Source organism: Arthrobacter sp. N199823 (assembly GCF_002929705.1).
GTDB lineage: Bacteria > Actinomycetota > Actinomycetes > Actinomycetales > Micrococcaceae > Specibacter.
Genome location: NZ_PJIN01000003.1, coordinates 510,707 through 568,377, shown reverse-complemented (window position 1 = coordinate 568,377; position 57,671 = coordinate 510,707). Strand labels below are relative to the sequence as shown.

Genomic DNA, 57,671 nt, shown 5'->3' with positions numbered 1-57,671 from the left:
TCATGTATGTGCCCGGTTTGAGTCCCTTGATCGATATTGCCGGCTTGTTCGGCCTGTCCCCCGATTTCCTGGGGCCGAACACCGTGTTGTGGTCGATCGCCAACATTGTCACGTGGAGCTACACCGGCTACAACATGCTCATCATCATCGCGCAGCTCAAGGCCATACCCACCGAGGTGTATGAGGCTGCCAAAATGGACGGCGCATCCCCGGTCCGGGTGGCGCTGTCCATCCAGCTGCCCCTGATCAAGCCGGCCCTGGTGCTGACCACCATCTTCTCCATCATCGGCACCCTGCAATTGTTCGCCGAGCCGCAGGTCCTCAAAACAGTGTCCCCGGCGATTGACAGCCAGTACACGCCAAACCTGAGCGCCTACACCACAGCCTTTGCGTACAACGACTACAACGTGGCCGCCGCCCAGGCCGTACTCATCGCCTTAGTCGCTTTTGCGCTCTCCTTCGCTTTCCTAGCATTCACGAATAGGAAGTCATCATGACAGCACAGCTGAGCAACACGCCCTTGAAATCCGTCTCAAAGACGAATACACGGACGAAGGCACCGGGCCGCAACAAGGGCACCACCATCCTTGTCACCGGCATTCTCGTGGTGGCTGCCCTGTACTTTCTGGCACCCGTTTACTGGGTAGTGGTCGCATCAACCAAGTCCACCGCGGATTTGTTCGCCACCAACGGCTTTGCCTTCGCCGCCGAATTCAACCTGTGGAACAACCTGTCCCAGGTGCTCAGCTACGACGGCGGCATCTTCGTCCGCTGGTTCGGCAACTCGGTGCTCTATGCCGGCATCGGCGCTGTGCTGGCCACCTACATTGCCGCAGCCGGAGGTTACGCCCTGGCCAAATACCAGTTCAAAGGCAACAACCTGGTCTTCGGCATCATCTTGGGCGGCGTGCTGGTGCCCGGCACGGCCACGGCCTTGCCTCTGTTCCTGCTCTTCAGCCAGATGGGGTTGGCCAACACCTATTGGAGTGTCCTGCTGCCGTCGATGGTCTCCCCATTTGGGCTGTTCCTGTGCCGCATCTACGCTCAGGCCACTGTTGATCCCGCCCTGCTCGAAGCGGCCCGCCTCGATGGTGCCGGCGAGATCCGGATCTTCCACACTGTGGGGCTGCGCATGCTCACCCCGGCGCTGGTCACCGTGTTCCTGTTCCAGCTGGTGGGCGTCTGGAACAACTATTTCCTGCCGCTGGTCATGCTCTCCGACACCAAGCTGTACCCCATTACGCTGGGATTGAACAACTGGCTGACCCAGGTCAACCGCCTGCCCGAGTTCTACCAGCTCACCACCGGCGGCGTGCTCCTGTCCATCATTCCCCTCGCCATCGCAATGGTCGTGCTGCAGCGCTTCTGGCGCGGCGGCCTTACAGAAGGATCCGTAAAATAGTGACCCCCGCAGACGTTTCGTACATCACCGACCAGGGCCCCGGCTCCGGCCTGCGTGTGCCGGCCCGTTCCTGGCTGAATTCCGACGCCCCCTCGCTCTCACTGAACGGGGACTGGCGCTTTCGGCTCCTTCCGGCCGCCCCCGGAACCCCGGGCGCCGGATCCGTGCTGCCCGACGGGGAATCCGTGGAAGGTGTGGCTGCCGAATCCTTCGACGACTCCGCCTGGGACACCCTGCCCGTCCCGTCCCACTGGGTGCTGCATGGAGAGGGCAAATATGGCCGCCCGATCTACACCAACGTGCAATACCCCTTCCCCGTCGATCCGCCCTTCGTCCCCGACGCCAACCCCACAGGAGACTACCGCCGCAGCTTTGACGTCCCCGCCGCCTGGTTTGAAAGTACGACGGCGGCACTCACCCTGCGCTTTGACGGCGTCGAATCGCGCTACAAGGTTTGGGTGAACGGGCAGGAAATCGGGGTGGGCTCGGGCAGCCGACTCGCCCAGGAGTTCGATGTCACCGCGGCGCTGCGCCCCGGCTCCAACCTTCTTGTGGTGCGCGTCCACCAATGGTCGGCCGCCAGCTACCTGGAAGACCAGGACCAGTGGTGGCTGCCGGGCATCTTCCGCGACGTCACACTGGCGGCCCGCCCCGCCGGCGGCATCACCGACGTCTGGCTGCGCACCGGATGGACGGCTGACACCGGCGCGGGCGCGGGGCAGGGAGCCGGCACCGGCACCCTCGATCCGGAAATCATTGCGGAGGCGGACGCCTACCCGGTGACCCTCACGGTGCCCGCGCTGGGAGTTGCGGTACGCTGGGACTCGCCGGCCGACGTCGTCCCCTTCACAGTGGACAACGTGGAGCCCTGGTCCGCCGAAATCCCCCGGCTCTACGAGGCCACGGTGTCCAGCGCGGCGGAGAGCATCACGCTCCGCCTGGGTTTCCGCACCGTGGAGATCGTGGGTGACCAGTTCCTGGTCAACGGCCGCCGCGTCGTGTTCCACGGCGTCAACCGGCATGAGACCAACCCGGACCGCGGACGCGTCTTTGATGAAGCCGACGCCCGCGAGGACATGGCGCTCATGAAGCGTTTCAACGTCAACGCCATCCGGACCAGCCACTACCCGCCGCACCCGCGCCTGCTGGACCTGGCCGACGAGATGGGCTTCTGGGTCATTTTGGAATCCGACCTGGAAACCCACGGCTTCCACCGGCAGGGCTGGGTGGATAACCCCAGCGACGTCCCCGCGTGGCGCGATGCCTTCGTTGACCGGATGGAACGCACCGTGGAGCGGGACAAGAACCATGCCTCCATCGTCATGTGGTCCCTGGGCAATGAATCCGGCACGGGCGCAAACCTGGCAGCTATGGCAGCCTGGACCCACGCCCGTGACGCCTCCCGTCCCGTCCACTATGAGGGCGACTACACGGGAGCCTATACGGATGTGTACTCCCGCATGTACTCCTCCATCCCGGAGACCGATTCCATTGGCCGCAACGACTCTCATGCGCTGCTCCTTGGCTGCGACGCGGCCGAATCGGCCCGGCAGCGCACCCGGCCGTTCATCCTGTGCGAGTACGTGCACGCCATGGGCAACGGCCCCGGCGCCATGGACCAGTACGAGGAACTTGTGGACAAATACCCGCGCCTGCACGGCGGTTTTGTGTGGGAGTGGCGCGATCACGGCATCCGCGCCAATACCGCCGACGGCACGGAATTCTTTGCCTACGGCGGCGACTTTGGCGAGGTGATCCACGATTCCAACTTCGTCATGGACGGCATGGTCCTCTCCGATTCCACGCCCACCCCCGGCTTGCATGAGTACAAGCAGATCGTCTCCCCCATCCGCCTGTCGCTGGCCCTGGACGACGGCGGTGCGCCGCGGCTCACTGTCGCGAACCTGCGGCACACGGCTGACGCGTCCGACGTCGTGCTTCGCTGGCGGGTGGAGCACAACGGCGCCGTCGCCGCCTCAGGGGAGCTGGCTGTCGACAGCGCAGACGGTCCGCTGCGGGCTGGCGAATCCGTCACGCTCACACTGCCGCCCGTCGCTGCCGCGCCGGAAGGCGAAACCTGGTTGACGATGGAGGTCGTACTGCGCGACGCCACGGAGTGGGCCCCGGCCGGGCATCCGCTGGCCGCAACCCAGCTGGACCTCTCGGCGCCGCAATCCGCACCGCGCGCGCCCCGTCCGGCCGCGCCCGTCAGCGGCGCGGCTCCCGTTGAGCTGGGCCATGCCATGTTCGACGCAGGAGCGCTCGTTGCGCTGGCAGGCCTGCCGGTGTCCGGTCCCCGGCTTGAGCTGTGGCGGGCACCGACCGACAATGACAGGGGCAAGGGATTTGGCGCCTATGGCCCGGAAGATCCTTGGCTCAACAACGGGAAAGGTGTTCCGGCACCGTCGTCGGAGGCCGTGTGGAAGCAGGCCGGACTTGACCGGCTGACGCGCCGCGTCGAGGACGTTGCCGCGCTGCCGGACGGACTGCGGGTCCGGACCCGCTACGCTGCCGCGAACAGTGCCGCCAGCGTAGCGGTAGAGGAGAACTGGCAGCTGGCGGGCGAGGAACTGTGGCTGCGCCTGGACATCATGCCCAGCGCGGGCTGGGACCTGGTGTTCCCCCGGATCGGCGTGCGGCTGGACTTGCCCACGGACATTGACGGTGCCTCATGGTTCGGCGCCGGCCCACGGGAATCCTACGCGGACAGCATGCATGCAACAGTTGTGGGACGGCACAGCGGCTCCATTGATGAGCTGAATGTCCCCTACGCCCGGCCGCAGGAAACCGGGCACCGCAGCGATGTGCGCTCACTGGAGCTCTCCCGCAACGGGGCTCCGTGGCTTCGCATTGAGGCCGATCCGGATGCACTGGGGCGCCGTCCCGGGTTCTCGCTGGCCCGGCACACGGCACAGCAGGTCACCGCGGCCGGGCACCCGCACGAGCTTCCGGCGTCAAGCCACAGCTACCTGTATCTTGATGCGGCGCAGCACGGCCTGGGCTCGCGCGCCTGCGGACCGGATGTGTGGCCCGACTTTGCCCTGCGCCCAGAGGCAAGGACGCTGGTTCTGCGCTTCTCCGCACTGTAACCCAATGCCGCCAAACGCGGCAGCATCTAATGGGCACTTTTCGCCAACGCGGCAGCACTCATTGCTGCCGCGTTGGCGAAAACACGCCATTTGGTGATGCGGCGTTGCGGGCGGCGGGGAATTCTTAGAAATTTCTTAGACGGTGCGCGGGACAGTGGAGGAAGAGCTTCACTCTCCACTTTGAAAGGCGCCCGCCATGGCTTCCCCGCCCCCATCCATGCACGACGCCGGCGCCCCCTTACGCACCCGGCTGGCGGTGCTGCCCCTCCCACGGTTTTGGGGCCTGTGGGTCACCGTCCTGTCCGTGGCAGTCTTGGCCCTTGGGTTCTTCGCCGTTGCCACGCCGAGATTCACGGCCAGCGAGTTCGATGTTGACCAGGACCTGAGCCGGAACCATGTGGGCGTGCTGACAGCCCTCGCCATGACACTGGACAAGGCGTTTTCCCCGGTCGGCGGAGTGGCCATCATCGCCCTGGTGTGCCTGTTCTTGCTGCTGGTCCGCAAAGCGCCCGTCAATGCCCTTGCCTTTGGCGGCGTCGCTGCCTCGGGGTGGCTGGCCAGCCAATTCTTCAAGGTCATTGTTGACCGGCAGCGGCCCAACCCGGCGCTGCTCCTTGACCCGCTGGCACCGGAGACGGGTTCCAACAGCTTCCCGAGCGGACATGTCGCACTCGCGGTGGGCCTGGCCTGGGCGTTCTGGTTCCTCCTGCGAAAGACCCGATGGGCACGCCCGGCCGTGCTCCTGGGCGTTCTGGTTCCGGTGGTGGTTGCATGGTCCCGACTCTACGTGGGCGTGCATTACCCCACCGATGTCGCCGCCTCGTTCCTGGCTGCGAGCGCGGCCGTGTTCTTCTTTGCGGGTGTGTGGAATGCGGCCGTGGCCTGGGCGATGTCCCGGATGAACCCCGTTCCCGGCGGGTCTACCCTTAAAAGTGGGAGCAATACTTCTTCACCCACCCGAATTCACGATTGAGGCTTGCCTTGCTGCACACCATTGCTTTATCCCTTCCCCACGCCGTCCCTGCGGGTTTGCTGTCAGTCATGGATCCTGCTGCGCTGCTGAGCAGCCTGGGCCCGGCCACCTTGGCCGTCGTCGCCTTGATTGTCTTCATTGAATCGGGGCTCCTGTTCCCGTTCCTGCCCGGTGATTCGCTCCTCTTCACGGCAGGCCTGCTGCACAACCAACTGAACCTCTCCCTCCCGGTGCTGATCGGTGTGGTGGTGCTGGCCGCCGTGACAGGCGATCAGGTGGGCTACCTGCTGGGCCGCAAATTTGGCCGCCGCTGGTTCAAGGACGACGCCCGCATCCTGAAAACCAAATACCTCACCGAGACCGAAGAATTCTTTGCCAAGCGCGGCGGCTGGGCCATTGTGCTCGCCCGCTTTGTCCCCATCGTGCGCACCTACGCGCCGCTCGTGGCGGGCGTGGCCAACTACGACCACAAGAAGTTCACGCTGTGGAACATTGCCGGCGCCCTGGGCTGGGCCGGTTCCATCACCTTGCTGGGCACCTGGCTGGGCCACTACGAAATTGTTTCCAAGAACATTGACGTGATCGCCGTCGCGCTTGTCCTTGTTTCCGTGCTGCCGGGCGTCATCAGCTTCCTACTCAAGCGCCGCGCTGCAGCTTCCGGAACGCTGCTTTCCGCACCGGAAGGCGAGTCGGCGGGGGACAATAATGAGCATGCACACCCCTGAGCTCCCGCGACTGCTGCTGGTGGAGGACGATCCCATCCTCGGCCCCCTGACCGCCGAGCTGCTCGCCGGCGATTACCACGTCCAGCTCGCCGCGGACGGGCAAACGGGCCTACACCTTGGCCTCACAGAACACTGGGATGTCATGGTGATTGACCGCGGCCTGCCTGTCATGGACGGACTGGAACTGCTCGCCGCACTGCGCCGCAAGGGCATCGCCACCCCCGCCATCATCCTGACCGCGCTCAGTGCCACAATTGACAAGATTGCCGGGCTCGACGCCGGAGCTAACGACTACATGTCCAAACCCTTTGATGCCGGTGAGCTGAGGGCGCGGCTGCGTGCCGTGACCCGGCGTTTCCCGGCTGCGGTGCCGTTGTTGGACGTGGGCGGCTGGCTCTTTGATCCCGCCAACCGCTCGCTGCGTTCACCCTATGGGGAGTTCGTCGGATTGACGGCCAAGGAAAGCGAGCTGCTGGCCCTGCTGGCGGCCAGCCCCGAGAAGGTGTTCACCCGCGAGGAGCTCTTGGCGGGGCTATCCCATCGCGATGATTCGAGCAGCGTCATTGACACCTATGTGCACTACTTACGCAAGAAGGTGTCAAAGTCGCTGGTCCGGACCGTTCACGGGCTCGGCTATCAGATTGGAGATGGCGCGTGACCGGCCCCCGGAGGCAGGACACTAGGCCAACTCGGGCCGGTGCCTCCTCTGATTCACGGGCCCTGAGGCGCGCCGCCGTCGTGGTGGGTCTGAAGATTGCCGTGGCCATCGCCATCATGGTGGTGGTGGTCATCATCGCAGCCGCCGCCTACATGCTGTACGTTTCCCAGCACCCGGATGCGGTCTCTGCCGACCCCTCCGCCCGAGTGTATGTGGAATCGAACGACATGCTCAAGGCCATGGTCCTAGCCGGATTTGCCGGAATTCTCGCGGCTGGCGGCATCGGCTGGCTCAGTGCCCGCAACGCCATCCGCCCGCTGGGACGGGCCCTTGAACTGCAGCGCCGCTTTGTCCAAGACGCCAGCCATGAACTGCGCACGCCACTGACCATCCTGGATGCGCGCGTCCAGCTGGCCCAGGCCAAGTCGGACCCTGGCAGCGAGACGGCCCGCGCACTGGATCTGGTCCGCCAGGACACCGCAGCCCTCACCGCCACCGTCCAGGAACTCCTGCTCGCCGCCACCGCCGGGGCTGAGTATCCCGCCGAAGCGATCACTGTTGTCCCCGTGGTGCGTGAGGCGGTTCAGAGCCTGCGCGATGTTGCGGCCTTGCGCGGCGTGCACCTTGAAACCACGTACGACGGCGGCCCCCGGGTCCGCATTCACGGCAACAGTTTGCGCCGGGCCGTCTTGGGCCTGGTAGACAACGCGCTGAACCACACCCCCGAGGGCGGGCACATCACGGTGGCCGTTAGTCATGCCGGACGGACGGTGTCCATCACGGTGGCCGACACCGGAAGCGGCATCACCGGGATCGCCCCGTCCCGGGTGTTTGACCGCTTCGCCCACAGCACCGACCCTGCGGCTGGCGGACGGCGCAGCTATGGTTTGGGGCTGGCCTTGGTCCGTGAGATTGCCGTGGCCGCCGGTGGAACCATTGAAGTCGCCAAAACCGGCCCGGCCGGAACCACCATGGTTCTGACCCTGCCCGCAGCCTAACCCCGCCCCACCGACGCTTCCTCGCTTTTCGGGCATTTTTGCGCAACGCTTCCTCACTCATGAGCGTTCATACCGCGTTCACTTGTGCCGGATACGATCGGGCCAATGAGCAATCCCCAAACTCTGGACCGCAAGCTGGGCACGGTTGACGCCGTCGTCATTGGCTTGGGTTCCATGATCGGTGCCGGCGTGTTCGCGGCTTTTACGCCCGCGGCGCAGGCTGCCGGTTCCGGAATGTTGCTTGGTTTGGCCGTGGCCGCCATCGTGGCGTATTGCAATGCCACCTCATCGGCCCAGCTGGCCGCGGCCTACCCCACCTCCGGCGGTACCTATGTTTATGGCCGTGAGCGGCTTGGACCCTGGCCGGGCTTCCTCGCCGGCTGGGGATTCGTGATTGGCAAAGTGGCCAGTAGCGCTGCCATGGCCATGACGTTCGCCGCCTACGCAGCCCCGCCCGGATGGGAGCGGCCGGTGGCGATGGCCGCGGTAGTTCTTCTGGTTGCGGTGAATTACCGAGGCGTGAGCCGGACGGCGGCACTGGCCCGGATCATTGTGGTGGCAGTCCTGGCCGCCCTGGCGCTGGCGGTTGCGGCGGCGTGGACCGGCAGCACCGGGCTAGGCAGCACCGAGTTAAGCAGCACCGCGCCAAGCAGCAGCACTTTCTTGGGCGAAGGTGTCTTTTCGCACGGATGGTACGGGATCCTGCAATCGGCCGGGCTGTTGTTCTTCGCCTTTGCCGGATATGCCCGGATCGCCACGATGGGTGAGGAAGTCAGGGATCCGCGCCGCACCATTCCGCGCGCCATCCTGCTCTCACTAGGGATCGCCGCCACCATTTATGCCGGTGTGTGCATCACGCTGCTGGCCATTTTAGGGCCCGACGCCGTTGCCTCCTCCGTAGCACCGCTAGCCGACGCTGTGGTCACCGGGGATTGGGCCTGGGCTGCTCCCGTGGTCCGGGTGGGCGCCGCGTTGGCGTCCCTGGGTGCCTTGCTCGCCTTGGTGGCGGGGCTGGGACGGACCTCCCTGGCCATGGCGAGGGAGGGTGATTTGCCACGATTCATGGCCACCGTCCACCCTAAATTCCTGGTTCCGCACCAGGCAGAATTGCTTCTCGGGGCCGTGATCTGCCTCATTATCGCCTTCGCGGACCTGCGCGGCGCCATCGGATTCTCATCCTTCGGCGTGCTGGTCTACTACCTCGTGGCCAATGTGGCCGCCTTCACCCAAAGCGCCCCCGACCGCCGCTACCCCAAGTTCCTGCAAGTGCTGGGTGCCGCGGCCTGCGTAGCTTTGGTGGCCACGCTGCCGGTGGAAGCGGTGTTGTCCGGGCTGGTGATGTTCGCCGCAGGGGTCATTTTCCGCGCAGCCAGGCTCCGCCGTCGGGCGCCCCAAAACCCGTCCCCCATTCGAGGTGACACTTAACGTCGATCTGGGTCAGAGGCTGATGCGGCTCACCGGCATGGAGGAATCCGGTGCAAAGGACAGATCACTCGGGGCCACGCCATTCATGACCAGTTGCGCACCCAGGGCCGCAACCATGGCACCGTTGTCGGTGCAGAGCGAGAGCTTCGGGACCAGGAGCGCGATCCCGGCGGATGCGCACCGCTGCCCGGCCAGTTCCCGCAACCGTGAATTGGCAGCTACACCGCCGCCCAGCAACAGCGTGGTGATGCCCTGTTCGCGGCAGGCCAGCACTGCTTTAGCGGTGATGACATCCAACACGGCTTCCTGGAACGACGCCGCGATATCGGCCACGGGGACCGCCTCACCGCGCGCTTCGTAGCCTTCCACGCAGCGGGCCACGGCGGTCTTGAGCCCGGAGAAGGAGAAATCGTAGCGGTGCGGACCGGGGGCCTCGGCCGTGCCCATGTACTTGGGCATAGTCAGCCCGCGCGGGAATCGCACGGCCTTGGCATTGCCTTCCTTGGCCAAACGGTCAATAGCGGGGCCGCCGGGGTAGTTCAGCCCCAACAGCCGGGCCACCTTGTCAAAGGCCTCCCCTGCGGCGTCGTCAATGGTGGCACCGAGCAACTCAACATCGGAGGCGATGCTGCGCACCCGCAGGATCTCGGTATGTCCGCCGGAAACCAAAAGGGCACCAAGATTCTCAGGGAGGGCCCCGCCGTCGTACACGGCCGCAATGGACTCATCCAATAAGCCCACGCCCACGTGTGCCACGAGGTGGTTGATGGCGTACAGCGGTTTGCCCGTGGCCAGCGCGAGCGCCTTGGCTGCGCTGACGCCCACCATGAGCGCACCGGCCAGACCGGGACCACTCGTGACCGCAATTGCGTCCACGTCTTCGAGGCTCACGCCGGCATCGGCGAGCGCGGCGGCCAGGGTCGGCACGAACGCGTCAAGGTGTGCCCGCGAGGCAATTTCCGGGATGACTCCGCCGAAGCGAACGTGCTCCTCCATGGAGGATGAGACGGTGTTGGTCAACAATTCGGTGCCACGCACCAGTCCCACGCCGGTTTCATCGCACGATGATTCAATCCCGAGGATCAGCGGGTTGGACTGGTTCATGAGGGGTCCTTCGAAGTGGTGGAAACGGGCAGCTGCAGGCGCATAATGAGCCCGTCCGAACCGTCGCGGTAATACCTGCGCCGCGTATGAATGTGTTCAAAACCGTAGCGCTGGTATAGCCGCTGCGCCCGCGGATTGGTGGAGCTGACCTCCAGCATGATGTTCTCGGCGCCACGCCGCCGCGCCTCGGCAATGAGCTCGTCCATCATGGCCCGGGCAATGCCGCGACCCTCAAATTCCGGCAGCACGCCAATGGTTTGAATGTCGCCGATGGGTGGCACACACATCAAGCCGGCATAGCCAGCCACCGTCATCTCCAGGCCTTCGCTACCCTGGTTTGCTGTGTCCTGGCATCTCTTGGCCTGATGTTCGACGGCGGATGGCAGCTCCGCGATGATGTACCGCCGGGTTTCTGGCTGAGCCAGCTCATCAACAAACATGGTCCGGGGCCAGGAATCGATCCCAAAGAGCTGCTGATCAAGGGCTGTGATGAAGTCAATGTCCGCTGGCTCCATGTCGCGCAGAACAGCCGGCTGGTGCGTTCCGCAACTCATCTAGAGTGCCCGCTTCCGGGGACCGGGAACCTTGGCATCGGACTCACGCAGGTAAAGCGGAGTGGAATCCAGGAGTCCGGCACCGGCCAGGGAGCCTGCCGCGGCGATCTTGCGCGCGGCTGCGCGGCCCAGTTCAAGTGCTGTGGGCTGGGCATCGGCAAACAGTGGGTAGACCTCACAACCGTTGGCGGTCAGGACCTCTTCATACAGTCCAGCTCCCGCCCCAAACACCTGAACGCTGCTGATCTCCTCGGCAGAACCAACATGGGGCCCATCCAGCAGTTGGGCCCCGGCACTGTACCGCGCCCAGTAAACTTCCTTGCGCCGTGCGTCAGTAGCCACCACAAAGTCACGCATAGCCAGCGGACCCACAGCACGCCCGTCACGGTAAGCAGGGGCATCAAAAACCTGATGCGCCAACGCGTCCAGACTCATCATCCCGTACAAAGGGACACTCCACGTGAAGCTGAGTGTGCGGGCCATGGTAATTCCGGAACGCAGACCCGTGAACGGACCTGGGCCCGTGCCCACCACAATGGCATCCAAGGCCGGACCCTCCGTCACGGGGTCGGTGAACAGTGACTGCACGCCAGGGGCCAGTACTTCGGCATGGCTGCGGGTATCGGTGGTGGCAAAATTGGCCACCAGTTCCGCCGTTCGGACCGGGTCCAGGGGGTCAAAGTCGAGCAACGCGGCGCTGGCGATAGCGGAGGTGTCAATAGTCAGGATTCGCACTTTTTACATCTATTCTGTTGTGTTCACAAGCTGGCCCAGCGCCGAAAAGTCGGTGCCTTCCCAGCGCGGCCCCACTGCGTGCAAGCGCAAGGTGCGGGGTTCGTCGTCGTCTTCGTCGGTGAAGTCAAAGGTGCCCTCGAGCGCATCGGTACCCTCGACGTCGGAGGCACCCGTTCCACCCGTGCCAGCTGCGGGCGTGCCAGCTGCTGGAGTGTCGCCACCCACCGCGCGCACCAGCTCGATTTCCAGCCGGCTGGCGGCCAGATGCTCCACCCGTTCGGCACCCCACTCCACCACTGTCACGGAGCTGTCCATGGTGTTTTCCAGGTCAATGTCATCAATTTCGCCGGGCGAACCCAAGCGGTAGGCGTCAACGTGGACCAGATCGGGGCCGCCCGGGTTGGGCCCGTCAGGCAAATTGGGGTGGATGCGCACCAACACAAAGGTGGGCGAAATGATGCCTTCGCGCACGCCAAGGCTCCGGCCGAGGCCTTGGGTGAACGTGGTTTTTCCGGCACCCAGTTCTCCGCTGAGGATGATCAGATCGCCTGCCTGCAGCAGCCTGGCCAGGTTCTCGGCCAACTGCTGGGTTTGCGCAGCAGTGCTGGTGGAAAATTCCCAGGCCATCACGCAGCGCCACCTGCCTGCACTGCGCCACCGGTCTCGGCCCCGCCAACATAGCGCCGCGGTACCCGCTGGCTGATCCGGGTCACGATCTCATAGTTGATGCTCCCGGCAGCCGCCGCCCACTGCTCAACGAGGGGTCCGCCGTCGTGCCCGTTGCCAAACAGCTCAGCGGTGGCGCCCAAAGCAGAGCCCGGAACAGCGGCCTGGGCAAAGCCATCGCGGCCGTGCGGACCCAGGTCAATCACCATCTGGTCCATGGCAATCCGCCCCACCACGGGGTAGGTGATGCCGTTGACACGGACGGGGCCTCCGCTGGCGACGCGCGGAATACCATCGGCATAGCCCAGCGGAACAAGACCCAGCGTGGTGGGTTCTGTGGTGCTGTAGTTGAGCCCGTAAGAGATGCCCTGGCCGGCGGACACGTCCTTGCAGTTGGCAATTTGGGTTTGCAATGTCATGGCCGGGACCAAGCTCAGCTGCGCGGAGGTGCGGTCGGCAAAGGGTGACAGGCCGTAGATGCCCAGCCCCACGCGGACAAGATCAAAGTGCGAATCGGGCCGGGACATGGCGGCGGGTGAGTTGGCAATATGGCGAACTTCCAGCCAGGCCCCGGCTTGTTCGGCAATGGCCACGGCCTCACGGAAACGGGCCAATTGTTCATCCGTCTCGGTACGTTCGGGCTCGTCGGCCACGGCGAGGTGGCTGAAAACGCCAACAACGCGCAGCAACCCCTCCGCCTGGTAGGCCACGGCCGCGGCAACCAGCGCCGGCCAGTCTTCTTGAGTGCTGCCGTTACGGCCCAGGCCCGTATCAATTTTCAGGTGCACACGGGCGGGGTGCTGCCGGGCCCGGACCGCCGCCACAATATGTTCCAGCTCCCAGCCGGAGCACCCCAGATCAATGTCAGCGGCCACAGCGGCTTCGAAGTCCGTGTCTGGGGTGTGCAGCCACGAAAGCACGGGCACGTCAATGCCCGCGGCGCGGAGGGCCAAGCCCTCACTGACGTGGGCCGTGCCCAGCCACCCTGCCCCGGCAGCAACAGCCGTGCGGGCCACCTCGATCATGCCGTGCCCGTAGGCGTCGGCCTTCACCACGGCCATGAACTTCGCCGGGGCGACGATTTCACGGAGGTGGCGGATGTTGTTGGCGATTGCGGACAGGTCAATGATGGCTTGCCGTTCAGGGCCTGTAGCAGGCGCGGGAACCGGCACAACTAAGTGGCTCACCCATCCATTTTAGCCCTCTCAGCAGGCCAGCTGCGCAATCTTGGGGCCGCACTGCCACCTCGGCTAGCTTGGAGCTGCTGGCAGTGGCAAGATTGATTCAGTTATTGACACACTGAACGTCCCGGACCAGTAGTGTTCGGCAGGGTTCGCCACAGTTCAGTAGGAGAGGAACGCCATGCATCAGATTCGGCGCGTCGCCATGCTTTCCCTCCACACCTCACCGCTGGATCAGCCCGGTGGCGGTGACGCTGGCGGCATGAACGTCTACGTTCGGGCGCTGGCACTGGAACTCGCGGCAACGGGCGTGGCGGTGGACATTTACACCCGCCGCACCTCGCCCGATCAGCCTGAAACCGTTGCGCTGGACTCCCTGGTATCGGTCCACCATATTGTGGCGGGTCCCTTCGGCAAGGTGTCCAAGGAAGCTCTCCCTGAGCTGATCACGGAAATGGCCGACGCCGTCGCCGATCACGTCAGTGCCCTGCCGGGGGAACCCGTTCGGGTCATCCACTCCCACTATTGGGTTTCTGGGATGGCCGGAATCCTGGCAGCCAAACGCCTGGATCTCCCGCTCGTCCACACCATGCACACCATGGCGCGGGTGAAGAATCAGCACCTGCCTCAGGGTCAGAGCGCCGAACCCGGTGTGCGCGAGGACGGCGAACAGCACATTGTGGCCGCGGCAACGCGGCTGATCGCCAACACTACAGCCGAGGCCGCTGAGCTGGAGCGCCACTACGATGGCTGTGAACAACGCATCGATGTGGTCTCTCCCGGTGTGGACTTGAAAATATTCAAGCCGGCCTTCCGGGACCGATCGCGGCAGGATCTGGGCATTGCCCCCGGACGCTTCCACGTTGTCTTCGCTGGGCGGTTGCAACGCCTCAAGGGTCCCCACGTTTTAGTCAAGGCCGCCGCCATCTTGCGGGCGCAACGCCCCGACATTGACCTGCAGCTTTCCTTTCTGGGCTCTCGCAGCGGCTCTGACAAATATGATCTTCAAGCACTCATCGAAGAGTGTGGCCTGCAGGATTCCGCCACCATCTACCCTCCCGTGGAGGCCAGTAAACTAGCCGATTGGTACCGCAGTGCCAGCGTTGTGGCCGTGCCCTCTTCGAGTGAATCCTTCGGCTTGGTCGCCTTGGAAGCCCAGGCCTGCGGCACCCCGGTGATTGCCACGAATGTTGGAGGTCTCCCCCGCGCAGTCAGCGATGGACGCACCGGCTTGCTGGTCGAGGGCAGGTCCCCGCAGCTCTGGGCCGAGGCGATCGCCTCCCTGCATGACTTCAGCGAAACTCGCATCGATATGGGCCGCGCCGCCTCTGTTTTTGCCGGCCAATTTGGCTGGGAACAAACCGCCGCGCACACGGTGTTGAGCTATGACTTGGCCTTGACCTACCAATACATCGCCCCGCCAGGCTGCTAGAGCCGTCACGTCGATTAGGACCGTTAATTCGATTAATCCTGTCAAGAGCTAGGCAGGCGCTTGATCCATTCGGCTGCACTTCTATGCCAAAAGACAGTGCTTGCCCTAGCTTTACGGCTAGTTCCTTGATTTGCGGCTGTGTTAGGGGTCACAAGCAGGCTACCGATCGGTAGCCTTTTCCCGTTGGCTTCGTCGGCTCACAGCGCTTTGGGCACTCGTTCATCACTTGTCAAAGTTGTCTGCCGTCTTGCCATGTTGCACCCGTGAGGCAAGAGGCCGCACGTAGATCCTGTTGAAAGGTTCACCGCACCATGACCATGAAACGAACGGGAAGAACTCTCTTTCGAAGCTCAGGACTGCGGAAGGTCGTGGCGATTGGCGCCGGCCTGCCGTTGCTACTGGCCACAGTGGGGGCACTGCCAGCATCGGCCAACCCCAGCCAGCTGAGCATGCCCAGTATCACTCAAACAAATGTTGACCCTTTGAGCTTCCCCGCCGGGCGCTACATTGTTGTCCTCGCCGAGCAGCCCATCGCCATGTACGACGGCGGCACAGCTGGCCTTGCCGCCACGAAGCCGCAGGCGGGGCAAAAGCTTGATTCGGCGCGCACCGAGGTTAAGAAGTACAAGAAGCACCTTGAAACCAAGCAAGCTGCCGTTGCCAAGACGGAAAACGTCAAGGTAAAGCGCACCTTTACCGCCGCCCTCAATGGCTTTTCTGCGGATCTCACCGCTGACCAGGCCTTGGCCTTAGCCAAGGACCCAAGCGTCTTGACCGTTGCCCCGGACACGGAGAACGCCCCTGATTACTCCAGCACCGATTTCCTTGGTCTCAGCGGCAAGAACGGCAGCTGGAACAAGAACTTCGGCGGGCAGAACAAGGCTGGCGAAGGCATTGTGGTGGGTATCATCGATACCGGCTACACGCCGTCGAGCCCGTTCTTTGCCGGTGACGAGGTCCTTCCGCTGACGGGGGACCCGGTAGTCGGCGTCCCTTACCGCACCGATGACGGCAACATCGCCATGCTCAAGGCAAACGGCGACACCTTCTCCGGCGAATGCCAGAAGGGCGTGGAATCGGGAGCCGATTTCGACGGCAGTGCCTGTAACTCCAAGGTCCTGAGCGCACATTACTTTGCCGATGACTTCCTGAACTACGTGGCACCCCAGGACAGGGCACCCGAAGAAGTTCTCTCACCCGTGGACGTTGCCAGCCACGGCACGCACACCGGAAGCACTGCCGCCGGTAACGCCAATGTCAAGGCAAAAATTGGTGACCGCGCCATGGGCGTTACCAGTGGTGTTGCCCCAGCTGCCAAGCTCTCCATCTACAAGATTTGCTGGGAAGATACCGATCCGGACACCGGTGGCTGCTACTCTTCCTCGGCTGTTGCCGCCATCAACCAGGCCATTCTGGACGGCGTGGATGTCTTGAACTACTCCATCTCGGGTAGCACCACCTCCACCACTGACCCGGTGTCCTTGGCTTTCCTCTCAGCCACCTCAGCCGGAATCTTTGTGGCGGCCTCGGCTGGCAACTCCGGCCCCACGGCAGGCACTGTTAACCACGGCGCGCCGTGGCTGACCACCGTGGCTGCCACCTCCTTCTCCTCCGAGCTTCAGGGCACAGCGGAATTCGCTGATGGCAGCAAGTTCCGCGGCGCCAGCATGATGGGCCAGGGCGTGCCCGCCAGCCACGTCATACTTGCCACCACGGCAGCCGCCGCCGGTGCGGCCAACCCGGAGCTGTGTGGACCCAACACCTTGGATGGCAGCAAAGTTGCCGGGAAGATCGTGGTGTGTGACCGCGGTGTGATTGACCGTACGGCGAAGAGCGCCGAGGTCAAGCGCGCAGGAGGTGTGGGCATGATCCTCACCAACGTCACCCCGTCCTCCGAGGATGTGGACCTGCACGCCGTACCTACTATTCATGTGAACCCGCCAGCAACACAGCTCATCAAGGACAAGATCGCGGCCAACCCGGACATTTTGGTGGCTTTGGTTGACCATGACACCACGGGACTGCCGGTAACACCGCAGCCGCAGGTGGCAGGCTTCTCCTCCCGCGGCCCGCTGGAAGCAGTCGGCTCTGATCTGCTCAAGCCCGATGTTGCAGCTCCAGGCGTCGCCGTTCTGGCTGGGGTCTCCCCCATTGCCACCGGTGGGGACCAGTTTGGCATGATGTCCGGAACCTCCATGGCTGCACCGCATGTTGCCGGTTTCGCGGCACTGGTCATGGCCAAGAACCCTACGTGGTCACCGGCCGCGGTCAAGTCAGCCATGATGACAACGGCCACGAATGTGGTCAATGCCGATGGCAGCAAGAACACCGATCTCTTTGCAACAGGTGCCGGTCAGACAGCCGTGGTCAAGGCGCTGACGCCGGGGCTCGTGTATGACGCCGGTGACACCGAATACCTGAAGTTCATTCAGGGCACCGGCATTGATCTGGGCATGCCCGGGCTCGGCAGTACCGCGCCGCGTGACATGAATGTGGCATCCTTCGCGGTGGGCTCTTTGGCCGGCAAGGTCACAGTCACCCGCACCGTCACGGCGTTGACTCCGGGCTTGTACCGGGCCACCGCCAACGTCCCCGGCGTCAATGTCAAGGTCACCCCGTCGGTGCTGAACTTCTCTCAGGCCGGCCAGCAGCGCACCTTCAAGGTCACCTTCGAGAACAACAAGGCAGCCCTGGGCGCGTTTGCCATGGGCAGCCTGACCTGGCAGGGCGCCGGAGCTACGGTAACCTCCCCGGTTGCTGTCCGTCCGTTGGCCGCTTTGGTGCAGCCGGAGATCAGCTTCAGCACCAATAACGGCAACAGCAGTGGCAAGATTCCGGTAGTTTCCGGTACCAACGCTCCTGTGGCCTTGAGCCTCAATGGCCTGTCCAAGGCTGACTCCAGTGCTATTGAGTTGGTTCCCGGTCCGCTCGCTGTGGGCAACAACGCCTCAAACTTCTTGAAGCAGGTGGTTGTTCCGGAGGGAACCGAGCTGGCCAAGTTCCAGGTCATCTCCGCGGATGAGGGTGCCGATTACGACATGATCGTCTTCAACCCGAAGGGGCAGTACAGCGATGTGCGTACGGCGTCCTCGAGTGAGACGCTGACCTTGACCAATCCGGCCCCCGGGACTTACCAGGTGCTGGCCAATCTGTACTCCAGCGCTGATGGCGGGGCTGTCAAGGCCACGGTTGATGCCGCGATCCTCGGAGCAGATGCGGGCAACGCCAAGGTTTCACCGAACCCGCTCAAGCTGGCTAACGGCAAGTCCGGAAACGTCACGTTGAGCTGGACCGGACTGGCACCGGGTAACTATCTGGGCCGGGTATCCTTTGGCGACGCAGGCACGCAGACGTTTGTCTCAGTCATTGTTACCCCCGGTGGCACCGCTGTGGTTCCGGATGAGGACAATAGCGGTCCCGTCAAGGATAAGAAGGGCAAAGATAAGCCCAAGAAGGGGCAGTCGGAATTCTCCGTCGAACAGGCTCCCACGGATCTGCTGCTCTAGGGTCCAGCAACTCTAGAAAAGCAGTTAGTCCACGCACGACGGCGGCCATCCAGTTGGACTGGATGGCCGCCGTCGTGCGTGGCTGGTTTGATTAGCGCTCACCTGCCCTGAGCTGAGGTGCTGCTTAATCTAGTGGTGCCTATTCCGGTTCTGCCTCATCTGGTGGTGCTGGGTCCTAATTTCGCCCGGTTTAGATGTTGCCGGTGCCGCCACCGATTAGATGTTGCCGGTGCCGCCACCGAGGGCACCAAAGAGCGGAGCTAGAGCCTGCCATTGGCTGATTTCACAGCCATCGGTGCGTTTGAAGGTGGCGTTGACTTTCTTGCCGTGGAACCAGCCGGTTACCTGGGCAATTTCCGGGCCACCATATTGCTGGGTGCACACCCGGTTGGGGTCCGGGACGGGGAAGAACATTTTCTCGCCGTACTTTTCCACAGCGGCCAGTGCGGCGGCCGGATCGGGCAAGGTGGATTCAGGTCCGGGCGTGGCGCCTTCGGCCACAAGACGGAACGTCCGCGGCATGGCCTGGGACGATTCTGTGAGTGTGATGGTGAGGTCTATCCCGCTGGCGGAGGGTGGTGTCACGGCTGCGGGGCTCTCGGTCGCTGCTGGGATCGTGGCGGATGGGATCGGGATCGCAGGCGGCTGGCTGCCTGAGCTAGACGGTCCGGACTCGGGGCCTTGCTGCGCGCACGCGGCCACTACTGTCACGACGGAGAGCATCAACAATGATGCCGTGAGCCGTGAGGAAACTCCCTTCATGGCTTTGATTGCTTCTACCGCTTTCGCGGCGCCGCTGAGACGATGCGTTCTTGGCATGGTGACGCCTTCCTCGAGGTTCTGCCATGCTAACGCACCATGCTGGAAGCCTACAGAGTATGAATGCTGGTCACGGCACGCTAGCGAATGAATGCTTGGGCTTGAATAGCCACGGCTGCCGCGCCACGCGCCCATTCGGTGAAATCGGCCGATGCCACCCGTACCTTCACCGGCGCTGCCTCCGGGTCCCGCCCCGCTGCCAAGGCAGCCAGCACTGTGGCTTCCTTCGCCGCGAAAAGCGCCACGCCTTCCCCGCCTAGCACAACCGTGTTAACCATTGTCAGGTTTGTGGCCGCGGCGATCAGGATCCCCAAAGACTTTGCCGCTGCCTCCAGGACTGCCGCTGCGGCGCGGTTTCCTTCTGCGGCAAGGTCCAACGCCTGCCCATAGTCCACCGGGCGGCCCAAGGCTGCTGAAATTTGCAGACAAATACTGGGGATGGACAGCATAGCTGTGGAACATCCACGGTGCCCTTCAGCACACAGCGGCCCGTTGGGATCCAACGGAAAGTGTCCGCCCAGCCCCAATCCGGTATCCACTGTTCGGATGACGTGGTTGCGAATGGTGAGTCCGTAGCCAACTCCTGCGCCCACGGTAATCACGGCGAAATCGGGCACCTCGCGGCCCGCCCCAAACCATTGCTCGGCGGCCACAAGTGCTGTCACATCATTTTCTACCACCACGGGGAGTCCCAGCCAGTCCTGCAGCAGGCTCTGCAAAGGCACGTTTTTCCAGTCCAGAAACGGTGCGCGGTGGACCACGCCGTCCGGCCGCACCTGCCCACCCAGGGAAACGCCAACCCCCGCGACGGCGACACCTGCTTGCGCCCCGAGCTGCTCAGTGAGCTGCGCAATACCCGCCACCACGGCAGCGGACGATTTCTCGGGCAGCGGCAGCACAGCTTCCGCCAGAATAGTGGCACGAATGTCCGTGACCACAGCCTGCAGACTATCTCCTGTCACTTTCACGCCCACAAACCATGCCGCGTTGTTGGGAACATCGAGCAATCGCACGGGACGCCCCACTGTGCCGTCGGCAACCAGAGGGCCCTCAATGAGCAGACCCGAATCGAGCAGTGGTTTCCCCAAGCGGGTGAGGCTGGCAATGCTCAACTTCATTTCCCTGGCCAATTCCCCGCGGGAAATGGGACCGCGGACAAGCACCAGCCGAGCCAGTTCAAGGGCAGATTCCGCGAGAGCTTCCGGTTGTCCGCGGTTCTCGCCAGGGCGGCTTGGAGCAGGCAGGCTCGGTGTGTGGGCAACGGTGTTCATAGCAACAAGTTTATTGCACTTCAAACATAATTCCAGTCTGAAATCAAGTATTTCGCCGCAATCATGCAATCAAGGTGACCCTTGACACAGCAATTACTTTCGCGGTAAAACTATTCAATGAGCACAACAACTTCTTCACTTCCCGCCCAGCTCCAGCTGCATCGCGGCGGCACCTCGGTCATCGTGGACCTGGACACGGCAGGCACACCCACCATCATTCATTGGGGCCAAGCCACAGGCACCCTCTCCCCCGCCGAGCTGGCATCGCTCGCAGCAGCAGCCCGTCCCCAGCGCGTTTCCGGCGGCATTGACGTTCCTGCCCGCCTGAGCCTCCTGCCGCAGGAGACATTTGGCTGGCAGGGCACCCCCGCACTGCTCGGCCAGCGCGCTGCCGGTGGTTGGGCTAGCGCCTTAAGCACCACGGCGGCACACGCCGATGGCTCCTCCCTTACCATTACCGCTGAGGACCCGGCCGGAGGACTGCATCTGGTCACGGAGCTGGAGCTAAGCGCTGCGGGGGTGCTGCGCCAGCGGCACATCCTGAGCAACATCGGGGACAGCGACTACCTGCTGCACCGGCTCACCGCAGTGTTCCCACTGCCGGCGAGCGCCACCACCGTTCAAGATTTCACGGGCCGCCATTTGAAGGAGCGCACCTCCCAGCGCCGCCCACTGACGGTGGGCGCCCATGTTCGCGAAAGCCGCCGCGGACGCCCCGGTGCGGATGCCACACTGCTCATGCTGGCGGGCCAGGACAGCTTCGGCTTCCGCAGCGGCCTGGTCCACGGCGTGCACACGGCATGGAGTGGCAATCACAGTTTGTCGGCCGAACGCACCATCACCAGTGACAGCTTCCTGAGCGCCGGGGAGCTGCTGCTGCCGGGGGAAGTGGTTTTGGCACCTGGGGACTCGCACACCACCCCGTGGGCGCTGGGTTCCTGGGGCCACGGTCTGGATCAGCTCTCGGCCCGATTTCACGAAGACCTTCGTGCCCGCCCCCAACACCCAAGCCGGCCACGGCCCGTCACCCTCAACACCTGGGAAGCGGTGTATTTCGATCACGAGCTGACCACACTCAAAAGCTTGGCCGAGAAGGCTGCCGTGGTCGGCGTCGAACGTTTTGTCCTTGATGACGGCTGGTTCCTGGGCCGCCGCGATGACACTGCCGGGCTGGGTGACTGGTTTGTGGACGCTGCCGTGTGGCCGGACGGCCTGGGCCCCATCATTGACCATGTGCGCGGCCTGGGCATGGAGTTCGGGCTGTGGTTTGAGCCGGAAATGGTGAACCCGAACAGCGAGTTGGCCCGCAAGCATCCGGACTGGATCCTGCACACCGACGGACGCTGGCCGGTCTCCGCACGCCAGCAGCAGGTACTGAACCTGGCCAACCCCGAGTGCTTCGAGTACCTGTTGGACCGCCTTGATGCCATGCTGTCCGAATACCCCATTAGCTATATCAAGTGGGACCACAACCGTGACCTGCTCGATGCCGCCGATCCCCACACGGGCAACCCCAGCGTGCGCAAGACCACGCTGGCCCTCTACCGGCTGCTTGCGGAGCTGAAGACCCGCCACCTCGGCGTGGAAATTGAAAGCTGCGCCTCGGGTGGGGCCCGGGTGGATCTGGGCATCCTGGACTACACGGACAGGATCTGGACCAGCGATTGCATCGATCCGCTCGAACGCCTCGACAACCAAGCCAACACCGGGCTCCTGGTGCCTTACGAGCTCATGGGCGCCCACATTGGCGGGCCAAAATCACATTCCACCGACCGCCAACACAGCCTGGGGTTCATGGCCCGCACCGCCATTTTCGGCCACTTCGGGATTGAATGGGACATCTCGGACATCTCTGAGGCACAGACGGAGGAACTTGCGGGCTGGATCGCCTTCCACAAGGAGAACCGGGAGCTGTTCCACACCGGCACCAGCGTCCACGCGGACCTGCCCGATCCGGCAATGGATCTCCGCGGCGTCGTTGCCGCAGACGGTAGCCGCGCCGTCTACTCCCTCACTCAGCGCACAGCATCCACCACGTACCCGTCCGGGCGTATTACGCTGCCGGGGCTGCTCCCGGACACGCGTTACCGGGTCCAGCTCTCAGAACCCCTCAATGATCAGCTCGGCAACGGCCAGTCCCCCCTTGACTGGACCCTTGCCGAAACGATCATCTCCGGGCGCCTCCTGGCCTCCACCGGTCTGGCGTCCCCCGTACTTTTCCCCGAACAAGCCGTTTTGATCACTGTTGATCAGGCCAACTAAGGAGTTCCAATGAACCATGAGCGAGAATCTGGCCCGCCGGCGCTGCTGCGCCAGCTGGCCAGGAAATCACAGCCCGGTCGGCGCAATTTCCGCCGCAAGCTGATGGCCACCGGTACTACCGCCGCACTGGCACTGACATTGGTGCTGACCGGCTGTTCCACGAACGACGACGGCCGTGTCACCTTGGACTTTTTTCAGTTCAAGCCCGAAGCGGTGGCCCAGTTCACCCAGATCGTGAAGGATTTTGAGGCCAAGAACCCCAACATCCATGTGGTCATCAATAACTCCCCGGACCCGGATACCGCCATCAGGACACTGCTGGTCAAGAACCGAACACCTGATGTGCTGACGCTCAATGGCAACGGCAACTTCGGTGATCTGGCCAAAGCCTGCGTGTTTGCCGACCTGTCAGGCATGCCGGCGGCCCCACGTGTCCAGCCGGCAGTTCAGGACATTCTGAACGGTTTGGGTACCTGCCACGGCAACGAAACAAACGGTCTGCCGTTTGCCAACAATGCCAGCGGCATCTTGTACAACCCGGAGATTTTTGCTGCCAACGGGGTAGCAGTGCCACAAACGTGGGATCAGCTCATCGCAGCCGCCGACACCTTCAAGGCCAACGGCGTCAATCCGTTCTATATGACCCTCAAGGACGCTTGGACGGTCCTGCCCTCCTTCGTCAACCTGGCCGGAAACCTCATGCCCGCGGACTTCTTTGACAGTGTTGGAACTTCCGGCTGGACCCCGGCAACCGGCGCGTCCAGTTTTGCCAAGGACGGAACGGAAGCCTCCACTAAACTCTTGAAACTCTTCAGTTACGCCCAACCCGGCGCTCAGAGCGCAGGCTACAACGATGGCAATGCCGCCTTCGGAGCTGGCAAATCAGCCATGTACCTGCAAGGCAGCTTCGCGATCCCGGCCATCCGCGCGTCGAACCCGGATGCGAAGATCGCGTCCTTCCCATACCCCACCACCAACGACCCCGCCAAGAACGTCCTGGTCTCCGGTGTGGATGTAACCCTAGCCATCGGCAAGGACACCAAGCACCCGGAAGAGGCCAAGAAGTTTGTGGAATACCTCATGTCCCCTGCTGTGCTGGACTACTACGCCAAGGCCCAATCTTCCCTGACACCTGTGAAGGATGCGGCCCCCAGCGTCGATCCTGCCTTGGCAGGCATGCAGGGCTTCTTCAATGACGGCCGTGTGATCGGCTACTTCGACCACCATGTTCCTGCGAGCATCCCCTTTGATGCGATCTTGCAGCAGTTCGTGCTGGATAAGAAGCAACCGGCATTTCTGGCCCGCATGGACCACGAATTTGAAAAGGTTGCCGCCCGCACCATCACCAAGAAAGGGGACTAGATCATGACCACCACGGCCAATAAGCCCCGCACGACAGCCGGGCTGCAACGCCGGAGCCCGTCCCGGCCCAGCAAGACCTTCTACTGGATGGTTGTTCCGGCCTTGGTCTTGTTCGTCATCTTGCACACAGTCCCCACTGTGACGGGCATGTTCTACAGTTTCACCGACTACGCCGGCTACGGCGAATGGGATTTCGTGGGACTGTCCAACTACGTGAACCTGTTCAAAGATGACAGGATCATGGCGTCCTACGGATTCACGTTCCTCTTCGCCATCACCACCACCATTGTGGTCAATGTTGGGGCGCTCTTTATCGCCATCTTGCTGAACTCCAAGATCAAGTATCAGACGGCATTTCGCGGAATCTTCTTTATCCCCAACATCTTGTCCGTGCTGATTGTGGGCTACGTCTTCAACTACCTGCTCTCCAACAACCTGCCTCTGATTGGCCAGGCGCTGGGCATTGAATGGCTCTCCACGTCCATCCTCGCCAACCCTGACTTGGCGTGGCTGGGCATCGTGGGTGTTACGGCGTGGCAGTCCATCGCCTTCAGTGTCATTATCTACCTGGCCGGCCTGCAAACCGTCCCCGGTGAATTGTATGAGGCTGCCGGCTTGGACGGGGCGTCCCCGTGGCGCCAGTTCCGCTCCATCACGTTCCCCATGATCGCCGGCTACTTCACCATCAATATGGTCCTTGCCCTCAAGGGCCTGCTGCAGGCGTTCGACCAAATCGTGGCCCTGACCAACGGCGGCCCCGGCACCTCCACCGAATCAGTGGCCATGGTCATTTACCGCGGCGGTTTCCAAGGCGGGGAGTACGGCTACCAGATGGCCAACTCAGTGGTTTATCTGGTGGTCATCGTTGTCCTGTCGCTGCTGCAAATGCGCTTCCTCTCACGCAAGGAGTCTGAGCTTCAATGAGTCTACTTATCGAAAAGCCGGAGGCCGGCACCCCAGCCACGCGCCGCCGTCGTTCCTCAGTGAACATTCCCCTGACGCTCCTGGCCGCCGTGCTGTCCCTGACGGTGCTGATCCCGCTGTACTTCACCATTGTCACCGCCCTGAAATCCTCGGATCAGCTCAACGGCAACGGGCTGGCGTTGCCCACCAGCATCCATCTGGAGAACTTTTCCAACGCCTGGAAGCTGACCAATTTTCCCAACGCGCTGCTGATTTCTGGCATCGTGACGGTCGCGGCTGTCATCCTGACCATCCTGACCAATTCGCTGGTGGCCTACGCTATTGCCCGCAACATGCACCGGCCATTTTTCAAGGCGCTGTATTACTTCTTCATCGCCGCTCTGTTCGTGCCGTTCCCCATCATCATGCTGCCGGTAACGAAGGAGATGGCCGTACTGGGGCTGGATAATCCGGTTGGACTGTTCCTGCTCTACACGGTGTATGGGCTCAGCTTCAATGTTTTTGTCTACACGGCGTTCATTAAATCCATCCCCGCCGAGCTTGAAGAGGCCTCTGTCATGGACGGCGCCAGCACCTGGACCACGTTTTGGAAGGTCATCTTTCCCATCCTGACGCCCATCAACGCTACCGTTGGCATCCTGACGTGTTTGTGGGCGTGGAATGATTTCCTGCTGCCGCTGGTGATCCTTTCGGACCCCACTACCCGCACCCTGCCCCTGGTGCAGTACGTCTTCCAGGGACAATTCAATACCGATTACACAACAGCCTTTGCCTCCTACCTGATGGCCATGGCCCCGCTGCTGTTGATTTACATTTTCGCCCAACGCTGGGTCATTTCCGGCGTCATGAGAGGATCCATCAAATAATGACCGCATCACTTTCCGATTCTGTTACTGGTTCTGTTTCTGCTTTGCCGTCAGCGTCAGCGGCAGAGTCGCTGACGGAGTCGCTGGCACCGTGGTGGCGCCAAGCGGCCGTATACCAGATTTACCCGCGCAGTTTTGCCGATTCCAATGGCGATGGCATGGGCGATTTGCCCGGCGTCACGGCACGCATGGGCTACCTTTCGGAGCTGGGCATTGACGCGATCTGGCTCAGCCCGTTCTACCCCTCCGCGCTGGCCGACGGCGGGTACGACGTCGATGATTACCGCAATGTCGATCCCCGCTTGGGTTCGCTGACGGACTTCGATGCCATGGTGACTGCCGCGCACGCAGCCGGCATCCGAGTGATTGTGGACGTGGTGCCCAATCACAGCTCCAACCGGCACACCTGGTTTAAGGCAGCTCTTGCTGCTGCACCAGGTTCCGCGGAGCGTGCCCGGTACCATTTCCTGGATGGACTAGGGGACGACGGCGAGCTGCCGCCCTCGGATTGGCCCTCCCACTTTGGTGGGGCTGCTTGGACGCGGGTGGTGGAAGCGGCCGGACCAAACGCTGGCTCGCTGGGCCAGTGGTATCTGCACCTGTTCGCCACCGAACAGCCCGATTTCAACTGGGACAATCCAGAGGTGCGGGAGGACTTCCACACCACCTTGCGTTTCTGGTCTGACCGCGGCGTGGATGGCTTCCGCATCGATGTGGCGCACGCACTCGTCAAGGACATGTCCCTGCCGCTGCGTTCCAAGCCGGACCTGGAAATCCTCGTCGATGACGGCAGCGATCCCCTCTTTGACCGCGACGCCGTGCATGAAGTCTTTGAGGGTTGGCGCTCAGTTCTCAATGAATACGATCCACCCAAGGCTGCCGTGGCCGAGGCCTGGGTACCGTTCACCGACCGTCGTTTGAAGTACGCGCGCCCCACAGAGTTGGGCCAGGCGTTCAACTTCGATCTGCTGCAGGCGCCGTTTCTTGCCACGGAATTCCGTGCCATTGCGCAGAAGTGCCTTTCGGAGGCCGCCTCCTCCGGCGCGTCGTCCACCTGGGTATTCTCCAACCACGATGTGGTTCGCCATCCCTCCCGCTACGGTCTGCCGGATGGCAGCACCCGCGAGGACCTGGAAGCGTGGCTACTGGCCGACGGCGCTACCCCGGCACTCGATCTGGCGCGCGGTTTGCGCCGGGCCCGGGCCGCAACGCTGTTCATGCTGGGGCTTCCGGGTTCCGCCTATCTCTACCAGGGCGAGGAACTGGGGCTTTTCGAAGCCGCAGAGCTACCTGCTTCGGTGTTGCAGGATCCCACCTGGTTCCGCACCCTTAATAAGGTCAAGGGCCGTGACGGTTGCCGGGTTCCGCTGCCATGGTCCGCCACCGAAGCCAACTTCGGTTTTGGTGGCATACCGTGGCTGCCGCAGCCGGGGTGGTTTGGCGAGTTCGCGGCCGACGCCCAGGCCGGGGTTGCCGGTTCAACGTTGGAAATGTACCGGGCGGCCCTGAAGCTGCGACGCGAGCTGCAGGCTGACGAGTCACTTGAGTGGCTCAGCTCCCCCGAATCTGAGGTGATTCACTACCGCCGCCCCAACGGCTGGGAGGTGATTACCAACTTTGCGGCGGTGCCCGCGGTGCTGCCATCCGGCGTCGAACTGTCCAGGGTAGTCCTCACCTCCGGCGCGGCAAGCACGGACGGCACAGGAAGCGAAGGGGCAGGGAACGGACAGGCAGGGAGCGAACAGACAGGAACAGAACAGGCAAGGACAATCCCGCCCGAAACAACCCTCTGGCTCACCCCCTAACCCCAACGCCGCATCACTTTCCGGCGGTTTTTCCCACACGCCGCATCACCTTCCGGCGGTTTTTCCCACACGCCGCATCACCTTCCGGCCTCCACACTCTTGTGGGGGCCGGTTGGCGTTCCTACCTGTGGATAACTTCTGCGGCAGGCGTCCGCGCTGGGCCACAATTAAGAGATGGAACCCAGCGACGCGTTCTCTCTCACCCAGGCACCCTTCACCTACCGTGAAGCACTTGCCTCTGGCCTGACCCCGGACCAGCTCAAGAACCACCAGCACATCAACGTGAGCCATGGGATTTACCGGCCGGATGGCTGGGATTTTGACCTCCGGGATGCCGCCCGGGTGCTCTCGGTAGCTTCGCCCGGTGCCTGGATTTCGCATTCCACGGCCGCACGGCTTCACGAGTTAATTCTGCCGCCGTGGCTGGCAGATTCGGAAGAGCTACACCTCAGCAAGCCCCGCCAGCTCCCGCAGTTGCGCCGAAAAGGCATCGTCAGCCACAATGTGACAGCGCTGCGCGGCGAGATCGAATCCGTGGACGGGATGCAGCTGAGCACTCGTTCGCGCACCTGGCTCGATCTGGCACGCGTGCTTCCCTTGACTGATCTCGTCTGCATGGGCGACCAGCTCATTCGCCGGCCCAGAGCCGAATTTGAGGGCCGCAGTGAACCCTACGCCACCCTCACATCGCTGCGCGAGATGGCAAGCCGTCACCGCAATCTCCAAGGAATTGTGCGGGCCCGCGACGCCCTGGACCTCATGCGCGTCGGGGCAGATTCAGCACCCGAAACCCTCTTGCGTCTGGCCATATCCGACGCCGGCCTGCCGGAGCCAGAACTTCAGCTCACCTTGTGGGGCCGCGAGGGCGGGCCGTCGGCGGATGCCGGTTATCGTGCCCGGCGCATCGCCATGCAGTACGACGGCGCCCATCACCTCGACGAGTTGCAGCGGTTCAGCGATAGGCGCAGGGACAAGGCTTTCGAAAACGCTGGCTGGATCGTGCTGATCTTTACGCAGAAAGATCTGGCGGATGGTTTTCAGGACGCTGTGATGCGCATTCGTAAGGCGCTGTATCAAGCGTGGCGAGATCCTAAGCTGGCCTCCGGCTTCAAGGGCATGACGTAAGAAAGTTCCCAACAGATTAAAAAGCAATGGGACGCACCCTCAAAGAGGGAGCGTCCCATATTTATCGCCCTAAAGTGATGCGGCGTCGGCAGAAAAACGCCGGAAAGTGATGCCGCGTCGAGAGGGGATGTTAGGCGTCGCCGCGAATGAAGGCTTCTACCTTTTCGAAGGCGATGTCATCGTTGTACTGCTCCGGCGGGGACTTCATGAAGTAGCTGGAGGCCGACAGGATGGGTCCGCCGATGCCGCGGTCCAAAGCGATCTTGGCTGCGCGGATGGCGTCGATGATGACACCGGCCGAGTTGGGTGAATCCCAAACTTCGAGCTTGTATTCCAATGAAACCGGCGCGTCACCGAAGTTACGGCCTTCAAGACGGACAAAGGCCCACTTGCGGTCATCGAGCCAGGCTACGTAATCCGACGGGCCAATGTGCACGTCGTCAGCGGACAACACGGCAGAGGTGTTGGAGGTGACGGCCTGAGTCTTGGAGATCTTCTTGGATTCCAAGCGATCGCGCTCGAGCATGTTCTTGAAGTCCATGTTGCCACCAACGTTGAGCTGGTAGGTGCGGTCCAAGATAACGCCGCGGTCTTCGAACAACTTAGCCATGACGCGGTGCGTGATGGTTGCACCGATCTGGCTCTTGATGTCATCGCCCACGATCGGCACGCCGGCTGCGGTGAACTTGTCGGCCCATTCCTTGGTGCCGGCAATGAAGACGGGGAGGGCGTTGACGAAGGCAACACCGGCGTCGATGGCGCACTGTGCGTAGAACTTCGCAGCGGCGTCGGAGCCAACGGGCAGGTAGCACACCATGACGTCAACCTTGGCGGCCTTCAGCGTTGCAACAATGTCAACGGCTTCGGCGTCGGACTCAACGATGGTCTCGCGGTAGTACTTGCCCAGACCGTCAAGGGTGTGTCCACGCAGTACGGGAACGTCGAGGTTCGGCACGTCTGCAAGCTTGATGGTGTTGTTCTCGCTGGCTCCAATGGCCTCAGAGAGATCCAGGCCGACCTTCTTGCTGTCAACGTCGAATGCAGCAACAAACTGCACGTCGTTCACGTGGTACTTACCGAACTCAACATGCATCAGACCCGGAACCTTCACGGTCGGGTCTGCATCGTGGTAGTACTGGACGCCTTGGACCAGCGATGAGGCACAGTTGCCTACACCGACGATGGCGACCCGAATAGGATGATTGGACACGGAACTCCTTCATAAAACTCACACGGATCCGGCGCACACACTATGGTGCTGGGTCGACGCACGACTTCACGGTAACCATAAAGACACGACGCACGGCTACTTAGCCGGATCTGACGCCCCTACGGCGCCTTAACCATTCTAGACAACTCTTGGCGTCCCGTTTTTGTTCCTTCGGGACGCCAAAGTCTCGTTATTTTGTCACAGACCCTTGCATTTGTGCATGAAACTGTGATTAAGGCTACTTCTGCTTCCACCTGTTGATGGAAGATTCGACGGCGAACTCGTCGATCGCGGTCAGCTCGGCTTCGCTGAACTCGAGATTGTTGATGGCGGCCACGTTGTTTTCCAGCTGGGTGACGCTGGAGGCGCCCACGAGCGCCGAGGTGACAGGGGTGCCCTTGATCTGATCGCGCAGGATCCAGGCAATGGCCATCTGCGCCAGCGACTGCTCGCGTGCTCCAGCAATATCGTTGAGTCCGCGTACCCGGGCCATTTTCTCTTCCGTCAGGTCATTCTCCGACAGGAAGTGCTCCTTGGCTGCACGCGAATCTGCCGGCACGCCCTTGAGGTAACGGTCCGTCAGCACACCTTGAGCGAGGGGCGAGAAGGCAATGGAACCGGCCCCGACGGCGTCGAGAGTTTCATAAAGGTTCGGCTCCCCGTCCTCGGTCCACCGGTTGAGCATGGAGTAGGAGGGCTGGTGAATGAGCAGCGGGGTGCCCATTTCCTTCAAGATCCGGGCAGCTTCCAGCGTCTGGGCCGGCGTGTAGGAGGAGATCCCCGCATACAGTGCCTTGCCGGATCGGACCGCGTGATCCAGGGCTCCCATGGTTTCTTCCATGGGGGTTTCCGGGTCGGGGCGGTGGCTGTAGAAGATGTCTACATAGTCCAGGCCCATGCGTGTCAGCGAGCTGTCCAGGCTGCCCAGCAGGCTCTTGCGTGAGCCCCATTCGCCGTACGGGCCAGGCCACATCGCGTAGCCGGCCTTGGTGGAAATGATCAGTTCGTTGCGGTGCGAGGCAAAGTCATCCTTGAAGTGACGGCCAAAGTTGGTCTCTGCACTTCCTGCGGGCGGGCCGTAGTTGTTGGCCAGGTCAAAGTGCGTCACGCCCAGATCGAAGGCGCGGCGCAGAATATCGCGCTGCACCTCGAAGGGCTTATCGTCTCCAAAGTTGTGCCACAAACCCAGCGAGATTGCTGGCAGTTTCAGTCCACTGCGGCCGACTCGTCGGTAGGGCATGGTTTCATAGCGGTTCTCCGCGGCGTGAAAAGTCATACCTGCCATCTTGCCACGGTTCCCCGGCTGGACTGTGATCTGGGTCTAGTTCCTGTCCGGGGCGCGCAGCACCAACACGGAGTGCGCCGCCACAGCAACCACAGCTCCGGCCGAGAACTCGCTGGCGCTGACACCGTTGGTGTGGATTTCTACCACCCACCGCGTGGAGTAGTCCTCTGCCGGGAGCGTGAAGTCCACTGGGCCGTCGCCACCGTTGAACAGCATCAGGAAACAGTCATCCACCACTGGCTGGCCTTTTGTATCGCAGTCCGGAATGCCCCCTCCATTGAGGAAAACCCCAATGCTGCGCCCAAATCCGTTGTCCCAATCGGCAGGGGTCATGGCTGCCGCGTCGGGCCGCAGCCACACAATGTCCGGCAGTGCGCCGTCGTCCCCGCGTTCCACGGGCCGACCGTCAAAGAACCTACGACGCCGGAACACGGGGTGCGCTTTTCTCAATGCTCCCAGCTGGGAGACAAAGTCGATGAGGGCACAATCGGCATGCTCCCAATCGATCCACGTGAGCGCCGAATCCTGCGCGTAGCCGTTGTTGTTGCCCTGTTGACTGCGCCCCAGTTCATCGCCGTGCAGCAGCATCGGCACGCCCTGGGATAGCAGGAGGGTGGTCAGAAAGTTGCGCTGGCCGCGCGCACGGAGCTCGCGCACAGCCGGATCAGAGGTGGGCCCTTCCACCCCGTGATTCCAGGAGCGGTTATGGGATTCACCGTCACGATTTTCTTCCCCATTGGCCTCGTTGTGCTTGTCGTTGTAGCTCACCAGATCCGCCAGCGTGAAGCCGTCGTGGGCCGTGACGAAGTTGATCGAGGCCACGGGGCGCCGCCCGGAATTCCCGTACAGATCCGATGACCCTGTCAGCCGGGCAGCAAACTCCCCCAGCGTGGAGGGTTCACCGCGCCAAAAATCGCGGACAGTGTCCCGGAATTGCCCGTTCCATTCGGTCCACTGCGGCGGGAAGTTGCCCACCTGATAGCCTCCGGGCCCCAAATCCCACGGCTCGGCAATGAGCTTGACTCGCGAGACGATGGGGTCCTGCTGCACCATGTCGAAGAAGGATGAGAGTTTGTCGACGTCGTAAAATTCTCGGGCCAGCGTGGCTGCGAGATCAAAGCGGAAACCGTCCACATGCATCTCGCTCACCCAGTAGCGCAGCGAGTCCATGATGAGCTGCAGGGAGTGCGGCGACCTGACGTTGAGCGAATTTCCTGTGCCCGTATAGTCCAAATACTGTTCCTTATTCTCCTCCTGCAGGCGGTAATAGGCGGCGTTGTCAATGCCACGAAATGACAACGTGGGGCCCAGATGACTCCCCTCCGCCGTGTGGTTGTAGACAACATCGAGGATCACCTCCAACCCGTTGCGGTGCAGTTCCTTGACCATGGTTTTGAACTCCCGGACGTGGTCGCAGGGATCCCCCGCGGAGGCGTACTCATTGTGAGGTGCGAAAAAGCCAATGGTGTTGTAGCCCCAGTAATTGCGCAATCCCTGCTCCAGGAGCCGTTCATCCTGCACGAACTGGTGCACCGGCATAAGTTCGACGGCGGTCACGCCCAACTTTTTGAGGTGGGCCACCACGGCCGGGTGGGCCACTGCGGCGTAACTGCCGCGCAGCTCCTCCGGGACGTCCGGGTGCAACTGTGTCAGTCCCTTGACATGGGCCTCGTAGATGACGCTCTCGTGGTACGGGATATCCGGGCTGTGATCGGGCGTGCCGTCGGCATTATTCCAATCAAAGGCGTCATCCACCACCACGCTGCGGTAGGTGTGGGCGGCCGAATCTGCATCGTTGCGCAGCAGCGGCTCCCCCAATTGGTAGGCAAAGACCTCCTGGCCCCACGCCACGGCCCCCTCGACCCCTTTTGCATAAGGATCCAGCAGCAGCTTCGCGGCATTGAAGCGCAGCCCATCGGCCGGGTCCCATGGCCCGTCAACCCTGAAACCATACCGCTGTCCATGCTGCACCCCAGGAACGTAGCCGTGCCACACATAGCCATCCACTTCGGTCAGTGGCAGCTGCGACTCGGCTCCATCTTTATCAAAGAGGCACAACGTCACGGCGGTGGCGTCTTCGCTGAACAGGGCAAAGTTGGTCCCGTCCTCATCCGCTCGGGCGCCCAGCGGATGGTTTTTCCCCGGCCAAATATCCATAGCTTCTCCTTCTAGAAAAGTGCTGTCAACCCTGCGGTTTTATTTGGCACAATTGTGCCCACACGTGGGGGATGCGCGCCGCCAGCTCCCCGGCGTTCAGTGGGGCGTCTGCATCAACTCTGGACAGTTCACCGTGCAACGCTGCTGCGAGCGCAGCAGTACGCGCAAGATCGTAGGGCACCAACGGCTGTGTCGCTGCAGCCATGGCCAGCAGGGCAACCAGAATCCCGGCCAGGGTGTCACCGCTCCCGGCAGTCCCCAGCCGCGGGGTGCCGTTGGACTGGGTGAACACCCTGCCGTCGGGCGCGGCCACCACGGTAGTGGCTCCCTTCAACAGGACCACTGCGCCGAATAGCTCCGCTGCCGTGCGTGCCGCAGCGAGCGGCTCCGCCTCGATGCCTGCCCGGTCCAGTCCGATCCCTGCCCGGGCCATGATGGCTGCCAGCTCCCCTGCGTGCGGCGTGAGAATCAAGTGCGCATTGTCAGTTTTCTGCGCCGGAGCAACCAGCTCCAGCGCGCCTGCGTCAACCACAGTGGGGAGCCCCGAGGCAATGGCATCAGCGGCCCGTTCACGCTGAGCGTTGTCGCCGTCAATCCCCGGCCCCACCAGCCACGCCTGCACGCGTAGCTCTGCAGGTGAAGCCTCGGAACAGACCACCTCGGGATTGCGGCCATGAATGGCAGCAGCCACGGCGGCCGGACCCAGATAACGCACCATACCGGGCCCACACGCCGATGCTGCAGAAACGGCCAGCAGTCCGGCCCCTGGGTATTGCCCTGACCCTGCCACGACTCCTGCCACTCCCCGCGTGTATTTGTGGTCAGCAGCGGCCGGTTGCGGCAGCAGCGTCCCTAGATCGGCAGCCTCGAGCCGGAACACCGTGGCTTCCCCAAGGAAATCCGCAATCCCAATGTCGATGAATTCCACAGCGCCGCACCATTGTTCACCCGGGGCCGTGAGCAGCCCGCTTTTGTGCGCACCAAAGGTGACTGTCATATCGGCGCGCAGCACCGGCCCGCGGACCGCCCCCGTAGTGGCGTCCACGCCACTGGGTAGATCACAGGCCACAACGGCTGGCCGGGCGCTCCCTTCGAGCGCCTGCAGCCGGGCCACAAACTTGGCAGCAGCACCGCGCAGACCACCGCGCCCGCCTGTACCCAAGAGCCCGTCAAGCACTGCGTCGGCCCGCACCGCTTCGTCCCATAACGCCGCTTGGGCTGCGCTCCCCCGGGCAGCGCTCTCCCGGTTCGCACAGTCTCGCACTGCGCTCTCTTCGGGAGTGTCAACCCGGGCCGCACCGTCTGCCGCCGCGCTCTCTTGGGGAGCGTCAGCAAGTCTCATGCAGCGCCCACCTGCGCGACGAAAAGCAGCCAGCGCCTCCGGATGGGTCCGCGCTCCGGTGAGGACCGCCGTCGTACGTGCACCACGGGCGGCCAAGTAGGCGCCAGCGTAGAGCGCATCGCCCCCATTGTTACCCGATCCGGCCAGCACCAGCACCAGCGAGCCGTAAACACCGCAGCCGCGTGAACGCAAGATTTTGACAACTCCCTGAGCCAGCCCGTGCGATGCCCGGAGCATGAGTTCCGCTCCACGGCCAGCTAGCAGCAACGGCTCCTCGGCGGCGCGGACGGCTGCGGCGGTGTGGGCGCTGATCATGTCAGCTTTCGGCAATCACCATGGCAGTGGAAATCCCGCCGTCGTGGCTCATGGAAAGATGCCAGTGCTTGATGCCTTTGGATTTCGCCACGGCGGCAACGGTGCCCTTCACATTGATGGTGGGCCCGTTTTCGTCCAGACCAATCCAGCAATCCTGCCAGTTCATGCCGGCGGGAGCACCTAGGGCCTTGGCCACGGACTCCTTGGCGGCAAAGCGCGCAGCCAGTGACCGGGTATTCAGGCCACGCTCGGCCGGCACAAACAGGCGTTCACGGAGCCCGGGCGTCCGGTCCAACTGGCGGCCAAATCGCTCAATATCAACAACATCCACACCTATGCCAATAATCATGGCTCAACCCTATCCCCCGCTGCGCTCCGTGCAGGCAAGCACGCCGGGGACCTGCTGCAGAGGGCTCGCCACTCACCCGCCGCTCAGGGGCATAACAACTGTGGACCCACCTATAAAGGTGGGTCCACAGTTGTCAATGACTATTCGAGGTTGTTAGCCCCGACGCGTATTCGAGGGTTATTCGACGGTGACGGACTTAGCCAGGTTGCGGGGCTGGTCCACGTCGTAGCCCTTGGCCGTAGCCAGTGCGCAGGCAAAGATCTGTAGCGGCACGGTGGTGAGCAAGGGAGCCAGTAAGGTGCTGGTCTCGGGGATGTAGAAGACGTGCTCGGCGTGCTCGCGCACGGACTCGTCGCCTTCTTCAGCAATCACGATGGTCATGGCGCCACGGGCACGGACTTCTTGAATGTTGGAGACTACCTTGGAGTGCAGTGAATCGCGGCCGCGCGGGGACGGCACCACAATGATGACAGCCTGGCCCTCTTCAATCAAGGCGATGGGGCCGTGCTTGAGCTCACCGGCAGCAAAACCTTCTGCGTGAATGTAGGCCAGCTCCTTGAGCTTCAAGGCGCCTTCCATGGCAACGGGGTAGCCTACGTGGCGGCCCAAGAACAGCACGGTGCGGGTGTCGGCCATGCTCTTGGCAAGATCTTCGATCTGCTTCGCGTTGCTGAGGACTTCGGCGATCTTGGCAGGAGTCTTGGCCAGTTCAGCCAGGATGTCCTTGATCTGACCCTGGAACAGGTTTCCGCGCAACTGTGCCAAATAAAGGCCCAGCAGGTAAGCGGCAGTAATCTGTGCCAAGAATGCCTTCGTGGAGGCCACAGCAATTTCAGGACCGGCGTGCGTGTAGAGCACGGCATCTGATTCACGCGGAATCGTGGAGCCGTTCGTGTTACAGATGGCGACCGTCTTGGCGCCCTGTTCCCGGGCGTAACGCACGGCCATCAGGGTGTCCATGGTTTCACCGGACTGGGAGAGGGAAACGATCAGGGTGCGCTCGTCCACGATCGGATCCCGGTAACGGAACTCGTGAGACAGCTCCACTTCGGTGGGGATGCGGCACCAGTGCTCGATCGCATACCGTGCCACCTGTCCGGCGTAGGCGGATGTGCCACACGCCAGCACGATGATGCGGTCAATGCTCTTGAGCACGGTCGGATCAACACGGATTTCATCGAGCGTTAGGTTGCCAGCTTCATCACTACGGCCCAGGAGTGTTTGTGCAACAGCGTCCGGCTGGTCGTGGATTTCCTTCTCCATGAAGGAGGGGAAGCCACCCTTCTCCGCTGCAGCAGCGTCCCAGTCCACCAAGTACTCGCGGCCCTCGGCGGGTACGCCATGGAAATCGGTGATCAGGACGGTGTCAGCGGTGATGGTGACGACCTGGTCTTGGCCCAGCTCTACTGCCCTGCGGGTGTAGTCGATGAATCCGGAAACATCGGAGCCAAGGAAGTTCTCGCCCTCGCCAAGACCAACAACCAGTGGGGAGTTGCGGCGCGCAGCCACAACAACGCCAGGGGCGTCTGCATGGGTGGCGAGCAAGGTGAACGCGCCTTCCAACTGCTGCGCCACTTGGCGCATGGCTGTAGTGAGGCGGTCTCCAGCTGACACGGAGGGATCGAGGGTCTTAGCAAGACTGGTGTAGACCTCGGCGAGCAGCGTGGCAGCAACTTCGCTGTCGGTCTGAGAGGCAAAGGTGTGCCCGCGCTCAAGTAGTTCCGCCTTGAGGACCGAGTAGTTTTCAATGATGCCGTTGTGGACCACGGCCAAGTTTCCGTTGCCTACAACGTGCGGGTGGGCGTTGGCGTCGGTGGGTCCACCGTGCGTAGCCCAGCGGGTGTGACCAATGCCGGCACTTGCAGCAGGCATCGGGTTCAACTCCAGCTCGTCAAGGAGCTTGACAAGCTTGCCGCTCTTCTTGCGCATGGCGATACCTTCGGCGCCAACTACGGCAACTCCGGCCGAGTCATAGCCGCGATACTCCAAGCGGCGCAGACCTTCAACCATGACTTCGAGGGCCCGTTGCCCGGCAGATGAATCAGTACCTTGAGCCGGGGCGGTACCGGCGTATCCCACAATTCCACACATGAAAAACAATCATAAGCCCTAGAGAATTGGGAGGACGTTCTACCTCTTCCGCGGGAATGTCATGAAAAAGTGTCACCTCCCACCTCGCCTCCCCCGCGTCATTGTTCACCCCTCGTTTCCCACCTCACCCCAAACAAGGCAGAATTGCAGGTGTGACAGCGCAAAGAACCGAGCCAAACAACGGCGTCAGCACCTCTCCTTTTGTGGAGCTGGACCGCCAGACGTGGTCGCGCCTTGCCAACAAGATTGAGCAACCCCTAGACGAATCAGACGTCCAGCGGCTCCGTGGGCTTGGCGATCAACTGAATATGCGTGAGATCCACGATGTCTACCTGCCGCTCTCCCGCCTCCTTAATCTCTACGTCGGTGCGGCCGAACATTTGCACAATGCAACCACTACCTTTCTGGGTGAACGCGGCTCCCGCACCCCCTTCGTTATTGGCGTTGCCGGCTCCGTTGCTGTGGGCAAATCCACAACGGCACGCGTGCTTAAAGAAATGTTGTGCCGCTGGCCGGACACTCCCAATGTGGAGCTGGTCACCACTGATGGCTTCCTCTACCCCAACGCCGAGCTGGAACGCCGCGGCCTCATGGGGCGCAAGGGCTTCCCGGAGTCCTATGACCGCCGGGCCCTGCTCCGCTTCGTCAGTTCCATCAAAAGTGGCGCTGAAGAAGTCCGCGCTCCCATGTACTCCCACCTGAGCTATGACATTCTGCCGGATAAGGAAGTAGTAGTCCGCCGCCCCGACGTTCTGATCGTTGAAGGCCTGAACGTGCTGGCCGCCGCCCGCCCCCGCAGCGATGGCCGCTCTGGTCTGGCCGTGAGTGACTTCTTCGACTTCTCCATCTATGTGGATGCCAAAACGAGCAATATTGAGCAGTGGTACATCGACCGCTTCCGATCCCTGCGCAGCGGCGCGTTCGCGGATCCCGATTCTTACTTCCGTCGCTACGCGGAGCTCTCCGATGTCGAGGCGACAGCCACGGCGTCGAAGATCTGGAAGAGCATCAACGAGCCAAACCTGCTCCAGAACGTGCTGCCCACTCGTGGCCGCGCGCAGTTGGTGCTCACCAAGGACGCCGACCATTCCATCAGGCGCATGCTGCTGAGGAAGGTCTAGTGCCCGTGGTGGGGTTTCATCAGGCCCGCCGCCCGCGCCAAACCACGGGGGCCCGCCTGCGCCGCGAATTATCCTGGCCCCGGCCGGCAGGCGTGCTGATCTCGCTGCTCGGCGCGGCCCTGATCTTCAATGGCGCCGTGGCCCTGGCAGACTCCACGGACGCGTCGGTAGTCTCGGTTGCCAGCTCGTCACCTTCCTTAAACACGACGCCGGTCACCTCCCAGGCACTTGTCGCGCCTGCCGATCCGGCCAGCACAGCTCCTGCTTCGGCTCCGTCCTCTGCTACCGCTACCGCCACTGTTTCCCCGGACCTTGCGGTGTCCGGGGTGACTGCCGCCCCCATCGCACCTGTAACCACGCCGCCAGTGCTTCTGGTCAAAGGTTCGGTCGCAGGGGCCCCGGTCCAAAAATTGTTCGCCGCCAGAACAGCAACTGCTGCGGCAGGCGACAAAACCGTGCTGGACGTCTTCAACCCCAAGAGCACCTTGGTGCTCGTCAATAAACGCAACGCACTCAAGCCACTGGCGCACGTCCCGGCTGATCTGGTGACCCCTGCGGTGGCCGTGGGCTCCGGGGAACCGGGCCTGCTGCGCGCCGAGGCAGCCAGCGCTGCTGAACGCATGTTTGGTGCAGCGGCCGCGCAAGGTGTCAGCATCACCCTCATGAGCAGCTATCGCTCCTACGACACCCAAGTGGGCCTCTACAACGGCTACGCGGCAGAAAAGGGCGCGGAGGCTGCCGACACAACATCGGCCCATCCGGGATTCTCCGAGCATCAAACCGGCCTTGCCATCGATATTGGCGATGGCAAGGCCGGGAACGCCTGCGATTTCAGATCCTGCTTTGCAGAGACCGCCGCTGCACAGTGGGTAGCAGCCCACGGAGCAGACTACGGCTTCTTGGTGCGTTACCTGACCGGTTCAGAGGCCGTCACGGGCTATTGGGCCGAGCCGTGGCATTTGCGGTACGTGGGGGTTGAGGTGGCACAGGATGTTGTGGCTCTTGGAATTCCAACATACGAGGAATACTTGGGCCTGCCGGGCGCTCCCGGCTACAAATAGCACTACAGATTTTTCCCTCCATTAACGTCGAATCCACCCGAAATCATTCGAAATGGGGTACTTTGGGGGCATGTTAAAGGGATTCAGAGATTTCATAATGAAGGGCAACGTCGTAGACCTTGCCGTCGCAGTTGTCATCGGTACAGCCTTCGGGGCAGTTGTAAACTCCCTCGTTGAGAACATCCTGATGCCGCTCATCGCAGCAATATTTGGTTCCGCCGACTTCGATAGTTTCGCACTACTGACCATCAACGGTGTTGATATCAAGTTCGGTGTCTTCCTCACCGTCTTGGTCAACTTCATTATTGTTGCTGGCGCTATCTACTTCATGGTCGTCGTGCCCATGAACCACATCATCGCCCGCCGCAATGCCAAATTGGGCATCAAGGAAGAGGAGCCGGCAGTCGATCCTCAGATCGAGCTGCTCACCGAAATCCGCGATGCACTCAAGGCCACGCCCGGCGGCGGACTTCACTAACTACTCCTTTCCACCGACATAGAGAAGGCGGCAACCCCTCCAAGGGTTGCCGCCTTCTCTATGTCTTCATGTGTTCGGGTCTGGCTCTACATCTGACTTACTTGGAGCGAGAGCTCCGACCTGACAACGGTGACGAGGTCATTGCAAATGCGCTCTGCGGTTTCAACGTCTGCAGCCTCGACCATGACGCGAACCAGCGCCTCGGTACCTGAGGGACGCAGCAAGACACGCCCGGTATCGCCCAACTCAGCTTCGGCCTTCGCAACAGCAGCGTTAATGGCCGGCATGGACGATGCCCGGCTCTTGTCAACGTTCTTGACGTTGATCATGATCTGCGGCAGTTTGGTCATGGCGCTTGCCAGTTCCTTGAGGCTCTTACCAGTCTTGGCGACCTGGGCAGCCAGTTGCAGACCTGTCAGGAGACCATCACCAGTGGTGGCGTACTTGGAGAAGATCACGTGACCGGACTGCTCCCCGCCCAACGTGTAATCTCCACGCCGCATCTCCTCGAGGACGTAGCGATCGCCCACACCTGTTTCGTGGATGGTGATGCCAGCATTGCGCAAGGCAATCTTCAACCCGAGGTTACTCATGACGGTGGCCACCAGGACATCATCCTTGAGCTCGCCTGCAGCCTTCTGAGCGAGAGCCAAAACGGCCATGATCTGATCGCCGTCAATGATGTTGCCTTCATGGTCCACGGCCAAGCAGCGGTCGGCATCGCCGTCATGGGCAATACCCAGATCTGAACCGGTGGCAAGGACGGTTTCCTGCAGGAGCTCCAAATGTGTAGAGCCAACGCCGTCGTTGATGTTCAAGCCATCAGGATCGGCACCGATGACAGTAATCTGGGCCCCGGCATCGGTGAATACCTGAGGTGAACATCCGCTGGCAGCACCATGAGCGCAGTCCAAGACAACCTTGAGGCCGTCAAGGCGGTGCGGCAGGGTGCCGAGCAGGTGCACAATGTAGCGGTCCTCAGCGTCTGAGAAGCGCTGGATGCGGCCCACATCCACCCCTGTCGGGCGGAAGGCGTTCTGCTGCAGCTGGGCCTCAATGGCGTCCTCGACATCGTCGGGAAGCTTCGTGCCGCCCCTAGCAAAGAATTTAATGCCGTTATCCGGTGCAGGATTGTGGGAGGCGGAGATCATGACGCCGAAGTCGGCACCCAGATCCGCAATCAAAAACGCCGCCGCCGGAGTGGGGAGCACGCCTGCGTCATATACGTCGACGCCGGCACTCGCCAGCCCTGCCTCCACGGCAGCAGCAATGAACTCCCCACTGGCTCGTGGGTCGCGGGCAATCACCGCACGGGGGCGCTTACCCTCGCTCATTTGCTCATGACCCAGCACTACAGCTGCAGCCTGGGCGAGGGATAGGGCCAATTCAGCCGTCAGCAGGCCATTGGCCAAACCGCGGACACCGTCTGTTCCAAATAATCTTGACATCAGGTTCAGTCTAAATCATCGAGCGCAGAAAACCGGCCCCTAGCCGCCATGCCCTCTGACACAATCCCCCGCCCTTCACAAGTTCGGCCCAAGTGCGGGGCGTAACGCTCCAGCTCCACCGTGCTAAGAATCCGCTGCCGTTTGACGTTTCCGCTACCGTTTGAACCCTAGCGAAAAACGTCAAACGGCAGCTGTTCCCACCAAACTGGGCCGGGAACACAAAAAATCCCCTGTTCGCAGAAGCGAACAGGGGATTTTTGGTAGCGCTGAATTTAGCGCTTGTGGAGCCGAGAACTAAAACAAGCCTAGGGTCCCGTGCCGAGGCACGAGGTCCGGGGAGGCTTGGATTAGCGCTTGGAGTACTGCGAAGCCTTACGAGCCTTCTTGAGACCAGCCTTCTTACGCTCGATGACGCGAGCGTCACGAGTCAAGAAGCCAGCCTTCTTCAGGATGGCGCGGTTGTTCTCGGTGTCGATCTCGTTCAAGGAACGAGCAACGCCAAGACGCAAAGCACCGGCCTGGCCTGAGGGGCCACCACCGTGGATGCGGGCCCAAACATCGTAGGCACCGTCCAGGTCCAGGAGGCGGAACGGATCGTTGACTTCCTGCTGGTGCAGCTTGTTCGGGAAGTAGTTGGACAGCTCGCGGCCGTTAACAACCCACTTGCCGGTGCCGGGTACGACGCGAACGCGGGCAATTGCCTGCTTGCGACGGCCAACAGCTGCGCCTGAGACGGTCAGTGCCGGGCGTTCCTTCTTGGGTGCTGCATCTGCTGCAGCTGAGCTTTCGCTCGTGTAGCTAGTCAAAACTTCTTCCTCGGCCACAACGGCCTCGGTGTTCAGCTCTTCAGTGTTCTGAGCCACGATTCTCCTTGGTTAATGATTTAGGCGGTGGCCAGGACTACTGGGCGACCTGGGTAATTTCGAAAGTCTGAGGCTGCTGTGCTGCATGGGGGTGCTCGGCGCCGCGGTAGACCTTCAGCTTGCTGATCTGAGCGTTGCCCAGCTTGGTCTTCGGGAGCATGCCAGCGATGGCCTTCTCCACTGCGCGAACCGGGTTCTTCTCCAGCAGTTCTGCATAGTTGACGCTTGACAGGCCGCCCGGGAAACCCGAGTGGCGGTAAGCGCGCTTCTGTTCGAGCTTGGCGCCGGTCAGGGCAACCTTCTCGGCGTTGATGATGATGACGAAATCGCCCATATCCATATAGGGAGCGAAGGTCGGCTTGTGCTTTCCACGCAGCAGTGTTGCGGTCTGGCTGGCAAGACGGCCCAAGACAACGTCGTTGGCATCAATGATGTGCCACTGACGGGAGATATCGCCGGGCTTCGGGGTATACGTACGCACGGTTTTTGCCTTCGTTTCTTGTTCTTAGGTGGTGTCACAGATGGTTGACACCTGCTATCTATGCGTTTACCGGAACAGAGGTGAGGGCTCTAACACCAGTCATCCTTACACTTCCCGATGACGCCCGTTCAGTGGTAGTCCTGCAACCGGACCTGTAACGGGCGCGTGGTATCGGGATAGGACACGCACAACGACTACCAACGATACCTTTAATAATGGGGCTGGGTCAAAGCGGGGATCCGTGAAACTCAGCAATCCTTCACAGAACGGGCTCAGGAACGGCCCGGCGGGTTCGTGTGAGCACTGCCCTTTCATGCATTGCGGTCTCGTGCGGGTAGTGAACTTCCTCCAGGATCAGCGGGTGCGGAGCGGCCAAAACTGACTTTGCGTCCCGGATTCCCGCGATTAATCGCTCATACATCCACTCCGGAGCCTCTTGCCCCTCGCCGATCCGCAAGGCTGCCCCAAGTAGTGCTCGGACCATGTTGTGGCAGAAAGCATCAGCCTGAATGTTGAGGTTAATCACACCATCAAGATCCTGCTGGAAATCAAAGCGCTGGAGAGTCCGCACGGTTGTTGACCCTTCCCGCGGCTTGGCGAAGGCCGCAAAGTCCTGCAGCCCTAGCAAGGGTGCCGCGGCTTGATTCATCAAAGCCACGTCCAGGTCCTGTTCATGCCACAGCGTCAGGGCCCGTTGCAAGGGGTCTTTATGGGTGGAGCCATCAGCAATGCGGTAGCTGTAACGGCGCCAGAGAGCGGAGAAGCGCGCATCAAAGCCCTGGGGAGCCCGTGAGGCATCCACGATCTGCACGGTCCCGCGGAGTTCGCGCAGAACACTGCCGAGCGCGCCGTTGAGTCGCCTCTTGAGCGATTCCTCCGGGGCGGTATCGTGCCCTCTCCGGAGCCCGTCCCACTCTTCGGGGGTGACATCGAAGTGCGCCACCTGTCCGCGAGCGTGAACACCGGCGTCCGTACGCCCGGCCACAGTCAACCGAACGGAGCGGCGAATGATCAGCGTCAGGGCTTCTTCAATCACGCCCTGGACTGTGCGCTCGACTGTTTGAATGCCCCACCCACTGTAGGGTCCGCCGTCGTACGCAATGTCCAAGCGTGCCCGAATCAGGCCTCGGTATTCGGGGGTCATTTTCGGATTGTGCATGGAAACAATTCTACCGGCCCTATGCCTGGCACCGACGCAGAAGGACCCGTCACCCCTAGGGGGCAACGGGTCCTTCTTAGCAAAATCTAAGCTTTCGCTTAGTCCTTACTTGGACTCTTCAGCAGCAGCTTCGTCAGCTACTACTTCGGTCTCTACAACTTCTTCAACCGGGGCTTCTTCAACCGGGGCAGCCTTGACGGCGGCAGCGGTAGCTTCCTTCACAACGGCCTGCTTAGCGCTGACCGGCTCCAGAACGAGCTCGATGACAGCCATGGGAGCGTTGTCGCCCTTACGGTTGCCGATCTTGGTGATGCGGGTGTAGCCGCCATCGCGGTTTTCTACAGCCTTGGCGATGTCGGTGAACAGCTCATGGACAATGCCCTTGTCGCTGATCAGGCCGAGAACGCGGCGGCGTGAAGACAAGTCTCCACGCTTTGCGAAAGTTACCAGTCGCTCTGCGTAGGGGCTCAGGCGCTTGGCCTTGGTCAAGGTGGTGGTGATCCGCTTGTGCTCGAACAGAGCAGCGGACAGGTTCGCGAGCATCAGGCGCTCGTGAGCCGCTCCGCCTCCGAGGCGGGGACCCTTAGCGGGTGTAGGCATGGTGTTTCTCCTCAAGTGTCAGCCGAACCGTGGCGGATGTGTCAGGCACATCCGCCCGGCCGACTAAAAAATTGTTGTTCGAACTTTAGAGTTCGTCGTCGCCGAAAGCGTCGTCGTTCTCATCAAGGGCTGCGGCACGGGCGGCAAGATCAAATCCTGGAGGGGAATCCTTCAGGGAGAGACCGAGCTCAACCAGCTTTGCCTTTACCTCGTCGATGGACTTCGCACCGAAGTTACGAATGTCCATCAGGTCAGCCTCGGAGCGAGCAACGAGTTCACCCACGGAGTGGATGCCCTCACGCTTGAGGCAGTTGTAGGAACGAACCGTCAGGTCCAGATCCTCGATCGGCAGGGCCATGTCTGCGGCAAGAGCGGCATCCGTCGGGGACGGACCAATCTCAATACCTTCAGCGGCAGTGTTCAGCTCGCGAGCCAAACCGAACAATTCAACCAGCGTGGTGCCGGCAGAGGCAATGGCATCTCGCGGGGAGATAGCCTGCTTGGTCTCTACATCAACAATCAGCTTGTCAAAGTCGGTGCGCTGTTCAACACGGGTAGCCTCCACGCGGAAGGTCACCTTCAAAACGGGTGAGTAGATGGAGTCAACCGGGATACGGCCAATTTCCTGATCTACGTTCTTGTTCTGAGCTGCTGAAACGTAGCCGCGACCGCGCTCGATGGTCAGTTCGAGTTCGAACTTGCCCTTCGAGTTCAGCGTGGCAATATGCATGTCAGGGTTGTGGAATTCCACACCGGCCGGAGGAGCAATGTCGGCAGCCGTAACAACGCCAGGGCCCTGCTTGCGCAGGTAGGCGACGACGGGCTCGTCATGCTCCGAAGACACGGAGAGGCCCTTGATGTTCAGGATGATCTCAGTGACATCTTCCTTAACACCGGGAACCGTGGTGAACTCGTGCAGTACGCCATCGAGGCGGATGCTGGTGACAGCAGCGCCAGGGATGGAGGACAGCAGGGTCCGACGCAGTGAATTTCCCAAGGTGTAACCGAAGCCGGGCTCCAGCGGTTCAATGATGAACCGTGAGCGATTCTCGGAAACTACTTCTTCAGATAGGGTGGGGCGCTGTGCAATGAGCACTGGGTTTTCCTTTCAGCGAGCATCCGCTATATGACGCAACACAGGTAGTGGAAATGGCGACTGACGAGAGTTAACGGCGGCGGAGTTGGCCCCCACCGGAGTGGAGGCCAACTCTGTTGCTTTAATTCTCGTTATACGCGACGGCGCTTGGGCGGACGGCAACCGTTGTGGGCGCTGGGCGTTACGTCCGAGATGGACCCAACTTCAAGACCAGCAGCCTGCAACGAACGGATAGCCGTTTCGCGGCCCGAGCCCGGACCCTTTACGAAAACGTCAACCTTGCGAAGGCCATGCTCCTGTGCGCGCTTGGCAGCTGCTTCAGCAGCCATCTGTGCAGCGTACGGAGTTGACTTACGCGAGCCCTTGAAACCAACTTCACCGGCAGAAGCCCATGAAATGACAGCACCGTTCGGATCCGTGATGGAAACGATGGTGTTGTTAAAGGTGCTCTTAATGTGCGCCTGGCCCAGCGCAATATTCTTTTTATCCTTGCGACGCGGCTTACGAACCGCGCCCCGAGTCTTTGGGGGCATTTTATTCTCCTACTAAAGTTTAATGAGGGGTCGGCATAGGCTAAAGCCCACGCTTGCCAGCATCCTGAGCAGCTGCTTACGCAACCTTTCAAGCCGGCTAGCGGGATTTACCTGCCGGCCTTCTTCTTGCCAGCGACGGTACGCTTCGGACCCTTACGGGTACGTGCGTTGGTCTTCGTGCGCTGACCGTGCACGGGCATGCCACGACGGTGGCGGATACCCTGGTAGCTACCGATTTCAACCTTGCGGCGGATATCAGCTGCTACTTCGCGGCGAAGGTCACCCTCAACCTTGTAGTTACCCTCGATGTTGTCACGCAACTGAACGAGTTCAGCGTCAGAAAGGTCCTTGACACGGACGTCCGGGGAAATACCCGTTTCGGCCAGGACATTCTTTGCACGGGTCTTGCCCACGCCGTAGATGTATGTAAGCGCTACTTCCAGCCGCTTTTCGCGGGGAAGGTCTACGCCAGCGAGACGTGCCATATTTGGCTGCTCCTATGTGTAAACCGGAGGTCGTAGGCAGTACACCCGCATATTTTGTGAATGCGGCCCTGGCCTCCGACCAGGGGTCCATTGTCCGGTTGCGAACCTAGATTCGCCTTCGTCCAACTTGTGCTGCCTTATTAATTTACTTGCGTGAGCATGAGCCCGGGGTTTCCTTCAAAAGAAGGAAATTAGCCCTGGCGCTGCTTGTGGCGCGGGTTCTCGCAGATCACCATGACTCGACCGTTACGGCGAATCACCTTGCACTTATCGCAGATCTGCTTGACGCTCGGCTTGACCTTCATGGCATTCCTTTGCGTGATTGCAGTTGTGGTTACTTGTAGCGGTAGACGATACGACCTCGTGTAAGGTCGTACGGGCTCAGCTCCACCACAACTCGGTCCTCAGGAAGGATACGAATGTAGTGCTGGCGCATTTTTCCTGAAATATGGGCAAGAACGATGTGCTTGTTCGTCAGCTCAACACGAAACATCGCGTTGGGCAGCGCTTCCGTCACAACGCCCTCGATTTCAATGACCCCGTCTTTCTTGGCCATATCCTCCGCTAACTTTGTTGCGCCGTCTTTCGCAGCTCCTTGAGGAACTGGTTATGTACGGCGTTCGATTTGCTACTGATTATTGCTTACCCGTGCACATCCCATTGATGGGCAGGCACAGACAACCAACAACCTACTCTAGTGCAATTATGCAAATAAGTTAAATTGACCCCTGCAGCGGCCCTCCTGGGTACGGTAACAGGGTCCCCGCCGGGGTGTGCACGGCCTCTGCACAAGCCACACCATCCAAGATAGCCAGCCGTACTGCCTCGGCCGCAGCCGATTGCAGCTCAATCAGCGCTGCCACGGGCATGTCCGGGTGCGGCACCAGCCGTTCGGCGCAGGTGGCAAGCGTAAAGATGGTGTCGCCGTCGGCCAGCGTGTGGACCGGATTCAGCGCCCGCGCCATGCCGGCATGCGCTGCAGTTGACGTCCGTTTCGCCTCGGCAACCGTGAGCCTCGCATTCGTAGCCACCACCGCCAGTGTGGTGTTCAGCCCCTCCCCCGCTATTGGCGCCCGCTGACCCGGTTGCCACGGGATGCCTGCTGCGTTGACCACGGCCAGCGCCCCCACCACAATGTGCGCATTCGCTCCTGTGAGCTTCACGGATGCTGTGCCGAGCCCACCTTTAAACTTGCCAGCCCCAAGGGCGGCTCCTGTTCCGGCACCCACATTTCCACGAACGACGTCGGCCCCTTCCGTTGAGCTCGCCGCGTCAAGTGCCGCCTCGTAGCCCATATCCGGGGTGGGCCGCGCCGAGAAGTCACCTCCACGCCCCAGATCGAAAATGGCTGCCGCCGGAACAATGGGCACCACGCCACCGGGCACGCGAAAGCCGCGTCCATTCTCCTCGCACCATCGCTGCACTCCCCCGGCCGCGGCGAGCCCGTAAGCGCTGCCGCCCGTCAGCGCCACCGCGTCAACGGTGGAAACCATGGTGGAAGGATCCAGCGCGTCAGTCTCGTGGGTGCCCGGTCCGCCGCCGCGGACGTCAACGGAGCCAATGGTCTCCGGCGGCGGTAGCACCACGCTGACGCCGGTGAGCCAGCCCTCGGTGCGGCGTTGAGCCTGCCCCACCCGAATGCCGGGCACATCGGTGATGGATCCGTGTGATTCCACCTCGGTATTTCCCTGTGCTCTTCCCTGTGTTGCTCCCTGAGACATCAGCTGAACTCCCTCGTCGCCGGTGTTGTGGTGCACTAACTGCCGTGTCTTGATTATCTACCGGGGCCCCGATATTCACCACGGAGTCGACAAGGAATCGACCCAGTATCGACACGGAATCAACAGAGTGGTGTCGCCCCGAACCACAAAATGGCCCGCAGGGACAGGCGAAAGGTCCCGGGGCTGGGACTTTTCACCCGTTCATTGCGGGCCATTCTAGAGTAGATCGTTTACAGGTAAGGCAACACGTTCTCTTCGTAAGACTTCGTGATGGAGGCCGCGGCCGTGGCAAATGCTTCGGTGGGGTCGGCCTGCTGGAGCATGATCTTCTCAATCGCTGTGGTGAGGTCCTTGTCGCCATTGGGAACAAACACGCGGCCCCAGTCCTGGACACGGGTGGTGGCCAGCTGATCAACAGCTGTGCGGAACTGCGGCTTCTCGGCGTAAACGGCCTTCATGGCCTCGCCCTCCACAGCTGAGGTACGTACCGGCATGTAACCGGTATTGGAGGAGAAGTAGGCGGTGTTCTCGGCGTTCGTCAGGAACTTCAAGAACATGCCAGCAGCCAGCTGCTGTTCGGGCGATTTCGATGCGGGGATCGCCAAGCCGGTCCCGCCCGTGGGGCAAGCCACACCCTTGGCGCCTTCGGGCAGGAAGCCCGTTCCGACGTCGAACTTGGCAGCGTCCAGAAGCCCTGTGAGGGATCCTGTTGAGGCAATGGTGCAACCGGTCAGCCCGGCACCGAAATCGGCCACCTGGTCCTTGGCGGTAACGGCCGCGCTCTTGTCCTCATACACAATCTTCTGCAGGTACTTGGCAGCCTCGAGTGCCTCAGGGGTATCCAAGGTGAGCGTCCAGTCCTTGGAGTAAGCTCCACCGGCGCCCCAGAGCATGTTGCAGAACCACCATGCGCTCCATGACGTGCCCTTGCCTAGACCCAATGGGGTGATCGATGTGGCGGCAATCTTGGGTGCCCACTCATCAAATTCAGCCCACGTCTTGGGGGCGCGGTCAGGCAGTCCGGCCTTCTTCCACACTGACTTGTTGTAATAGAACAGCGGGGTGGAGCGGGCGTAAGGAACGGCCCAGTGAGAGTCACCGAACTCGTAATCGTTGTAGAGGGTGGTGTTGAAGTCAGCAGTATCCATTTCCAAGTGCGCAGCCAACGCCTCCAGCGGCAGGATCTGGCCATTGATCATGTAACGGAACCACCAGACATCGCTGGCGATCACCAGATCGGGGACGTTGCTGGAGCCAGTCGAGGCCTGGAACTTCTGCGCCACCTCGTCATAGTTGGCTCCGGCCGTCACGAGGTTGACCTTGATACCAGTTTCCGCGGTGAAGCGCTTGATGAGTTCAGTTTCAAGGTCCTTGGACGTGCCGGGGTGATTGGACCACCAGGTGATCTCTTTGGCGGGCGTCACAGTTGTCCAGTCGGTGGCCTTGTCAGTGGCCGCGCCGCCGGCTTCTCCAACGGCTGGTCCCCCACACGCTGCCAAGGCTGCGGAGCCACCAACAAGGGCTGCCAGCTGCAGCAACTGGCGACGGTTCAAGTTGGCAAAGGGTGAAGCGTTCATGCTGTTCTCCTTGACTTTAGTTGCCACACCCGCAGGGCTGCGGAGGGCACGATTATGATGTTGCAGATTCGAGGGAATTCGAGGGAAGGAAGAGTGTGGCTCAGCCGGTCACGGCGCCGGAGGTGAGTCCCGTGACGATGCGCCGCTGCAGCAGGAAGAACACGATCAGTACCGGCACGGTGATGAGCACCGTGCCGGCCATGAGCACGCCCCAGTTAGTCACGCCGTCGTTGTTCTGCAAGAGGGTCAAGCCCACAGGCAGGGTCATCATCTCGGCACGGTCCACCACCAGTAGCGGCCAGAGGTACTCGTTCCACTCCGACACAATGGAGACAAGCGCCACGGCGGCGATGGTTGGTGCGGAAATGGGCACCACAAACGTCCAGAGCCGGCGCCAATGGCTGGCCCCGTCGAGCGCTGCCGCTTCCAGGACGGAGATGGGCAAGGTCAAGAAATGCTGCCGGAAGAGGAACGTGCCAAATGCGCTGGCCAGGCCAGGAACGATCAGCCCCTGATAGGTGTTGATCCAGCCCAGATCAGAAATCAGGGTGTAGTTGGGGATGATCACGATCTGTTGTGGGATCAGCAGTGCGAAGACCACCAGAGCGAACACATATTTTTTGAACGGGAAATCCAAGAACACCACTGCATAAGCGGTGGTCAGGCCCAGCGCAATCTTCAAGGTGGCGCCCACCACCGTGGTGATGAGCGAGTTGATGAAGAAGTTGCCAAACGGTACGGCCTCCAGCGCGGCGAAGTAGTTGGAGAGCTCAAAGCTGGCGGGCAGCCACTGGATGGGGACTGTGTAAATTTCGTCCCGCTTCTTGAAGCTGGCCAGCATCATCCACACCAGCGGCAGAATCATGGCGGCAACGGCAACCGCGAGCAGCAGATACCCGCTCAGCCGGCCCCGGGAGACCCATCCGATCTTGCTGGGCGTGGCCGGAACATTCCCTGTCACTGAGCGTTTCACAGCGCCGGTCACAGCGTGCTTGTCTTTTACATCAGCACTCATCAGTAATGCACCTTCTTTTGGACAACCAGCATCTGCACAGCTGTGATGATCAGGAGGACCACGAACAACACTGTGGCGATCGCCGAGGAGTACCCGGCCCGCCCGGTAGCGAAGCCTTCCTGATAGATCTGGTACATCATGGTGGTAGTGCCCTCCAGCGGCCCGCCCTGCGTCATTGCCTGAATGATGTCGAAGGACTGCAACGAGCTCAGCAATGTGGTTACGGACAGGAAGAACGTGGTGGGGCCCAGCAGCGGCAGCACCACGTTCCTAAAGCAAGCCCAGGCGCCTGCGCCGTCCAAGGTCGCGGCCTCGATCAGATCGCGGGGCACAGCTTGTAGCGCAGCTAAATAAATCAGGGCTACGTAGCCCACGTTTTTCCACAGGTAAACCACGATGAGCATGGGTAGTGCCCATTGGGGATCGTTATACCAGTCTGGTGAGCTCAAACCCACGGCTTTCAGTACCGCCCCCAGGATCCCGAAGTTAGGGTCAAAGACAAAAAGCCAAAGAAGTCCGACGGCGACTCCGGAGAGTACGTAGGGCGCGACGACTACCGTTCGAGCCAGTCCCGTACCGCGCAGCTTGCGGTTCAGCAGGAGCGCCAGCGAGAGTCCCAGCACCATGCCGCCACCAACGGTGAATACCGTGAAGATGACGGTGACTCGGACAACGTTGGCGGTGGCTGGATCGCTGAACCAGTTCGTGTAGTTATCCAGCCCAATAAAGCGGGCGGTGGCGGAGCCAATGTTCCACTGCAACAGCGAGTACTGCAGCGATTGAATCAGCGGTTTGTACGTGAAGATGATCAGCAGTGCGACGTTGGGTCCGGCAAAGGCGAGGAACAGCAGCCAAGACTTCCACGGTGTGCGCCGCTTGCGCTGCGGCACCATGGAGGCGTTCCGGGTCATTCGTGGGGTGCTGCCAGCCGCCTTAGTGTTGGGCTTGCTCTTGCCAGACTGCGCCGTGGCGAGTTGGGTCACGATCTAGCCCCCCAGCGAAGCGGATTCCAACACAGCGGACTCAACCGCAGCAGACGGCGCGTCGGCTGAGCACTGCGATGGAAGAATCTGCTGGATGAGTTCCGGGTCATCGGTACAGACCGCGTCGGCTCCCATTTCCAGCAGTTCCAGTGCGCGTTCGGGATCATTGACAGTCCAGACCCAGACCTGTAGTCCGGCCGCGTGGATGCGGGCAATGTCGTCGTGGTCCAGACCGCCTTCCCAAATGGAGACGCCTTCACCGCCGTGCTCAACGGCGAAATCAATGGCCGCCTGAATTCCGCGGCCCGCGAACTGGTCTGCGTCGTCGTCTCGGGACAAGAGAGCGCTCAGCTTTTCCAGGTTCCCTACGCACAGCGGATACGTTTTGGCATCGGGCAACAGTCGGCGCAATTCTGCCAGTGCTCCCCAATCTGCCGAGGAGGCAAACCAATCAACACCAGTGGCCTCGGTGACTACCTGAACGATTGGTTCCACAGACGTGGCGTCCTTGAGTTCAATGTTGACACGTAGTTTCCCGGCGGCCATGGCCAGAACCTCGGACAAGGTGGGCACAGACTCCCCGGCGCCGGCATCAAGGAGCCCCAGCTGTCGGGCAGTGAATTCACCGATGCCTCCCGTGCCGTTCGTGGTGCGGTCAGCGGTGTCGTCGTGGATCACTACGGGGATGCGATCAGCGGACAAATGGACATCGAGCTCGATGCCGTCAATGCCAAGTTCAATGGCGCGCGCGAAGGCAGCCTTGGTGTTCTCCGGCAAGTGAGCTGATACGCCCCGGTGGGCAAAGATGCGCATGATGCTGCACTCCTCTTTGTGGTTTTCAAGGAGGACTGCCATTGTGTCTTTGCGCAGTCCTTGGGCTTCCTCGACCAAGGTACGCAGCGCAGTGTCCCAATGCATGGCGGCAAGGTGGACAGCAGGCAAATACGACTTAAATAGTTGAACCCCGGCTCCAGTGAAGACTGGAACCGGGGTTCAACTATGACTAACTAGGCGCCGCACTCGAGCCAAACAGGGCGTTGGGCCCACGCTCCCGAGTAAAGCAGAACGTTGGGCCCACAGCTCCGAGGGGCCCCAGTTGTTGGGTCGCACTTGAGCCAAGCATGGCGTTGGGCCCACGCTCCCGAGTAAAGCAGAACGTTGGGCCCACAGCTCCGAGGGGCCCCAATGAAAAACGCGCCAGCGTTTTTCATTGGGGAGGAGCTGGGGACTAATCTAGCGAGACCGGGGTGACGCCATACGGCGCAAGTCGCTCCGCACCGCCGTCGTCCGCGGTGAGTACCCAAATGCCCTTGGCATGCACGGCCACTGAGTGTTCCCAGTGAGCTGCGCGCGACTTGTCCTTGGTGACAACCGTCCAGTCATCGCCAAGGGTGATGGTTTCCAAGTTGCCGCGAACCAGCATGGGTTCGATAGCCAGGCACATGCCTGCCTTCAGCTTGGGGCCGCGGTGCTTGGAGGAGTAGTTCAGTACGTCCGGGGGCATGTGCATGGCGGATCCGATGCCGTGACCGACGTAGTCCTCCAAGATACCCAGTTCCGGGCCGGACTGTGAGGTGACGTATTCGTCTATGGCGTCGCCAATGTCGCCCACGTACTTGGCTGAGGCCATGGCCGCAATGCCGGCCCACATGCTCTCTTCGGTGATGTCGGAGAGCCGACGGTCAGCAGGATCCTCCGCGGCGGCGCCGCCAACAATGGTGCTACGCGCCGAGTCGGAGTGCCAGCCTTCCACAATGGCGCCGCCATCAATGGAGATCAAGTCCCCGGTTTCCAGTACCCGCGCTCCAGGAATGCCGTGCACCACTTCCTCATTGACTGAGGTGCAAATGGTGGCAGGGAAATCGTAGTAGCCCAAGAAGTTGGACTTGGCTCCGGCCTTTTTCAATTCCCCGGCAAAGATGGCATCCAGCTCGCCCGTGGTTACGCCCGGGGCGACAGCTGCGATGGTGGCCTTCAGTGCCGCGTCGAGGATCAGCCCGCTGCGGCGCATGATGCGCATCTGATCGATGGTCTTGTACTCAATTCTTTGCTGGCCAAACGCCATGAAAGAATCCTTTCGCTTCGAAAATGATTGAAGGCTCCTTCCCATGGTGCGGGAAGAAGCCCTCCTTCACAACCCAGCGCCTATGCGGCACGGATTGATAAAACTTACTGCTTGCTAGGCGTTGTCGCCCTTGAACTTGTTGATGGCTTCCATGACACGTGATGTCACGTCGTCCATCTCGCCGAGACCGTCGACCTTGGCCAAAATGCCGCGCTCCGCATAGCGGGACACTACAACCTCAGTCTGTTCACGGTAGAGATCCAACCGGTGACGGATGACTGCTTCAGTGTCATCGCTACGACCGGTCTCCTGCGCACGGCCCAACAGGCGCTTGACGAGTTCTTCGTCGTCGGCGGTCAACTGCACAACAACATCCAAGCTGGCGTTTGCCGAGGCCAAGATGTCATCCAGTTCGTCCACCTGGGGTGAGGTGCGCGGGTAGCCGTCCAAAAGGAAGCCCTCTGCCACATCACTCTGAGCGAGCCGATCGCGAACCATCCGGTTGGTGACGCTGTCGGGCACAAAGTCACCGTTGTCGATGTACTTCTTCGCCTCAACGCCCAGGGGTGTCTCACCCTTCACATTGGCGCGGAAGATATCGCCCGTGGAGATGGCTACGATGTCCAGCTCTCCACAGATGCGTTCCGCCTGTGTGCCTTTTCCTGACCCGGGAGGTCCAATAATCAGCATTCTTGTCATCGCAATAACCCTTCGTAGTGGCGCTGTTGGAGTTGTGCATCAATTTGCTTCACTGTCTCCAAACCAACACCGACCACAATGAGGATTGAGGTTCCGCCGAATGGGAAGTTCTGGTTTGCCCCAACCAAGACCAGCGCGATCAAGGGGATCAGGGCAATAATGCCCAGGTACAGCGCACCCGGGAGCGTGATGCGAGAAATAACGTACTGCAAGTAGTCCTGTGTGGGACGGCCTGCGCGGATGCCGGGAATGAATCCGCCGTACTTCTTCATGTTGTCTGACACTTCTTCAGGGTTGAAGGTGATGGCAACGTAGAAGTACGTGAAACCGAGGATCAACAGGAAGTAGAACATCATGTAGATCGGGTGGTCACCACGGGTGAGGTAGTTATTGATCCATTCGACCCAAGCTGGCAGATCCGTGCTGTTCGCCGGTGTGGCAAACTGCGCGAGCAAGGCCGGCAGGTACAGCATCGAGGAGGCAAAGATGACGGGGATAACGCCAGCCATGTTGACCTTGATCGGGATGTACGTGCTGGTACCGCCCATAGTGCGGCGGCCAACCATGCGCTTGGCGTACTGCACAGGGATGCGGCGCTGAGACTGCTCAACGAACACAACCAAAGCAACTACCACCAAACCAATGACCAGCACCGTCAAGAAGGTGCCCCAACCCTGAGTCTTCAGGATGGCGCCAAGGGAGGTGGGGAACTGGGCGGCGATAGCCACGAAGATCAGCAAGGACATGCCGTTGCCGACACCCTTTTCAGTGACGAGCTCGCCCATCCACATGATCAAACCGGAACCGGCAGTCAAGGTGATGATGAGCAACAAGATGGTGATCAAACTGTCATTGGGAATCAAGGCGCCCGGGGAGCCTGCAGCACCACAACCAGCAAAGAGCTGGCCAGAGCGTGCAAGGGTTACCAAGGTGGTGGCATTGAGCAAAGCCAGTGCAATCGTCAAGTAACGCGTGTACTGGGTGAGCTTGCCTTGACCCTGAGCACCCTCAAGGTGAAGTTCCTGGAAGCGGGGGATCACTACGCGGAGCAGCTGCACGATGATGCTAGCCGTGATGTAAGGCATGATTCCCAAAGCAAAAATGGAAACCTGAAGCAAGGCGCCGCCACTGAACAAGTTCACAAGCTGGTAAATACCTTGGCTTGTGTCAGCAGCATTCACGCACTGTTGGACATTTCGGTAATCAATTCCAGGCGAGGGGATGAAAGCGCCCAAGCGGAAGATGGCAATAATTCCCAGCGTGAACAACAACTTGCGTCGCAGATCAGGCGTGCGAAAGGCGCGGCCAAATGCGGTAAGCAAGCGTCCTCCTGATGTGTAGTGATGAGTGGCTTCTTAAATGAGGCCCAAGGAAAGAGTCTAGTGGGTGATGCAGCTCGCATCGGCACTGTTACGCATAACATAGGCGCATTATCCGGGCATTCGGAAACATCCGGATAAAACGAAAGACTCTTGGTGGACGGAACCGTAAGTTCCGTCCACCAAGAGTCTAGTCGCTAGATGTGCGCACTCGTGAACTTATTAGAGTTCAGTAGTGGTTCCACCGGCAGCAGCAATCTTGGCGATTGCGCTTGTGGAGAATGCGTGAGCGGTGATGTCAACCTTGACGGTGATATCGCCGGTGCCCAGCACCTTCACGGGCTGGTTCTTGCGAACCGCACCCTTTTCAACGAGTGCCTCGACGGTGACAATGCCACCTTCGGGGAAGAGCTCGTTCAGCTTGTCCAGGTTTACAACCTGGAACTCAACGCGGAACGGGTTCTTGAAGCCACGCAGCTTGGGCAGACGCATGTGCAACGGCAGCTGGCCGCCAGCAAAGCCAGCCTTTACCTGGTAGCGAGCCTTGGTACCCTTGGTACCGCGACCTGCGGTCTTACCCTTGGATCCTTCACCACGGCCAACACGGGTTTTAGCCGTCTTGGCGCCCGGTGCGGGACGCAGGTGGTGGACCTTGAGTGCATTCTGCTTTTCAACAGTCTCAGCAGTGTTCTTTTCAGCCACTTTACTTCGTCTCCTCAACCTTGAGCAGGTGCGGAACCGTGTTGATCATGCCAACAGTCACAGCGTCAGCCGAGCGAACAACGGAGTGACCGATGCGCTTGAGACCCAGTGAGCGAAGGGTATCCTTCTGGAACTGCTTGACGCCAACGACGCCCCTGATCTGAGTGATTTCCAGCTTCTTGTCAGAAGGCTGAACGTTCTTCGGTGTAGTCATTACAGACCCGCCTTTTGCATATTGCGCAACAGCACAGCCGGAGCAACTTCATCCAACGGCAAGCCACGGCGAGCCGCAACAGCCTTGGGGTCTTCCAGGCTCTTCAAAGCAGCAACAGTCGCGTGAACAATGTTGATGGCGTTTGAGGAACCGAGAGACTTGGACAGCACGTCATGGATGCCAACGCATTCCAAGATGGCGCGAACCGGGCCACCGGCAATAACACCGGTACCAGCTGCAGCCGGACGCAACATAACGACGCCTGCAGCGGCCTCGCCCTGTACGCGGTGAGGGATGGTCTTGCCAACCATGGGAACGCGGAAGAAGGACTTCTTAGCTTCTTCAACACCCTTGGCAATAGCGGCAGGAACTTCCTTAGCCTTACCGTAGCCAACACCGATCATGCCGTTGCCGTCGCCG

General features: G+C 61.4%; 53 protein-coding genes (2 of these 53 running past the window's edge). 19 read left to right on the top strand and 34 right to left on the bottom strand.

Features of this window, described 5'->3' with window-relative positions:
• The 8 genes from CXQ93_RS09835 to CXQ93_RS09800 form a co-directional block, all read left to right on the top strand.
• On the top strand, window positions 1-497 hold the 3' portion of the coding sequence (locus tag CXQ93_RS09835) for a carbohydrate ABC transporter permease (protein WP_104110214.1). The gene continues 496 nt to the left of window position 1, outside the view; the window shows 497 of its 993 coding nt (coding positions 497-993); the start codon falls outside the window, past its left edge; it ends in the stop codon at window positions 495-497.
• A complete protein-coding gene (locus CXQ93_RS09830; RefSeq protein WP_062286683.1) occupies window positions 494-1,402 on the top strand; it encodes a carbohydrate ABC transporter permease in 909 nt (302 codons plus the stop codon). Before CXQ93_RS09835 ends, CXQ93_RS09830 begins: the two co-directional genes overlap by 4 nt.
• Window positions 1,399-4,491: a glycoside hydrolase family 2 TIM barrel-domain containing protein gene (locus CXQ93_RS09825; RefSeq protein WP_374953398.1), complete on the top strand. Its 3,093-nt coding sequence runs from the start codon at window positions 1,399-1,401 to the stop codon at window positions 4,489-4,491. Before CXQ93_RS09830 ends, CXQ93_RS09825 begins: the two co-directional genes overlap by 4 nt.
• A gap of 196 nt (window positions 4,492-4,687) precedes the next feature.
• Entirely contained in the window at window positions 4,688-5,464 is a 777-nt protein-coding gene (locus CXQ93_RS09820) for a phosphatase PAP2 family protein (RefSeq protein WP_104110213.1), read from the top strand.
• Window positions 5,461-6,189: a VTT domain-containing protein gene (locus CXQ93_RS09815; RefSeq protein ID WP_308470615.1), complete on the top strand. Its 729-nt coding sequence runs from the start codon at window positions 5,461-5,463 to the stop codon at window positions 6,187-6,189. Before CXQ93_RS09820 ends, CXQ93_RS09815 begins: the two co-directional genes overlap by 4 nt.
• Complete coding sequence (locus tag CXQ93_RS09810; protein WP_104110212.1) at window positions 6,176-6,847, top strand: response regulator transcription factor; 672 nt, start codon at window positions 6,176-6,178, stop codon at window positions 6,845-6,847. Before CXQ93_RS09815 ends, CXQ93_RS09810 begins: the two co-directional genes overlap by 14 nt.
• Window positions 6,844-7,845, top strand: a complete 1,002-nt coding sequence (locus CXQ93_RS09805; protein WP_258068782.1) for a sensor histidine kinase KdpD — start codon at window positions 6,844-6,846, stop codon at window positions 7,843-7,845. The genes CXQ93_RS09810 and CXQ93_RS09805 overlap by 4 nt, the downstream gene beginning before the upstream one ends.
• A gap of 105 nt (window positions 7,846-7,950) precedes the next feature.
• Complete coding sequence (locus tag CXQ93_RS09800) at window positions 7,951-9,270, top strand: APC family permease (RefSeq protein WP_104110211.1); 1,320 nt, start codon at window positions 7,951-7,953, stop codon at window positions 9,268-9,270.
• A 12-nt stretch (window positions 9,271-9,282) separates the two neighbouring features.
• Here CXQ93_RS09800 and tsaD read toward each other — a convergent pair whose 3' ends face one another.
• From tsaD to alr, 5 genes are read right to left on the bottom strand one after another with little or no spacing between them, the layout of a single operon-like run.
• Window positions 9,283-10,374, bottom strand: coding sequence for a tRNA (adenosine(37)-N6)-threonylcarbamoyltransferase complex transferase subunit TsaD (gene tsaD, locus CXQ93_RS09795; protein WP_104110210.1), 1,092 nt, complete (start codon window positions 10,372-10,374; stop codon window positions 9,283-9,285).
• Complete coding sequence (locus CXQ93_RS09790; RefSeq protein WP_104110209.1) at window positions 10,371-10,928, bottom strand: GNAT family N-acetyltransferase; 558 nt, start codon at window positions 10,926-10,928, stop codon at window positions 10,371-10,373. The genes tsaD and CXQ93_RS09790 overlap by 4 nt, the downstream gene beginning before the upstream one ends.
• Window positions 10,929-11,663: a tRNA (adenosine(37)-N6)-threonylcarbamoyltransferase complex dimerization subunit type 1 TsaB gene (gene tsaB / locus CXQ93_RS09785; protein WP_104110208.1), complete on the bottom strand. Its 735-nt coding sequence runs from the start codon at window positions 11,661-11,663 to the stop codon at window positions 10,929-10,931.
• A 9-nt stretch (window positions 11,664-11,672) separates the two neighbouring features.
• Window positions 11,673-12,290 (bottom strand): tRNA (adenosine(37)-N6)-threonylcarbamoyltransferase complex ATPase subunit type 1 TsaE, encoded by a 618-nt coding sequence (gene tsaE / locus CXQ93_RS09780; RefSeq protein WP_062286678.1) that lies wholly within the window; start codon window positions 12,288-12,290, stop codon window positions 11,673-11,675.
• Window positions 12,290-13,516 carry an alanine racemase gene (gene alr, locus CXQ93_RS09775; RefSeq protein ID WP_062286677.1) on the bottom strand — a complete coding sequence of 409 codons (1,227 nt, stop codon included), beginning with the start codon at window positions 13,514-13,516 and terminating at the stop codon, window positions 12,290-12,292. Before alr ends, tsaE begins: the two co-directional genes overlap by 1 nt.
• 175 nt (window positions 13,517-13,691) lie before the next feature.
• Between alr and mshA the strand changes: the two genes are divergently transcribed.
• Both mshA and CXQ93_RS09765 read left to right on the top strand, forming a co-directional pair.
• A complete protein-coding gene (gene mshA, locus CXQ93_RS09770; protein ID WP_062286676.1) occupies window positions 13,692-14,942 on the top strand; it encodes a D-inositol-3-phosphate glycosyltransferase in 1,251 nt (416 codons plus the stop codon).
• 317 nt (window positions 14,943-15,259) lie between these two features.
• Window positions 15,260-18,448 (top strand): S8 family serine peptidase, encoded by a 3,189-nt coding sequence (locus CXQ93_RS09765; protein WP_104110322.1) that lies wholly within the window; start codon window positions 15,260-15,262, stop codon window positions 18,446-18,448.
• Between the two features lie 216 nt (window positions 18,449-18,664).
• Here CXQ93_RS09765 and CXQ93_RS21255 read toward each other — a convergent pair whose 3' ends face one another.
• Both CXQ93_RS21255 and CXQ93_RS09755 read right to left on the bottom strand, forming a co-directional pair.
• A complete protein-coding gene (locus CXQ93_RS21255) occupies window positions 18,665-19,267 on the bottom strand; it encodes a hypothetical protein (protein ID WP_306299975.1) in 603 nt (200 codons plus the stop codon).
• Between the two features lie 80 nt (window positions 19,268-19,347).
• A complete protein-coding gene (locus CXQ93_RS09755) occupies window positions 19,348-20,538 on the bottom strand; it encodes an ROK family protein (protein WP_104110207.1) in 1,191 nt (396 codons plus the stop codon).
• 117 nt (window positions 20,539-20,655) lie between these two features.
• Here CXQ93_RS09755 and CXQ93_RS09750 point away from each other — a divergent pair, with 117 nt between their 5' ends.
• From CXQ93_RS09750 to CXQ93_RS09725, 6 genes are all read left to right on the top strand, one after another.
• On the top strand, window positions 20,656-22,800 hold the full coding sequence (locus CXQ93_RS09750) for an alpha-galactosidase (RefSeq protein ID WP_104110206.1): 2,145 nt from the start codon (window positions 20,656-20,658) through the stop codon (window positions 22,798-22,800).
• Window positions 22,801-22,809: 9 nt separating this feature from the next.
• Entirely contained in the window at window positions 22,810-24,162 is a 1,353-nt protein-coding gene (locus CXQ93_RS09745; protein ID WP_104110205.1) for an ABC transporter substrate-binding protein, read from the top strand.
• 3 nt (window positions 24,163-24,165) lie between these two features.
• Window positions 24,166-25,086, top strand: coding sequence for a carbohydrate ABC transporter permease (locus CXQ93_RS09740; protein WP_104110204.1), 921 nt, complete (start codon window positions 24,166-24,168; stop codon window positions 25,084-25,086).
• Window positions 25,083-25,952 carry a carbohydrate ABC transporter permease gene (locus CXQ93_RS09735; protein ID WP_104110203.1) on the top strand — a complete coding sequence of 290 codons (870 nt, stop codon included), beginning with the start codon at window positions 25,083-25,085 and terminating at the stop codon, window positions 25,950-25,952. The genes CXQ93_RS09740 and CXQ93_RS09735 overlap by 4 nt, the downstream gene beginning before the upstream one ends.
• Entirely contained in the window at window positions 25,952-27,757 is a 1,806-nt protein-coding gene (locus CXQ93_RS09730) for a glycoside hydrolase family 13 protein (RefSeq protein ID WP_104110202.1), read from the top strand. The genes CXQ93_RS09735 and CXQ93_RS09730 overlap by 1 nt, the downstream gene beginning before the upstream one ends.
• Window positions 27,758-27,931: 174 nt before the next feature.
• Window positions 27,932-28,882: a hypothetical protein gene (locus tag CXQ93_RS09725; RefSeq protein ID WP_104110201.1), complete on the top strand. Its 951-nt coding sequence runs from the start codon at window positions 27,932-27,934 to the stop codon at window positions 28,880-28,882.
• A 130-nt stretch (window positions 28,883-29,012) separates the two neighbouring features.
• Here CXQ93_RS09725 and CXQ93_RS09720 read toward each other — a convergent pair whose 3' ends face one another.
• The 6 genes from CXQ93_RS09720 to glmS all read right to left on the bottom strand — a co-directional run bounded on the left by CXQ93_RS09720 (window position 29,013) and on the right by glmS (window position 37,631).
• A complete protein-coding gene (locus CXQ93_RS09720) occupies window positions 29,013-30,092 on the bottom strand; it encodes an inositol-3-phosphate synthase (protein ID WP_104110200.1) in 1,080 nt (359 codons plus the stop codon).
• A gap of 238 nt (window positions 30,093-30,330) precedes the next feature.
• Window positions 30,331-31,368: an L-glyceraldehyde 3-phosphate reductase gene (mgrA, locus tag CXQ93_RS09715; RefSeq protein ID WP_104110199.1), complete on the bottom strand. Its 1,038-nt coding sequence runs from the start codon at window positions 31,366-31,368 to the stop codon at window positions 30,331-30,333.
• A 45-nt stretch (window positions 31,369-31,413) separates the two neighbouring features.
• Window positions 31,414-33,534, bottom strand: coding sequence for a glycogen debranching protein GlgX (glgX, locus tag CXQ93_RS09710; protein WP_104110198.1), 2,121 nt, complete (start codon window positions 33,532-33,534; stop codon window positions 31,414-31,416).
• 25 nt (window positions 33,535-33,559) lie between these two features.
• Window positions 33,560-35,191, bottom strand: a complete 1,632-nt coding sequence (locus tag CXQ93_RS09705) for an NAD(P)H-hydrate dehydratase (RefSeq protein ID WP_104110197.1) — start codon at window positions 35,189-35,191, stop codon at window positions 33,560-33,562.
• A gap of 1 nt (window position 35,192) precedes the next feature.
• Window positions 35,193-35,540, bottom strand: a complete 348-nt coding sequence (locus tag CXQ93_RS09700) for a holo-ACP synthase (protein ID WP_104110196.1) — start codon at window positions 35,538-35,540, stop codon at window positions 35,193-35,195.
• Between the two features lie 177 nt (window positions 35,541-35,717).
• Window positions 35,718-37,631: a glutamine--fructose-6-phosphate transaminase (isomerizing) gene (gene glmS, locus CXQ93_RS09695; protein WP_104110195.1), complete on the bottom strand. Its 1,914-nt coding sequence runs from the start codon at window positions 37,629-37,631 to the stop codon at window positions 35,718-35,720.
• Window positions 37,632-37,783: 152 nt separating this feature from the next.
• On the opposite strand from glmS, the gene coaA reads away from it, so the two are divergent.
• The 3 genes from coaA (at window position 37,784) to mscL (ending at window position 40,291) form a co-directional block, all read left to right on the top strand.
• Window positions 37,784-38,752 carry a type I pantothenate kinase gene (gene coaA / locus CXQ93_RS09690; RefSeq protein WP_104110194.1) on the top strand — a complete coding sequence of 323 codons (969 nt, stop codon included), beginning with the start codon at window positions 37,784-37,786 and terminating at the stop codon, window positions 38,750-38,752.
• A 5-nt stretch (window positions 38,753-38,757) separates the two neighbouring features.
• Entirely contained in the window at window positions 38,758-39,813 is a 1,056-nt protein-coding gene (locus CXQ93_RS21080) for a D-alanyl-D-alanine carboxypeptidase family protein (protein WP_258068781.1), read from the top strand.
• Between the two features lie 70 nt (window positions 39,814-39,883).
• Window positions 39,884-40,291, top strand: coding sequence for a large conductance mechanosensitive channel protein MscL (mscL, locus tag CXQ93_RS09680; RefSeq protein WP_082634093.1), 408 nt, complete (start codon window positions 39,884-39,886; stop codon window positions 40,289-40,291).
• Window positions 40,292-40,377: 86 nt separating this feature from the next.
• Here the strand turns inward: mscL and glmM are convergent, their stop codons facing one another.
• From glmM to rpsE, 21 genes are all read right to left on the bottom strand, one after another.
• Window positions 40,378-41,739: a phosphoglucosamine mutase gene (glmM, locus tag CXQ93_RS09675; RefSeq protein ID WP_104110193.1), complete on the bottom strand. Its 1,362-nt coding sequence runs from the start codon at window positions 41,737-41,739 to the stop codon at window positions 40,378-40,380.
• Window positions 41,740-42,086: 347 nt separating this feature from the next.
• Entirely contained in the window at window positions 42,087-42,602 is a 516-nt protein-coding gene (rpsI, locus tag CXQ93_RS09670) for a 30S ribosomal protein S9 (RefSeq protein ID WP_082634092.1), read from the bottom strand.
• 37 nt (window positions 42,603-42,639) lie between these two features.
• Window positions 42,640-43,083 (bottom strand): 50S ribosomal protein L13, encoded by a 444-nt coding sequence (gene rplM / locus CXQ93_RS09665; RefSeq protein ID WP_104110192.1) that lies wholly within the window; start codon window positions 43,081-43,083, stop codon window positions 42,640-42,642.
• Between the two features lie 259 nt (window positions 43,084-43,342).
• Window positions 43,343-44,242: a tRNA pseudouridine(38-40) synthase TruA gene (gene truA, locus CXQ93_RS09660; RefSeq protein WP_258068780.1), complete on the bottom strand. Its 900-nt coding sequence runs from the start codon at window positions 44,240-44,242 to the stop codon at window positions 43,343-43,345.
• Window positions 44,243-44,347: 105 nt separating this feature from the next.
• Entirely contained in the window at window positions 44,348-44,842 is a 495-nt protein-coding gene (gene rplQ / locus CXQ93_RS09655) for a 50S ribosomal protein L17 (RefSeq protein ID WP_104110191.1), read from the bottom strand.
• Between the two features lie 85 nt (window positions 44,843-44,927).
• Complete coding sequence (locus CXQ93_RS09650; protein ID WP_062286657.1) at window positions 44,928-45,938, bottom strand: DNA-directed RNA polymerase subunit alpha; 1,011 nt, start codon at window positions 45,936-45,938, stop codon at window positions 44,928-44,930.
• 131 nt (window positions 45,939-46,069) lie between these two features.
• Entirely contained in the window at window positions 46,070-46,471 is a 402-nt protein-coding gene (rpsK, locus tag CXQ93_RS09645) for a 30S ribosomal protein S11 (protein WP_038464649.1), read from the bottom strand.
• A 107-nt stretch (window positions 46,472-46,578) separates the two neighbouring features.
• Window positions 46,579-46,956 (bottom strand): 30S ribosomal protein S13, encoded by a 378-nt coding sequence (gene rpsM, locus CXQ93_RS09640; RefSeq protein WP_062286656.1) that lies wholly within the window; start codon window positions 46,954-46,956, stop codon window positions 46,579-46,581.
• A 191-nt stretch (window positions 46,957-47,147) separates the two neighbouring features.
• Complete coding sequence (gene rpmJ / locus CXQ93_RS09635; protein WP_011775570.1) at window positions 47,148-47,261, bottom strand: 50S ribosomal protein L36; 114 nt, start codon at window positions 47,259-47,261, stop codon at window positions 47,148-47,150.
• A gap of 29 nt (window positions 47,262-47,290) precedes the next feature.
• A complete protein-coding gene (gene infA, locus CXQ93_RS09630; RefSeq protein ID WP_009358723.1) occupies window positions 47,291-47,512 on the bottom strand; it encodes a translation initiation factor IF-1 in 222 nt (73 codons plus the stop codon).
• A 160-nt stretch (window positions 47,513-47,672) separates the two neighbouring features.
• On the bottom strand, window positions 47,673-48,677 hold the full coding sequence (locus tag CXQ93_RS09625) for a P1 family peptidase (protein ID WP_104110190.1): 1,005 nt from the start codon (window positions 48,675-48,677) through the stop codon (window positions 47,673-47,675).
• Between the two features lie 230 nt (window positions 48,678-48,907).
• Window positions 48,908-50,254, bottom strand: a complete 1,347-nt coding sequence (locus tag CXQ93_RS09620; protein WP_104110189.1) for an ABC transporter substrate-binding protein — start codon at window positions 50,252-50,254, stop codon at window positions 48,908-48,910.
• Window positions 50,255-50,354: 100 nt separating this feature from the next.
• On the bottom strand, window positions 50,355-51,269 hold the full coding sequence (locus CXQ93_RS09615) for a carbohydrate ABC transporter permease (protein ID WP_104110188.1): 915 nt from the start codon (window positions 51,267-51,269) through the stop codon (window positions 50,355-50,357).
• The gene (locus CXQ93_RS09610; protein ID WP_374953396.1) at window positions 51,269-52,252 is read right to left on the bottom strand and encodes a carbohydrate ABC transporter permease; all 984 of its coding nucleotides are present in this window, start codon (window positions 52,250-52,252) and stop codon (window positions 51,269-51,271) included. The genes CXQ93_RS09615 and CXQ93_RS09610 overlap by 1 nt, the downstream gene beginning before the upstream one ends.
• Window positions 52,253-52,255: 3 nt before the next feature.
• A complete protein-coding gene (locus CXQ93_RS09605; protein WP_146073204.1) occupies window positions 52,256-53,170 on the bottom strand; it encodes a glycerophosphodiester phosphodiesterase family protein in 915 nt (304 codons plus the stop codon).
• A 310-nt stretch (window positions 53,171-53,480) separates the two neighbouring features.
• The gene (gene map / locus CXQ93_RS09600) at window positions 53,481-54,317 is read right to left on the bottom strand and encodes a type I methionyl aminopeptidase (protein ID WP_104110186.1); all 837 of its coding nucleotides are present in this window, start codon (window positions 54,315-54,317) and stop codon (window positions 53,481-53,483) included.
• A 114-nt stretch (window positions 54,318-54,431) separates the two neighbouring features.
• Window positions 54,432-55,016: an adenylate kinase gene (locus CXQ93_RS09595; RefSeq protein ID WP_104110185.1), complete on the bottom strand. Its 585-nt coding sequence runs from the start codon at window positions 55,014-55,016 to the stop codon at window positions 54,432-54,434.
• Entirely contained in the window at window positions 55,013-56,338 is a 1,326-nt protein-coding gene (gene secY, locus CXQ93_RS09590; protein WP_104110184.1) for a preprotein translocase subunit SecY, read from the bottom strand. Before secY ends, CXQ93_RS09595 begins: the two co-directional genes overlap by 4 nt.
• A 219-nt stretch (window positions 56,339-56,557) precedes the next feature.
• On the bottom strand, window positions 56,558-57,037 hold the full coding sequence (rplO, locus tag CXQ93_RS09585; protein WP_104110183.1) for a 50S ribosomal protein L15: 480 nt from the start codon (window positions 57,035-57,037) through the stop codon (window positions 56,558-56,560).
• 1 nt (window position 57,038) lies between these two features.
• On the bottom strand, window positions 57,039-57,251 hold the full coding sequence (gene rpmD, locus CXQ93_RS09580) for a 50S ribosomal protein L30 (protein ID WP_062286647.1): 213 nt from the start codon (window positions 57,249-57,251) through the stop codon (window positions 57,039-57,041).
• Window positions 57,251-57,671, bottom strand: partial view of a 30S ribosomal protein S5 gene (rpsE, locus tag CXQ93_RS09575; protein ID WP_181036103.1) — the 3' portion only. 251 nt of this gene lie beyond the right edge of the window; 421 of the gene's 672 nt are visible here — the last part of the coding sequence; its start codon lies off the right edge, out of view; the stop codon is at window positions 57,251-57,253. Before rpsE ends, rpmD begins: the two co-directional genes overlap by 1 nt.

Excerpts from the sequence above, each read along its gene's own strand:
- CXQ93_RS09615 (WP_104110188.1), bottom strand. The coding sequence starts at position 51,269 with ATGAGTGCTGATGTAAAAGACAAGCACGCTGTGACCGGCGCTGTGAAA.
- CXQ93_RS09735 (WP_104110203.1), top strand. The coding sequence starts at position 25,083 with ATGAGTCTACTTATCGAAAAGCCGGAGGCCGGCACCCCAGCCACGCGC.
- mshA (WP_062286676.1), top strand. The coding sequence starts at position 13,692 with ATGCATCAGATTCGGCGCGTCGCCATGCTTTCCCTCCACACCTCACCG.
- truA (WP_258068780.1), bottom strand. The coding sequence starts at position 44,242 with ATGCACAATCCGAAAATGACCCCCGAATACCGAGGCCTGATTCGGGCA.
- CXQ93_RS09725 (WP_104110201.1), top strand. The coding sequence starts at position 27,932 with ATGGAACCCAGCGACGCGTTCTCTCTCACCCAGGCACCCTTCACCTAC.
- CXQ93_RS09625 (WP_104110190.1), bottom strand. The coding sequence starts at position 48,677 with ATGTCTCAGGGAGCAACACAGGGAAGAGCACAGGGAAATACCGAGGTG.
- glmM (WP_104110193.1), bottom strand. The coding sequence starts at position 41,739 with ATGTCAAGATTATTTGGAACAGACGGTGTCCGCGGTTTGGCCAATGGC.
- mgrA (WP_104110199.1), bottom strand. The coding sequence starts at position 31,368 with ATGACTTTTCACGCCGCGGAGAACCGCTATGAAACCATGCCCTACCGA.
- rpmJ (WP_011775570.1), bottom strand. The coding sequence starts at position 47,261 with ATGAAGGTCAAGCCGAGCGTCAAGCAGATCTGCGATAAGTGCAAGGTG.
- CXQ93_RS09820 (WP_104110213.1), top strand. The coding sequence starts at position 4,688 with ATGGCTTCCCCGCCCCCATCCATGCACGACGCCGGCGCCCCCTTACGC.
- CXQ93_RS09620 (WP_104110189.1), bottom strand. The coding sequence starts at position 50,254 with ATGAACGCTTCACCCTTTGCCAACTTGAACCGTCGCCAGTTGCTGCAG.
- CXQ93_RS09765 (WP_104110322.1), top strand. The coding sequence starts at position 15,260 with ATGAAACGAACGGGAAGAACTCTCTTTCGAAGCTCAGGACTGCGGAAG.
- mscL (WP_082634093.1), top strand. The coding sequence starts at position 39,884 with ATGTTAAAGGGATTCAGAGATTTCATAATGAAGGGCAACGTCGTAGAC.
- CXQ93_RS21255 (WP_306299975.1), bottom strand. The coding sequence starts at position 19,267 with ATGCCAAGAACGCATCGTCTCAGCGGCGCCGCGAAAGCGGTAGAAGCA.
- CXQ93_RS09700 (WP_104110196.1), bottom strand. The coding sequence starts at position 35,540 with ATGATTATTGGCATAGGTGTGGATGTTGTTGATATTGAGCGATTTGGC.
- rplQ (WP_104110191.1), bottom strand. The coding sequence starts at position 44,842 with ATGCCTACACCCGCTAAGGGTCCCCGCCTCGGAGGCGGAGCGGCTCAC.
- infA (WP_009358723.1), bottom strand. The coding sequence starts at position 47,512 with ATGGCCAAGAAAGACGGGGTCATTGAAATCGAGGGCGTTGTGACGGAA.
- rpmD (WP_062286647.1), bottom strand. The coding sequence starts at position 57,251 with ATGACTACACCGAAGAACGTTCAGCCTTCTGACAAGAAGCTGGAAATC.
- CXQ93_RS09755 (WP_104110207.1), bottom strand. The coding sequence starts at position 20,538 with ATGAACACCGTTGCCCACACACCGAGCCTGCCTGCTCCAAGCCGCCCT.
- glgX (WP_104110198.1), bottom strand. The coding sequence starts at position 33,534 with ATGGATATTTGGCCGGGGAAAAACCATCCGCTGGGCGCCCGAGCGGAT.
- rpsK (WP_038464649.1), bottom strand. The coding sequence starts at position 46,471 with ATGCCCCCAAAGACTCGGGGCGCGGTTCGTAAGCCGCGTCGCAAGGAT.
- CXQ93_RS09830 (WP_062286683.1), top strand. The coding sequence starts at position 494 with ATGACAGCACAGCTGAGCAACACGCCCTTGAAATCCGTCTCAAAGACG.
- CXQ93_RS09745 (WP_104110205.1), top strand. The coding sequence starts at position 22,810 with ATGAACCATGAGCGAGAATCTGGCCCGCCGGCGCTGCTGCGCCAGCTG.
- CXQ93_RS09730 (WP_104110202.1), top strand. The coding sequence starts at position 25,952 with ATGACCGCATCACTTTCCGATTCTGTTACTGGTTCTGTTTCTGCTTTG.
- CXQ93_RS09605 (WP_146073204.1), bottom strand. The coding sequence starts at position 53,170 with ATGCATTGGGACACTGCGCTGCGTACCTTGGTCGAGGAAGCCCAAGGA.
- CXQ93_RS09750 (WP_104110206.1), top strand. The coding sequence starts at position 20,656 with ATGAGCACAACAACTTCTTCACTTCCCGCCCAGCTCCAGCTGCATCGC.
- CXQ93_RS09705 (WP_104110197.1), bottom strand. The coding sequence starts at position 35,191 with ATGATCAGCGCCCACACCGCCGCAGCCGTCCGCGCCGCCGAGGAGCCG.
- CXQ93_RS09595 (WP_104110185.1), bottom strand. The coding sequence starts at position 55,016 with ATGACAAGAATGCTGATTATTGGACCTCCCGGGTCAGGAAAAGGCACA.
- CXQ93_RS09740 (WP_104110204.1), top strand. The coding sequence starts at position 24,166 with ATGACCACCACGGCCAATAAGCCCCGCACGACAGCCGGGCTGCAACGC.
- glmS (WP_104110195.1), bottom strand. The coding sequence starts at position 37,631 with ATGTGTGGAATTGTGGGATACGCCGGTACCGCCCCGGCTCAAGGTACT.
- tsaE (WP_062286678.1), bottom strand. The coding sequence starts at position 12,290 with ATGGCCTGGGAATTTTCCACCAGCACTGCTGCGCAAACCCAGCAGTTG.
- CXQ93_RS09810 (WP_104110212.1), top strand. The coding sequence starts at position 6,176 with ATGCACACCCCTGAGCTCCCGCGACTGCTGCTGGTGGAGGACGATCCC.
- rpsM (WP_062286656.1), bottom strand. The coding sequence starts at position 46,956 with ATGGCACGTCTCGCTGGCGTAGACCTTCCCCGCGAAAAGCGGCTGGAA.
- map (WP_104110186.1), bottom strand. The coding sequence starts at position 54,317 with ATGGCGTTTGGCCAGCAAAGAATTGAGTACAAGACCATCGATCAGATG.
- CXQ93_RS09800 (WP_104110211.1), top strand. The coding sequence starts at position 7,951 with ATGAGCAATCCCCAAACTCTGGACCGCAAGCTGGGCACGGTTGACGCC.
- CXQ93_RS09790 (WP_104110209.1), bottom strand. The coding sequence starts at position 10,928 with ATGAGTTGCGGAACGCACCAGCCGGCTGTTCTGCGCGACATGGAGCCA.
- tsaD (WP_104110210.1), bottom strand. The coding sequence starts at position 10,374 with ATGAACCAGTCCAACCCGCTGATCCTCGGGATTGAATCATCGTGCGAT.